Source organism: Roseovarius maritimus (assembly GCF_043355895.2).
Taxonomy (GTDB): Bacteria; Pseudomonadota; Alphaproteobacteria; order Rhodobacterales; family Rhodobacteraceae; genus Roseovarius; species Roseovarius maritimus.
In genome coordinates this window covers 1-43609 of the sequence record NZ_JBHFPF020000019.1, presented here as the reverse complement: position 1 = coordinate 43609, position 43609 = coordinate 1, and the positions used below count along the sequence as shown (strand labels likewise).

The following is a 43609-nucleotide window of genomic DNA, read 5'->3' as shown; positions in this document are numbered from 1 at the left end:
GAAAACCTGCAAGAGTTCATCGCAATGGATCGTGACCGCGCGCGTTGACCTCGCCACGGCCTACGCCGGATGCTTACTATCTCAACACGTTTCTGTGGACGCATATCTTCTGGTCCGAGACGCGCGCCTACATGGCGATCCTGATGGGGGGCGTAATGGCGATCATCATGCTGTCCTTCATGCTCGCGATGTATTCCAGCAAGGCGATCAACGCTGCCATCTTTATCGGTGCGACAGTCGCTGTCGCAGGTTCCTTGTGGTTGGTGCGCAGCCAGACGACCGTGGGTGACACCAGCTACATGCGCGCGATGATCCCGCACCATTCCATCGCCATCATGACCTCGGGTCGGGCTAACATCGAGGATACTCGCGTGCGCAAGCTCGCCGACGGGATCATCTTCGCGCAAGACAAGGAAATCGCCGAGATGCGCTACCTCATCAACGATATCGAGGCCTCAGGCGTGACCACCGACGAGAGCGGCGATTCGCCGACGCAGATTGTCAGCCTGGAAGAAGCACTTTCCACCGCAAAGGTGGCTAGGGTCGATGCGGAGTTTCTCAAGGATGAAGAAATCAAGCAGTTGTTCCCTGACGGCGCGGCCTGCACCTTCAATTACACGACGAAAAGCCCGGCCTCGCTGGCCATTGGCAACGTGGATGGCGCCCGTGTAGCGCTGGTCAAGTTGAGTGGTGATCTGGTGCGTCTGGATGCCGACGCGGAAGGTCAAACCTTTATGACTGACGGTGCAACGATGCAGTTGAACGCTGCAGATGGCTCAAGCAGCCTTGAGAATGTCGCTGAAACGCCGGTCGACGCGACGCTCCTACTCGAGTTGGATGCTGGGTTGTCCGCTGGATATCGCGGCTTTTACAGCTGCAAATCGTGACGCAGCGACGCATCCCAAGAAACGACCGAGGCCTGCGCTCCAGAGAGCCCTAGTCTTCTCGTGAACTTTTCAAGCCGGGAGGGAGTGTGTGCTGTGCACGGTCGTGTTTTAATCGGCGCTGGTCCTTCTACCTAATCGGACTGTTCGTGGCCGTAGAGATCGGCGTTCTTATGGGCACGGTCTTCATGCTCAAATTCCAGGCTTGAATGGCCAATATCATATTGCTCCTCGAGCACTGTTTTGATGCGGCTCTTGAGTGCTTCGATATGGGACCACGCGTCGGACCTGACGACGACGTGGCAGTCTAGCGCCCCCTCATGTTCCTGCATCTGCCAAAGATGCACGTGATGAACGTCCGCGACGCCTTCGACACCGCGGATCGCCTTGATGACGGCGTGGCTATCGATATCCGGGGGGCTGCCCAGCATCAGGGTGCGGACTGGGCCACCGATTTCGGTAAGGGCAAGATAGAGAATGTAGAGCGCGATGCCGATGGTGATCGCAGGGTCCACCCATCGCATATCGTATAGGATGATCAGCGAGCCGCCGACGATGACTGCTACCGATGCAAGCGCATCTGACAGGTTATGCAAAAAGAGGGCGCGGATATTCACGCTGCCTTTCTGCATCGAATAGGTCAGCACTGCAGTGAGGGTATCTACAACGAGCGCAACACCGCCCAGGATCACGACTGTCCAGCCTTGCACTTCGGGCGGATCAATCATGCGCATGCCGCCTTCGTAGATCAGGTAGAACCCGATCAATATCAGCGTGGTATAGTTAATCAGCGCAGCGACGATCTCGATGCGGCCATAGCCGAAGGTCATGCGCGAGTCCGCCGGTCGTCGCGCAATCTTTCTCGCCACGAAGGCGATGACAAGCGACGCCATGTCGGAAAAGTTATGCAGCGCATCCGCAATGAGCGCGAGGCTCCCCGAGAGGATGCCGCCGACAATCTGCGCAACGGTCAGAATAGCGTTGGCCCAGATGGCAACGGATACGCGCCGGTCGCCGGATGTGGGATCGATATGAGCGTGACCGTGGTCATGCGGCATGGTGCGGTTCCTCATGTCGGTGGTTCGGTAGGGCGGCGCCGATAATACCTGGCATCTTGCCACGCCGGATCGCGCGCACACGCTGGTTCATCCGGTGGCGGATGACATGGCGGTAAAGCCAAGTGCGCAGAACACCAAGCTCCTGGCGATGGTTCGCGTAGAATTCATCGGGCCTATGATATGTCCCGAGGTCGCGGATTATGCCGGTCCTTTGGATGTAGGTGTCCTTGCCCGTCCATGCGACCGGCGGCGCACTCAGGCTGGTCGTTCCAACACCGAAGCCGCATAATTCGTCCGAAGCGCTGAACGCGCGCTGAAGTGCCGCCAGGAAGGGTGCGTTGAGAATGAAGCCTTCAAGGCTGATCCAACCGCCTTGCGTTTCCACCTCAATCCATGAATGCAAGATCTCGCGCGGTGCCAACCGGAAAACCGACTCGGGCACGATACCGCGCTGAAGCTCTTTGTGAATGGTGAAGCCGTGCAGCCGACAACCGATGCCAAGGCCACGCAAGAGGGCCATGAGAAGAGTGCCCTTCGTGTTGCATTGGCCATAGCCGTCGGCCAGCACTCTTGAGGAAGGAATATCATCCGCATGATTGTAACCAAACGCGATCTCATTGCGGACAAATTCATATGCCGCTCCAATTCTCTCGTTCCGGGAAAGGCCCTGCCAGCCACGACGCAAGATGAGGCGTGTGACATCGGGCGAAGTGTAGTCCAGTAGGCGCGTGGCGAAAAGCAGCGGGTCAACTTCACCCATTTCATGTCTCCTCGAATCGTTCGAGAAGCAACGTAGTGTCTACAGTTACTGTAGATTCAAGGGGGATGGCGCAATTGACGGTCGACTGCTCGCCTTAAACAAGGTTACGGAAATCCCGCCCGCATGTATGCGATGATTTTCCAGATGTCGTCTTCGCTGAGACTCTCTTTGAAGGCGGGCATCGCGGTTTCGAAGCGCTCTCCACCCTCGGAAATCGCCCAGAGCAGATACTCGTCTCCTGACATAGGCATCTGAACGAACGACCGAAGAATGGCCGGCGATGGTTCAAGTGAGCGGCCCGCATCACCATCGCCGAGCCCATCGGACCCATGGCAACTCGCACAGTTATCCATGTATAGCTTTCGCCCTTCGGAGACAACTTCAGGCGTCGCGCGGACGCTGCTCCTCGCGCCTCGGTAAGCCGTCGGCACGCCTTCATTCATGTAGGTCCAATGTCTCTGCATCCGCTGCTGTTGCCCCGGACCCATGCTGCCCATGCCCCAGCCGCCGCTCTGGCCGGAACGCATGTGCCCTGGCCCCATTGAGCCATGCCCCCACCAGTCCCCTCGTTGTTGTTGAGCCGAAGCTGCGACGGCCGCAAAGCCGATGAGGGCTCCAATTGCCAAGGTTCGCAATCCATATGGTTTCATCTCTAAATCCCTCGCCATTGTTGATCACAAAAAGCAAGATATCACAGGCAGGTTGCACTGTCGCGGGTTTGCAGCAGGGACTTCTTCGTCGTCTTCGTGAGATCCAGCAACGCTGCCCCGTTCGTTCAATCTCGACCCTGTTCGTTACCATGAGAGGCTTCGTGATGTTCCTCATGTGCGTCGCGCAAGATTCCGACCCCGCCCCATGCCGCGATCATGGCGACGATCACTCCCACGACAAGATCAGGCCAATTTACCCCAAGCCAAGCGACGAGTCCCCCCGCGACAATGATCCCGAGATTGGCTGCAAAGTCATTCCAGCTAAATGTGTTCGCTGCGCGTATGTTGACGTCCGGATCCTTGAGCCGGGCAAGCAACCAGACGCAAACCGCGTTTACTGCAGCCGCGATCAGGGCCATTATAACCATCATGATGCCCAGTGGGTCCGAGCCTCCAACATACCGGCGCCACGCATCGTAGAGAATGCCCAGCGCGAACAAGATCAACAATGCGCCTGAAATGTTCGCGGCACCGCGTTTCCATCTTGCCGACCGGGACAGGGCGAAAAGACTTATCACATAGACAAAACTGTCGGAAAGATTGTCGAGCCCATTGGCGACAAGGGCGCTAGAGTCGCCCACAGCGCCGGTTACGAAAAAGCTCGCGGCAAGAAAGATATTCAGACCCAGAACTATCCAGAGCGTTCGCCTCTCAACCACGTCTTTTCCGATGCTCATGTTGGCTTCCATGCTCAAATGCTACGTGACTGAAACACCCCGGATGTATCCGGGTTCCTGACAAGTATGTCGGCCCGTCATGGCCGGAACACTCAGGTGTTCCGAGGAGCCGCGAGGATCAACGCTGCGCCCAGCAAACAGATAGCAGTCCCGAGAACATCCCATTTGTCAGGTCTATGGCCCTCTGCAAGCCACATCCAGAGAACTGACGCTGCGATATAGACCCCGCCATAGGCGGCGAAAGCGCGACCCGCTGCCACCGTTTCGACCTGCGCCAAAAGCCATCCAAATGCCACGAGCGCGACAATCCCCGGGATGAGCCATGCCGAAGATGCACCAAGACGCCACCAGCTCCAGATGGCGAAGCATCCGGCAATTTCCGCAAGGGCGGCCAGCGGATAGGCCAAGGTGGCGGGCATTTCAGGCGCCGATCTCGTCATGTGCGGTCAAGCATTCGGAATGATCGCGCAGCACCTCAAGCACCCGGCAGTCCGCGGTTTGCCCGCCACTACACTCCTGAACCATTCGCTTGAGTTCCGTGCGAAGGGCCTTCAAGCGGGCCATGCGTTGCTCTACCTGCTTGAGTTGGCGGCGCGCGATCGCGTCGGCCTCCTCGCAAGAGCGGTTGGGATGGTCGCTGAGATCGAGCAGCTCGCGGATCGCGTCCAGCGAAAAGCCGAGTTGCCGCGCATGCCGGACAAATGACAGCCGATCCAGTTCAGCCTCGCCATAGCGCCTCTGTCCACCTTCGGTCCGGCCCGGCTCCGGCATTAGGCCAATCTGCTCGTAATAGCGGATGGTCTGAACCTTCGTCCCGGTTCTCTTCGCCAAGCTGCCGATCGTCAGCATGTTCACCTCCTAAAAAGATACAGTTGATGTAGGTTTGGTCGCCGGTCCCGGCAAGGGCCGCATTCACATGGACGTGACATTGACCGGAGCAAGCGCTTTGCGCTTGAACCTCCAGTAGCTAGAGGATGTAGAGCCCATGACAGACAAGAATCAAAAGCAGGCGAACTAGGTTGTCTCTCAAAACGGTTAGAAGAATTCTCTGGGTTTTTACCGGAATTGCGGCCTTTGTTGTCGCGTGGCTGATGGTCGGGGCGGATAAGCGTGGCGACCTTGCGGGCATTGAGTCCGATCCGCCTTTTTCGGCCGAGTTCGAGTTGACCGATCATCAAGGCATGCTCCGCACGCAGGACGACTTTGCCGGGCAATGGATGCTGGTCTTTTTTGGGTTCACCAACTGCCCCGATGTCTGTCCGACGACACTGTCGGAGGTCGCGGCAGTGATGGACGGCTTGGGGGACGAAGCGGCGAAGGTGCAACCGATCTTCATTACCATCGATCCCGAACGCGATACGCCCATGACGCTGTCCCAATTCGTGCCGCTATTCAACTCGAACATCATCGGGCTTACCGGAACGCCCCGTCAGATCGCCAAGACATCCGAGACGTTTCCGATCTTTTACGAACGGATCGAAGAAGCCGCAGCCCCCGGAGGCTACACTATGGGTCACACGTCGCACCTGTTCTTCTTCGATCCCGAAGCCGGTTTTGCCGAGTCGTGGCCCTATGGCACCCGCGCTGAGGAGATCTTGGCGGATCTGCGAGAGAGGATCTGACTGTCATGGCCCGACCCTCTGCAGAAATAGCCTTGGGGCTTGCGTGGATCATCGCGCTTGCCGCCTCGCTTGCCGTGCTATTCATCGGTGAGGTGCTGGGGCAGGCACCGTGTGTTCTATGCTGGTTTCAGCGTGCCTTCATGTTTCCGCTGGTGATCATCCTCGGGCTTGGCCTGTGGTGGGGGGATGCCCGCGTGGGCCGATACGGTATCGCCCTAGCGCTTGGCGGCGGCGCTGTCGCGCTTTGGCACATGGGCCTTTACGCAGGCGTGATCCCGGAGCGCATCCAGCCATGCACCGCAGCCGGACCCTCCTGCACGGATGACAACCAGCTGATCTTTGGCATTCCAATCCCGCTTATGGCCTTCGTCGCGTTCGCCACGATCGGCGCGCTATCGGCCATCTCACTCAAGGAGACACGAGCATGAAACGACGCGGACTGATCTTGTCCATTTTCGCCCTCGGCGTTGCCGGCTTTGGCGGTGCGACATGGTATGCGACCCGCCCGGGCCCAGTGGCCGAGGGAGAGGCTTTGGCACCAGAAAAAGCCGATGCACTGATCCGGGCCTATTCTCCCATTCTTGGGCCACCAGACGCGCCCGTTACCATCGTCGAGTTTTTCGATCCCGCCTGCGAGGCCTGCCGGGCCTTCTATCCAGTGGTCAAGGAAATCATGGCCGAGCACGACGGGAGCGTTCGCACCGTGATCCGTTACACGCCGTTCCATGGCGAAGCCTCCGAAGAAGCGATCCGCGTGTTGGAGGCAGCGCGTATGCAGAGCGTATTCGAGCCGGTGCTGGAAGCTCTCATGCGAGAGCAACCGAAATGGGCGTCACACGGCGCGCCAGAGCCTGGCCTTGTTCTCCAGATAGCCGCTTCGGCAGGTCTCGACGCCAGCGCTGCGCGCGACCAGATGCGGGCGCCCGATGTCGTGGCAATCCTCAATCAGGATCGCGCCGACGTCGAAACGGTGGGAATTCGCCAGACGCCGACATTCTTCGTCAATGGCAAGCCCCTTGATCCGTTTGGAGAGGCAGAACTCCGCAGTCTCGTGGCTGTGGAAGTCGCCGCCACTCAAAGCTGAATGAAATAAGGACCAGAGCGATGAAAAAGATAATTTTGACCGGAGCGCTGTCGACGTTTCTGACCCTTGGAGGGCTTTCGGCGCCCGCACTGGCCGGACCCGAGGATATCGTCATTGAGAACGCATGGTCTCGTGCATCCATCGGAACGAACCGTCCCGGAGCGGCTTACATGACGATCCGTAATACCGGCGACGAGCCCGTCACACTGACCGGCCTCGAAACACCGCTCGCCATGAAGCCCGAGATCCATGAAACCAAGACCAATGCCGAGGGCGTCAGTTCCATGAGCCCGGCAGGCGAAATCACGATCGCCCCGGGCGAGAGCGTGTCGCTTGAACCGGGTGGCCTCCACGCGATGCTGATGCGTCTGAATGAGCCGATGACGGAGGGGCAGACATTTACGCTAAAACTGCTTTTCGGCGATGGCAGCGAGATAACTGCCGATGTCCCGATCCTGAGCGTAGCATCGCGCGGACCCGAAGGCTGATGAAACGAAGAAAAATCTTGGGATATGGTGCAATCGGCGCCGGAGCGATCGCCATGACACTCTTCACTGGTTGGTGGCGGGTAGACGGGCCGGGCGCGCCCGAACAGGCGGGGAAGCGGCCCTTGGCATTATCGTCCATGGAGTTCGACCTCATCGATCATGAAAGCAACAATGTGGACCCCGATGCACTCATTGGTCGTCCGAGCATGGTTTTCTTCGGCTTCACCTATTGTCCGGATGTCTGCCCGACGACGCTTTCAGACATTTCCGGCTGGCTGGACGAGTTGGGAGAAGAAGCCGATCGCCTGAACGTGGTGTTCATCACGGTTGATCCCGAGCGCGACACAGTCGAGGCCCTGGCGGACTACGTGAGCAATTTCCATCCGGCGATCAGGGGCTGGACTGGACCCGAAAGAGAGCTCGCGCGCGCTGTCGGCGGCTTCCGCGCAAGCTATGAAAAAGTGCCGGCCGAGGGTGGCGATTACACGATGAACCACACGGCCAGCGTTTTTCTGTTCGATGCGGAGGGGCAGTTCGTCACCAACATCGACTATCACGAGCCACGGAAATTCGCGCTCCCAAAGATTCGGCGCGCACTGGACTTTGAGACGGAGGGCTCGACATGAGGATCAGAAACGTAGCTGTAGGCTTGGCGACTGCGAGCACACTTTCCGGTGCGGCACTCTTCTTTTATTCGGCTTCGCCGAAGGAGCCAGCACCGGATGCGTTGGCTGCCGCCAGCGCCTGGATACCCGAGTCTCCCAAAGCTCCCCGAAGCATGGACGCCAAGTTCATACGCCCCACGGCCACGCGCAAAGAACGGGCGCCGGAATCCAGATCTCTTCCGCTGCTGACGGTCAGCGCGCCAGAGGCGGGCCTGCCTGAGTTCGAGCCTTCCGCCGTAAACTGGTCGCGCGCCATCGCACCCGGGGAAACTCTGGATGTGGTTCTGTCCGAGGCCGGTCTCGCGTCGCCCGACCGCGCGGAGATCGCTCTTGCGCTTGGGACGGAATATGATCTGCGGCGCCTTCGACCCGGGCACTCAATCACTGTCATCTCCGAGGCAAATGGTCGTCCGCGTAAAGTGTCTCTCGAAGTCGAGGACGGCGTGCGGATCGAGGTGACCTTTGGTGAAGAATTGGCCACGCAGGTCGTCACTCCTGATCCGGACATCGTGACGCTCGCCGGCGAAGCCGTCATTAAAAGCTCTCTGTTCAATGCGCTGGCAGAAGCAGGTATTCCAGCCCGTTTCGCCGTTGATCTGGCGCAGATGTTGGGCGGGACGGTTGATTTTCGTCGCGAGATGTCAGGTGGAGAAATACTCCGTCTGATGTGGCGCGAGGCGCGCGTCGGCGGTGAACGGATTGCAGAGCCGGACTTGGCCTTTGCTGCGCTTGATATGGGCGGCTCACTCTATGAGGTGGTCTGGCCAGAAGATGGAAGCGGCCAAGCCACGATCTATGTCGGCGGCGAGTTGCTTCGTATTTTCGCGCAGCCGGTGGATGGCGCGCGCCTGAGCTCGGTTTTTGGCCGCCGAACCCATCCGGTCTATGGAAATGTTCGAATGCATACCGGCGTCGATTTCGCGGCGGCGCAAGGCACGCCGGTAAAGGCAACGGCACCCGGACGGATCAGTTTCATCGGGCGGCGTGGAGGTTATGGCCGCGTCGTTGAGATATCTCACGGCTCCGACACGATGACCCGCTACGCCCATCTCAGCGCAGTGCCGGACGGTCTCTCGCGGGGACAGCGCGTGGCCGCTGGCGATCTTATCGGCCGCGTGGGAGCCACAGGCACCGCGACTGGGCCCAACTTGCACTACGAGGTCTTGGTAGATGGCCGCCCGACCGATCCTCTTGCTGACGAACGGCTTGCCGAGGCGTCCGAGAGTGAACTGGAAGACACAGTCACCTTGGCTCGCCTCTTGGCCGCACGCGCTCTTCTGGCAAGGAAACTTGACCCTGATACTGTTCTGACAGCAACCGAAAGGCTCTGACACATGAAACCCTTGACCAAGGTCCTTACTTTGCTCCTCGCTCTTTCTCCGGCAGCGCAGGCGCTTGCCGAGGGCACCGCAATCAATGTTCAAAAAACCAATGGATGCGGCTGCTGCCTATCGTGGATGAAGCATCTGGAGGAGAATGGATTCACGGCAACTGGTGAGGACATGTTTGCCGGCACCTTAGTGCGCTTGAAGCTGGATAACGGTGTGCCGCAGCGCATGATCTCCTGCCATACCGCATTTGTGGAAGGCTACGTCATCGAAGGACATGTTCCGGCCGCCGACATCCGCCGATTGCTCGAAGAGCGCCCCGATGCGGTCGGGCTCGCGGTGCCGGGGATGCCCTATGGCTCGCCCGGCATGGGACCGGAAGACGACCGCGAAGCATATGAGGTCTTTCTCATCCGAGAAGATGGATCGACCGAAGTCTTTTCCACCTACGCCGAAGGATAATCTGGCCCTCGAATGGAAACGCTTTCACCCATAATGCTTGGCTTCCTGGGAAGCCTCGCCGCCGGATCACTTACTGCGGTGGGGGCGATTCCTGTCCTCTTCGGACGCATTCCCTCGCGGGCCACGCGCGACATGTCGCTGGGTTTTGCAGCTGGTGTCATGCTCGCCGCCTCGTTCTTTTCGCTCATCATCCCGGCACTGGACGCAGCCGAGCCGATGTTCGAGAGCGGCGCAATGCCCGCCTTGATCGTGTGCATCTCGATCCTGCTTGGCATGGGCGCCGTCGCTCTGATGAACGAAAAACTGCCGCACGAGCATTTCAAGACAGGGCGCGAAGGACCGGACTCGGCCGCCCTGCGGCGGGTCTGGCTGTTCATCATCGCGATCACGATCCACAATTTCCCCGAAGGACTGGCTGTCGGCGTCGGCTTCGGCTCGGGCGGCATGGAAGGCGGCCTGCCGCTTGCCATCGGAATTGGGCTTCAGAACGCGCCCGAGGGTCTGGCCGTGGCGGTCTCCCTGCTGGGCGAGGGTTATCCAAAGGTGCGCGCCTGGGGCATTGCCGCCCTGACCGGTATGGTCGAGCCGATCGGCGGGCTCCTGGGTGCCGGGATCATCACGCTCTCGGAGCCTCTCTTGCCGTGGGGTTTGGCCTTCGCGGCTGGTGCGATGCTATATGTCATCAGTCACGAGATCATTCCCGAAACGCACCGCAGCGGCCATCAGAACAAGGCAACGCTCGGCCTCGCGATCGGTCTGGTTCTCATGCTCTTCCTCGATGTCTGGCTGGGGTAAGGTCATGGAATATGGAAATAAGACCTTGCTTCTTGGCGTGATCGTCGCGCTGACCTCACTTGCGGCGGATCAGTTGACCAAGGCGATCGTTGTCGAGAATGCCACCCTGCTGAGTGCCGGACTGCCGGTGTTTCCCGGCTTCAACCTCGTCTTCGGGCGCAATGACGGTGTGACTTTCGGGCTTCTCGCCGGTGTGCCTTGGTGGAGCCTCGTTCTGTTGGCCTTCGCATTCTGCGTCTGGCTTGCAATCATGCTGACGCGAACCTCCACCCGCATTGAGGCGGTCGCTTTCGGTTCAATCCTCGGGGGCGCTTTGGGCAATATCGTTGATCGCGTCCGCTATCGAGCGGTGACCGATTTTCTGGATTTTTACGTTGGAACTGCGCACTGGCCCGCTTTCAATTTGGCTGATGTGTTCATCGTCTGCGGCGTAGGCTTGATGCTCCTAGCGCCTTGGATCAGCGCGCGGCGCTCCATCAAGCCGTGACCGAACGGCGCGACCGCATTGCGCAAGGCCGTCATCTTTTGGCGCGCATGGCACTTGCCTTTGTTGCCGGGGCGCTGACTGTGCTGACCTTTCCGCCCTTCTCGATACTGGCTCTGGTTCCCGTCGCTTATTCCGCGCTCTTTGTAATTTTGGCCAAGGTTTCCGTCGGGCATGCCTTACTTATCGGCTGGGCGTTTGGGCTTGGACAGTTTGGCTTCGGGATTTCATGGATTTCCGAGAGTTTCTATGTGGAAGCTGATCGTTTTGGCGCGCTTGCCATCCCTGCCGTCGCGGGCCTGTCGGCGGGTTTGGCAATCTTCCCGGCCATCGCAGCGTCTCTCTTTGCCGCGGTCTCGCGGCGCAAGGTCTTGACCGGTGTCATTGCCTGCCTTCTGCTCGCGACCTCCTGGACGCTGGCCGAATGGCTGCGCGGCCATATTCTTACTGGCCTTCCGTGGAATCTCGCCGGATATGCGGTTGTAGATTACGCTGCTCTACGCCAGCCCGCCGCATGGGTTGGCAGCTATGGGCTAAGCTTCCTGATCATCTTCGTCAGCGCGCTGCCGGGCGCGGCCTTTATAGCAGTGGGCAAGCAGAGAGGGGCTATCTTCCTCGGGGCCCTTGCCTGTCTAGCGGTTATTTGGGGCGCAGGCGCGCTGCGCTTTCAGACGGAAGTGCCGCCCCCGCCCGGCATCGACCTGCGCTTAGTGCAGGGCAACGTTCCGCAAAAGGAGAAATGGGCGCCCGAAAACCGGGAAGCGACCCTCGCGCGCTATCTCGAGATGTCGTCCCGGCCCGGCAATGTCGATGTGCTGCTCTGGCCGGAGACCGCCTTTCCCGGATTTCTCGACGAGGATGCCGAGGCGCGCGCGCGGATCGCGGACGCGCTGCCCGAAGGCACAGCATTGTTGACCGGCGTTCCGGACAGGGTGTCGACCGAGGACGGCACATTTTATTTCAATACTGTCCAGGCGCTTGATGATACCGCCAAAATCCTGGACGGATACGCGAAACACCATCTGGTGCCTTTCGGTGAATATGTGCCGCTTCGCGGTTGGCTGCCGATCGAGCGGCTGACGCAGGGGATGGGGGATTTTACGCCCGGACCAGGACCGCGCACGCTGGCATTGCCGGTCGCGCCATTGGTTGGTGTGGCGATCTGCTACGAAATTATCTTTCCGGGGCATGTTGTCGATGACCTCTTTCGGCCCGACTGGATCTTCAACGCGACAAACGATGCCTGGTTCGGCACCAGCATCGGACCCGAACAGCACTTGGCATCTGCGCGGATGCGTGCTGTCGAAGAGGGCCTGCCCATCGTTCGCGCAGCGAATACAGGCATTTCCGCGATTATTGACGCCAGCGGAGAGGTGCTGGCCCGCCTCGACACCGGAGAGACGGGTATTCTCGACGCGGGCCTGCCAGCGGCCCGCCCGCCCACACCCTACGGTCGCCTCGGGGACTGGGCGCTGCTCGCTCTCATCGCGTCAAGCTGGGCTCTCGCGCTGATCGGCGAAAAAGCCGTCAGGAGGGGGCCCGGGTCACGCTGTCATGCGTAGATGTCGATAGGAGTTCCGTCTCTGACCATTGCATAGACATCTTCGATCTGACGGTCGGTGAGCGCGATGCATCCCGCCGTCCAGTCTTGCACGTTCGTAGGATCAATACCGCGCCGAGGTCCGCCATGGATGAAGATGTCGCCTCCGGGAGACTTTTCTTGAACCTCTGCGAAGGCGATGTCGGCCTCGTTTGGGTGAGAAATGCCGATCGAAAGGTGAAAACTGCTTTCCGGATTGCGCCGGTCGACCAGATATGAGCCTTCAGGCGTGCGCCCATCACCCTCGAACTGCTTGTGGCCCTCGGGCGCGAACCCAAGGCCGACCGGATAGGTCCGCAGAACCGAACTGGCGCCGTCGAGAACGAGGAGCCTCTGTCCCTTGTAGAGCCGGACACGCGTCACCGCAGGCCCATTGTAGCTGCGGAACTTGCTGCCGCCCGCACAGCCAGAGAGAAATGCCGCCAAACCGCCCAAGAGAACGGTTCGGCGTGCACATTTGTAGGTCTTCACTGCTCGATGCCCCTTTATGACGAGGTCTATATCAGGGTTCACTCTAGCTGGCTTGACGGATGGGCTCAATGCCCATGCGCCAATGCACCCTTGGTTAACTGCTCGCCCACAGGCGCCCCACCGGCCGGAGGCGAATTGCGCTCGCCCGCATTCAGAAGCCGTAGGGCATTCGCGACGACCAGCAGCGATACGCCGACATCAGCTGCGATGGCGCCCCACATCGACGCCATACCGAAGGCGGTCGCGACCACGAACGCAGCTTTCGTAGCAAGGGAGATCGCAATATTTTGACGGATGACTGACATGGTCCTGCGAGAGTGCCCGATGAGCCATGGCACCTTGCCGATATCGTCGGTCATGAGAGCGATATCCGCCGTCTCGATGGCAGCATCCGAGCCGACTGCGCCCATCGCGATAGCGTAATGCGCCCGCGCCATGGCTGGAGCATCGTTCACGCCGTCGCCGATCATCGCGACCATATCATGGGTTTCGACCAGCTCCTCGATGGCTTTCACCTTGTCTTCGGGGAGAAGCTCGGCGCGCACCTCGTCGATGCCGACCTCGGCGGCGACCGCGCGCGCCGTGCGCTCGTTGTCTCCAGTCAACATGACGATCGTCCGCACGCCCTGCGCATGAAGCTGCGCTACGACGTTCTTAGCTTCGGGGCGGACGCGATCGCGCAGCTCCAGGATGCCGGTGACACCGCCCTCGTCACCCACGGCAACGAGCGTGTTGCCGGCGCCTTCGATCCGCTCACGCAGATCTTTCGGAATTGAGTCTCCAAATCCTTTCTCTTCGGCAAAACGGTCCGAGCCGAGCCAGATGGACCGACCGTTTGCCCGTCCTTCCAAGCCTCGGCCCGGAACCGTGCGGGTATCCTCGGCGGCCGATACCGTGATGCCATCGACCTCGGCTCGTGCGAGAATGGCGCGCGCCAGCGGATGAGACGAGCGTGCCTCGAGGCCCGAGGCCCTGGCTACGAGATCCTTGGCCGACGCCCCACCTAATGGATGCACCGCGGCAACTTCGGGCTCGCCCATGGTGATTGTGCCGGTCTTGTCCATCGCAAGCGCGGTGGTGCGGCTCGGAGCCTCGACATAGGCACCGCCTTTGATGAGAACACCGGAGCGTGCCGAGGAGGTCAGCGACGCCACGATGGACACCGGGGTCGAGATCACAAGCGCACAGGGGCAGGCGATAACGAGAAGCACGAGTGCATTGTAGAACCAGTAATCCCAAGCGCCGCCCAGAACGAGAGGTGGAAGGACTGCGATCGCGATGGCCAAAAGCATTACGATAGGTGTGTAGATGCGCGCGAATTTCGCCACCCATTGCTCCACCGGAGCGCGGCGCGCGTGGGCGTCACCGACCATTCGGATGATCTTGGCCAACACTGTGTCCGAGGCTGCCTTGGTCGCCCGAACGGATAGCGTGCCCTCGCCGTTGATCGTGCCCGCGTAAACCTCGTCTCCGGCCTCCTTGGGCACCAGTGCGCTTTCACCCGTGATCGGTGCCTGATCGACCGCGCCCGCGCCGTCAGTGACCTCCCCGTCAAGCGGAATGCGGTCGCCGCCGCGCACCACGAAATGGTCGCCCACGGCCACTTGGGCCGCCGGCACGTCTGCCTCTGTGCCGTCGTTGTAGATCACCCGCGCAGTCGGCGGCGCGAGATCCAACAACGCAGACACTGCATTGCGCGCGCGCCCGACGCTCCAGCTTTCCAGAAAGAGCGAGAGCGAAAAGAAGAATGCGACCGTCGCGGCTTCGAAGAACTCGCCAAGGCCAAGGGCGCCAGCGACGGCGACCACCATCAGAAGGTTCATGTCTGGCGACAGCCGCCGCGCCGACGACCATGCCTTGGGCGCGACCAGCCATACCCCGAAGAGGATTGCTAGCGCAAAGAGCCCTGCCTCGGGCACTGGCATGGAGGTCATTCCGTGACCGGAAAAGATACCCAAGGCACCGCCGAGGCCGGTTTCCACCAAGTGCCAGACAAAACCGGCGGCCCAGAAACTACCGCTGAGCGCGGTGAAAAGCTTTTGCCGGGCAAGATGCGCAGCCTGGTCCTGAGATGCATTTTCGGAATCCCAAGGCTTGGCTGTCATTCCAGTGCTGGCAACCAGCTCGGCGATCTTATCGTCGGAAACATTTCTGGCACTATCCAGAATGGTCATCCGCCCGTTGATGACATCGAAGGCCAGATGTTCCGCCCCGCCGATTTCAGGACCGATGACCTTGTTGAGGATCGCGACCTCTTCGGCACAATCAAGGCCGGACACCTGAAAGCTACGGCCCCCGGAGGATGCGGGAGCGGAAATCGCGACATTGCCGTCGGCTCCACAGCCTCCGCAACAATCGCTCGGGGGCTGCGTCGCGTCGCTTGCGTGATCGGGGCGATGGATATCGGATGGCATGAACAGACCTCGGGATTCGGGTGGTTCAGGCACTGATAGAGCCTACAGTAGCTAGAGCTTCAAGAGCAAAGTTGGTTGGTAACTCCAATCAATTTCGAATAGTAAAACATTGGTCAGAACCTTCATGCTTCTACGATTGGACATGGTGGAACGGCCGTCGATAAAAGTGGAAGGAACCTTTTATGCTGACGATGATCGAACCCCGAAACATGTTGGTCGCGGCCACCTTTTTCTTCGTGGCCGGCTGCGCCGTGCAACCCAACGAAATCAGCGAAGAGGACGATCGGATTGGAGACATCCCCGAAAACGTCATTGCCATGGCGGACCCGGATCAGAATATCGCAACTGCGCGCCTCAAGCCGGAAGACAACTGCTTCTGGTATGAGCATCGCGGGCCGGTCGAGACGACCTTGGTGCCGCTTCGCAGCCCCCAAGGCAATCCGATCTGCGCGACGACGGGCACCTGAGGTCTATCACTCGGAATTGAACAAACACTTTACGTGGGTTCAACTCACCAGTCCGGTTACGTTTTCGTTCTGACACTGTCGTCAGCTGAATAGAGGTGCGCCGTCGAGCCGATTTCGACATTAGGATAAAGATCGTTGATATGCGCCATGACCATACGCACGCAGCCGGAACTTGCGCGGCCGCCAATGCTTCTTGCGTGAGGCGTGCCGTGGATGCGCAGATACGTATCCCGGTCCCCGACATAGAGATAAAGAGCGCGCGATCCCAAGGCATTTTTCGGCCCAGGTTCCATGCCATCGGCGACGTCAGCATATAGCTCCGGGTCACGATCGATCATATTCTGGGTCGGCTGCCAATGAGGCCACTCGACCTTCCGTTTGATCGTGTAGGTGCCGGGCTCGTATAGCTTGCCACGCGCGATTGCGACGCCATAACGCATCGCCGTCCCCCCTTGTTCGATATGGTAAATATATCTCGCCACCGCATCGACATGTATATCGCCAGGAACGAGCCCATCGTTGGCTTCAACTCGCTGCGGAAGAAATCTTGGATGCAAGCCCCATGGATTTGACGTGGCCGCGTCGTAGCCGGGGGGTGTAACCTCGGCATCCCACGCAGCTTTCTGCGCTTCGGTCGGCCAAGTGTCGGCCAAAAGTGGAGAAGATATGGGCGCCGAGAAAAGCGCCGCGCTCGTCTGAATGAAATGTCGTCTTGTCAGCATGATGTCCTCGATATGGATCGCATTGCGCTTGGAGTGTTCAACCCACATCACGCGATCTAGTTCCTCTAGTAACTAGAGGTTCAAGGGTTAATGCAGCCCAGTGGAATCACTTTTTGAAAGAATAGCACGGCGAAGATGTGGCCGGCTTTTTGAAGCTCTTTCAGTTGAGCCAACAACGAAACGCCCTAGCGGATATCGTCAATAGTAACCTTTGGTATCGGGATGGTTCCGAAGCTGCTCGGGCCGATATGGCTGCATCTCTCCCAAATGCGAAACCGGCCCGGCCTTCAGGCGTTCGATCACAGTTGGATGTAGCGGAAAAAGCGTGCCTACATCCCTCGGTTCCGATGGCCAGCGCCTTTTTAAAGGGCCGAATGAAAACATGAGCGTTTCTTCATGCTGCATGCCGGTAGGATCAGGCATGACGAAAAGCTTCTCCGAGTTGATTTTTACCTCCGGCACGCATTCCTTCAGCTCTTCCAGTATCCATTGCAACGCGATGTCGCTGAGCCTCGATTCCGGCTCGGGGTAGCTTCCACCAACATCGCTGTGACATCCCGCAAACCAGACCTGTTTCAACCATTCCGGTTTTCGCCCTACGGTTTTTTTGGCCTCGGCTGGCATAGCCCATTTCACACGTGGAAAATTCTTCCGGTGCTCATCGATCGCAAGCGCGTGACGAGCGAAACCTACGTCGGAGTCGAGCCATTTATCGTAATTTTTCAGGTTCCATTTCGCGTAATGGCCGTATTTCCAGATGGACGGCCAGTCCGATATCCTACTCAGCCTCAAAGGCTTTTTCTCATTGGGAGAGAAGTATTTCCACTGAGACCACTTCAACCTGCCATACCAGAACCCGATAAGCCCCAAGAGAGCGAGGAGCGGACCCCACAGATACCAAGACCAGCCAAACCACAAAGCAGCGACGAACAGTGCCAAGAGTATGGTGACAGCAATCCCGGCAGCGAGAGTGACTTGACCGTTGCCCAATGCCGCGACCGTATCGAAAACGCCGATGAATGTCGGTTGCACGTTGCCTTGCACGTCCTCGTCAGCGTCAGGCACAAAGCTGGAATACTTGCGCCTAAACCGACGGCCGAGTTCCTCACGTCGACTGTAATACGGCTCCCGGCCACGCGAATACCCATTGCCGTGGTTGTAAACGTAGTTGACCGAATCGCTCGCTATTTTTCTAAGGCGTGGCCCATGGCGGGGCACGAGTGATCCATCGGGCATTCGTGCTGGAATGCCGCAAAGGTTCATTACATTCGCGACCGCCCTGACAGTGTATGCCCCACGAGAAAACCCGAACAGCAGGATCCGGTCGCCGGGTTCGTAATATGAGATGATCTTCTCGTAGCAATCGATGACATTCTCATCAATGCCCGTGCCAACCGCGGCCGAGAGGTTGTTTCTGATGCGTCGAAGCGTTAGCCCACCGACCTCGCCTGCTCCTAGACCGGCGTCATAGAAACAGACCTGATCGCATGGATCGATTGGTGACGACGGTCCGGGACGCATCGCTCGATACATTTTGTAGATGTTCGATAGACGCTGGTCTGGCCGCAGGCCGCCTTCTTGGCCAGTTCCATCCGAAAAAATCAGGATATTCTTTGGCATTTCATCGCCCTGGCTGTTCTGCGTTCGTTCCCACCATCATGCGAAGAAGCCGTAACGTCAATCTGCAACTTTTCTTGATAGGGCCAAACCGATGGTGAGGTGCAAAATTGGTTAGATTGCAATGCCTGCATTGGCGCGCTCCAACAAGATCCGCACTTCATTAGCGCCTGTGCTGCCGCTGTCCATGACATCCCTTGGAGAGCGCCCGTTCAGAAGCACGTGAGGTCGCTCAAGAAAACGGCTGATGGCTTCGGCATCATTGTGATAAGTGTGTTCGATCAGTTTGATCAAGGCCACATATTCCAGTTCATTTTGCATTCGCCCAAGTCCTTTATGCCCGATGCGTTCGATTTGCGCGGTCGTCTGAAACCGTAGATGACGCAAAGCGAGATCCGGGTGCGCCGTATGATCAAAGTAGCCCGTCTCGACCGTCCAGCTGTGTCCGGCTGACGCGCTCGGTTCAGCCACCCGCCATCCTTCGCACCTCTGACGCCAGGCGAGCATCGGAGCACGTCCGGACAGGGCGCCACCGTAATGATTACCGTAACAGATACCGTAATCATTACGGTAACCGTATTTTAAACCCGGCTTTAATCGCGCTTCAGTATCTCATGTCACGGAACAATGCTGGGAGAAAAAGAATGGCGCAGCAGTTACTTACCAAAAAACTTTTTGCAGAAACGAAGTCGCTCCTCGAAAAAGAGGGGGCCAAAATCAGCGCGAAGACGATCTGTGACCGCGCGGGGGTTGGCTCTTACACCACCGCGACACGTCTGATGTCCGAAATGCGTGCAGAAAACGAGGCGCTTCTCCGCGCACCGGACGAAGTTACCGACGAACTTTCACACCTCCACGACTACGTGTGGACGGTGGCGATGTCTGAAGCGACGCGCAGTTTCGAGGCTGACAGAACGCTACTTGAACGGAATCGCGACGAAGCCGAGGCGCTCTCGTGCGAGCGGCTGGACGTGATCAAACAAATGGAAACGGATGCCGAAACCCAAGCCGAGCGCATCGCGCAGCTTGAGGAACGTCTGCGGGCAGCAAAGGTGTCGATAACGGGCCTGAAGCGCAATGCGGAGGAGCAGCGAACGCGAGCCGAGACACTGCAGTCAGTCGTTGCATCCATTGCGGGTGAAAACAGAACTTCGTCGGAATCGACCTCGAGGCAAGCCTCCGGTGAATCGCCCGCGGATGCGTGACTTATCGTTAAACCTTGCCGAAACCTTCATCGGTTAAGTTCTCATTAGTCATTTCAAGGAAGGATTTCATATGACGATTGAGAACAGAATCTATAACCGCCGCGAAGTCGAAGCGATCACAGGTCTCAGCAAATCGAGCCTCTATCGGCTCATGTATGCGGGTGATTTTCCACAAACCGTGAAGCTGTCCTCCCGGCGTGTCGGCTGGTCCGAACTCGCCCTACGCGCTTGGCTCTCCGAACGTGGGGCATACTGAAGGCCGCGTTGGTAACGGCCCGGATTTCCGGTGCTACCATCCACAAATTCGCGTCCCGGCAACCGCATTTCAGGTCGCCGGGGCGCGGTTTGATGATCCTCACGGCCCGGAGCCGGATGGGTAACCTGAGGTCGGATTATCCGGCATGAACGCGGGCCCGCTCATTCGTCGCTTTTGGCCAGCTCCCTTGCCGTCGTTGGCGGCTTCGATTTTTCGCATCCAGTATTCAAGCGCTTCGCCTTCCAGCATCCTGGCCTTGAACAATGCATTCCCCATATTTTTCAATAGGGCCTCATGCGCCGACAGGATCGAGATCGCCCGCGCTTCGGCCGACTCGAGGCGGTCTCGAACTCTTGCAGCATTCTCGGGATCATGCAGATAAAGGCTGTGATCAAGATCGGTCCACGCAAGGCCTTCGGCGCCAAGCCCGAGCTTCGTATCGATCTCCGCGGCCTTCCGGGTCGCTTGGGCAAGATCCGATGTTTCGCTGCCACCTGCACCGGCGGTGGGAGCGCCGAGCACAACACGCTCAGCCGCGCGGCCTGCAAGCAAGTGGATCAGCTGGTTCTCACAATCTGCGATGAGGCCTTCGGTGCGAGGGGAACTGACCCATGTCCCGCCACCAGTCGTCGTCAGCGCGACGCGGTTGGCGCGCCCCATACCCAGAAACTGATGCACGATGGCGTGCCCACATTCGTGGATCGCGATCCGGTATTCCAGCGCCGAATTGCGGGCTTCTGCGCCGAACTGGGTGAGCAGATCGCTTACCTGAAGGGCTCGGTCTTGCGACCTCGCGCGGGTGCGCGCGGCGCGGAGCGCACCGTCGATCTCGGCGGCGCTTCGGCCTGCGGCAGCAGAGACCAGATGCTCGAGATCCGGCGCGACAATGGCTTCGGGCAGCCCGTCCCGGAGCATCCTGCGGATGGCCGCTGCACCGGGCAAGGGCACTTCGACCTTGAGGTCGAACCGGCCGGGCCTCATCGCCGCAGCGTCGATCCGATCAGGGAAGTTACAGGTGCCGACGACCATGAGCCCCTCAAGATTTTTCAAACCATCCATGAGTTCAAGAAAGCCATTGATGACTTGATGGGTGTAGTTCGCATTATGCTTTTCCGGGCTTGCGCGATCGCCGAGCGCGTCGACTTCGTCGATGACTAGGATCGAGGGTCGCGCTTGCACCGCATTCTGGAAAGTCTCGCGCATCGCCTTCAGCATGTCTCCGAGATGGCCAGCGGCCTGCCACGCGGCGAAGCTCCCGCGGACCATCGAAACGCCTGCGCTGTTTCCCATAGCCGAAGCCAAGAAAGATTTGCCGGTGCCTGGAGCGCCGTGGAACAGAACGGATCTTTGAACCTCGGACCACGCAAGATCACCAGCACGCCAGTCCTGGAGGTCGGACACCATTTGCTGTGCCGCGTCTTCCGCGGCCCCAAAGCCCTCGATGTCTGCGAGAGTCGGGCCGTCTCTTGAATCTTGGGTGGTCAAAGAGACCACCTTCGCCGCGAATGATGCGGCAGTCCGTTCGCGCAAGGCGGCTGCCAGGCGCGGCCATGAGAGATCAGACGCCGGATCGGGCAGCATCTGTTGAACCTTTCGCGCCTCGGAGGCGGATGGTGAATAGACCTGTCTTGTGAGTGCCAAGAGAATATCCCGCGAGGCAGGTGCAAGGCGCTGCGGGGGCGGCAGGCAGTTCAGAATGTCTCTCGGCACCTGGTCAAAGCTTGGTGCGAGCAAAAGAACTGGATGTGGTGACTCCAGCGCAGCAATGATCTTGCTTCTCTGGTCGCGGGTGTCTCTGCGATATTCCGGCTCCGTCAATGTGAGTGCGACGAGGGTCGATCCTGGAGCGCCTTTCGGCAGGTATGTATCTGACCCGAACGTCACCTCTCGGTCGAAAAGCGCAGTCTCGAAGAGCTCGAGAATTGCACTCATCGACGCATCGCCGACCTCGATCAATGTCAGCGCGCCGGCGTTCAGCAGCTTGTCGACGTCGGATTGCGTTCCAAACGTCGCACAGAGGCGGAAAAGCAGGGTGAGATCACGCGGCTGCGTTCGCGGGTGCGGCCGCGGCTTCGGAATGCGCTTTTTGGATTTGCCAGCCTGATCCGTTTGACTGGTCTTCGCGATGACCCGCCGCTTGGCTTTCGCCTCCGGCAACGGCTCTTCATCGAGCAGGAGAGCGTGCTCGGTGAACGGATCATCCTCCTCGGTCTGCCGTGGTCCGCCCGGCAGGCTGCGCAGGCGCTCCAGAGCCTGCTGGGCAAGCGGTTGCCACTTAGGTTCGGTGTTTGATTGGGTCATTAGGTGTCTTTCAGGAATAGGGGGACGGCGGGTCCGGAAACCGGATCCGATGGGATTTCGAGTGAAGGCAGCTGATGCGGCGCCGCCCCGAGAGGCGAGGCGCCGGTCGACCTGCTCAGAAGGCTGATAATCCCGGCTCAGGGGGGCGCGCCTTCAGACATGCCGGGCTCGAGAAGCCCGATCTCTTCAAGCGCGCAAAGGTAGCTCGCCCGTGGATGCGCGCGCAGACCTGCAATCTGGTCGAGACTTATGCGATACGACTCCCGCCGGTCCGCTGAAAAGAAGACGACGTTCTCCGGCAAAGCGACGAGCGCGGCAATGTCGTAGTCGCCTGCTCCATATGATCGGATGCCCTTGGGCGATCCGCTATAGCCGCGCTTCATCGAGAATTTATAGAACCCGTCGACAGCGCGCGCCGAGGTCTTGACCTGGATCGTGACATGCCGATCACCGCGCCTGACGAGCCGGTCGAAGGGTTCATCCTCTGGCGCGGCGAGAATGTGATCGCCATATCGAGTGAGTATACTATCAACGAGGTGCTCACCGGCGCGGCCGATGCGCTTGGCATATCGACTGATCGTTCTTGACGACACATGGGGATAAGCCTCGAGAGCATTCGAAAGCGTGGGTGCTGAGCGCGCAATCGAACAGAATCCGGGAAATTCGGGCTGGAACGGCATGATGGCCTCCCATTGAATGGATGAAGACAGAGGATGACGGCGCGCGGCCAGGAGCGACCCTTAGACCGCGCGAGTGGCCGTCACATTGCGGCGGCCTGCATCTCAGCCCGCGGATCCCTGCCCAGAACCGCCCAATCGAGTGTTTTGAACCATTCCCGCGCAATCGCGATCATCTGTTCGCTGCGCCTTCCGACCGCGGTGTCAGCACTGCAGGGAAAGATCGGAGAATAGTCGCGAACAAGTGTTTGATACGCCTGGCAATCTTCGGAATGCTCAAGATATGTCGAGATGCTGATGTGGGCGGCAACATGACGAAGCTCATCATCTTCGGCCCGCATCGCATCATTCCTCAGGATTTTCTGCGCAATATTGATGACATCCATCCACGCGTTTTCGGCGCGCGAGGCCCGATCTTTGAACTCCTCATCGAACACGTCGCATTTGAGGGTATCAATCTCGGCCTCGACAGCCGCGCGAAGCGCGATCAGGAGCCGAGAAAAGTCGCGGGAGACCGGGCTGTGGACGAAGTCTTGCGGCTCTTCTGTGGTCCCGGCGGTTGTGTTATTGGCTTGGTAGGTCATGAATTGATCTCCTTCTCAGATCGGTTTGTGATTTAGAGCCAAGGTTGGGTTGCCGCCCGACCTTGGCTTGCTTATATATTACGATATCTATATATCTACGTCAAGGATGAATATCATGATATCTAAGAAAAATGACGAGAAAACAGATACCCAAGCTGTTCTTGTGCGTATGCCCGTCAAAATGATCGAGCGGATAGATGCGCTGCGGCGCGCGGAAGACGATCTGCCGACGAGACCGGAGATGATCAGACGCCTTGTGGAGCAGCGTATGGACGAAAAAGGCGGCTGAAGCCCCTCACATTAGGAGGCGTTGGTCGTCACAGGCCGATTTCTTGGAAATTTTCCTGAAAGATGGATGATTTCATGAGAATCTGGGGGGAGTCGGCTCGGCTGAGATTATTTTCTGGAGAATTTCAGGAAACGTGACCCGAAAATCTGAAAAGGTGGTCGCCAGCAGGTCAGGTTTCATTTTTCGAAAATCCATGTGCTGCGGTGGGCCAAAGGAAATTTCAAGAACCTGGAATGCATTAGGGCTCTCCTTGTTTGGAGAGCCCTAATGCTGGAGGACCGCTCTGCACTCTTCCTGATCAGTCCTCGTCAGGCCGCCTTGGCGATATTGGCCTCGATCCCCGTAACGAAGTTAGACCAAAGATCGGTCCAGGAACGACGTTTCTCAAGAAAATCGGTTCTCTTGTAGGCGCGCTCGACATCAGATCCGGTCTCATGTGCAAGCATGGCTTCGGCGACGTCATTTGGACAGTCCGTCGCCTCCGCGAGCCATGTCCGAAGCGATGACCGGAACCCGTGCGGCCGCGCCGCGAGACCACGCTCGACCAGTAGTTTCCTCATCGCCATTTTGTCGATGCGGCCACCGCGGCTGTTCGAAAAAGCATGGGCGCTGGACTGATGCTTGCGGACAAGGTCGAGGACGTTAAGAGCTTCGGGTGACAGGGGGACAGTGAACGTCTTCTTCTGTGACTTTCGGCCTTTAAGGTGATCTGAGGGGATCACCCAGTCACCGCTCTCGATTTGATCGAAGTCGAAATTTAGGACAGACCCGCTTCGGACGCCAGTCAGGATCAGAAGACGCAATGCCAATTCGGCTTGGCTCTCGCCGAGCGTGCCATAAAACTCTGGCACGTCCGCCCAAGGCATCGCTTCGATATGGCTACAGCTGACCTCGGCACGGCCAAGGAGCACTTTCGCGTTCTCAAGAGTTTGAAGTTTGACGTCGAGGCCAAGTGCCAGCGCATGAACGAAGACGGTTTTGAGGCGAGACAGCGCCTTGCGGGCAGTTTCGTTCTTCGAATGCCAAAGTGGCGCGAGCGCATCGCGGATGTCGTGCTGATCGATCTGATCGATCGGCCTCTCTCCGAGTTTAGGCAGCACATGCACTCGGAGCGGACTGAACCAGCGGCCGTCATCGCGCTTCAACGTCTTCCTGTGCGACTCATAGGCGTCTTCCGCGACAGCTTCGAGCGTATCACTGACCCGGCGGATTTGTCCGAGGCGAATTCTTCGTTGTTTCTTGGGATCGAGCCCCTCCCGCAGGTCGCGGCGCGCGTCTTCGGCTGCGTCACGCGCGTCACGAAGCGTGACCTCCTTGAGCGACCCCAGGCCCATTTCCTTCCGACGCCCCCAAAGACTGTAGCGAAAGCTCCACTGGCCCCCGCCGTCTTCGCGCTTCAGCAGCCAAAGCCCATTCCCGTCACCGTGCTTCCCCGGCGGAGCACTCTTCACTGCCAAAGCTTTCAACTTGTTCCCAACGCGCATAATATCTACCCTCCCGTCAACACTAGGTAACAACCATTTACGGCCCCAGATGGTGCCTGCTGGGAATCGTAACACACTGGAATTAAAGCAGGTTTAAAAGCCTGAGACGTCCTGACACCAACTGGTCGAATCCGCATGGCTGCAGGATACCCCTCCGGCGGGGATATTTTCCGCCAGAAGATACAACGTTTTATTAACCATTTCCGCGCATCTTGATCACACGGTACAGGCGGGGACGCCGATGACCGTGCCAGGAGATGCAAGGAAACTTGCGTGTCACGCAGGGGAGGCGGGCAAACCCCTCCCCTGCATCTTTTGGCCCCAAATATCCTCGCCGAAGGCGAAACTCTTCTGGGGCGACATCCGCTCAGGCGCCCAAAGGCCGCAGCAGATCGCGGCTGATGATGTGGCGCTGGATCTCGGACGTGCCGTCCCAGATGCGTTCAACCCGCGCGTCGCGCCAGAACCGCTCGATCGGGAAATCGTCCATCAGGCCCATGCCGCCGTAGATCTGCAAGGTGGCATCCGTAACGAGCGCCAGCATCTCGGACGCGTAGAGCTTGGCCGATGCAATCTCGCGGTTGGCGGGCAGGCCCTGGTCCAGCCGCCAGGCCGAGGCGAGGGTGAGCCAGTCGGCAGCGTCGATCTCGGTGATCATGTCCGCGATCTGGAAGCTGACGCCCTGGTTCTTGCCAATGGGCTGGCCGAACTGCTTGCGCTCGGCCGCGTAGTTCAGCGCCAGATCGAAGCAGCGGCGTGCGCGGCCCACGGACATGGTGGCGACGGTGATCCGGGTCGCGTAGAGCCATTCATTCATCACCTCGAAGCCGCCATCGACCTCGCCCAGCACCTGCGCGTCCGGCAGGCGACAATCGTCGAATTCGAGGATCATGTTCTTGTAGCCGCGATGGCTGACCGATTTGTAGCCGTCGCGAATGGTGAAGCCCGGCGTGCCGCGATCGACGAGGAAGGTCGTAATGCGTTTCTTGGGACCCTTCGGCGTGTCGTCCTCGCCCGTCGCGATGAAGACGATAATGAAATCGGCATGGTCCGCGCCCGAGATGAAATGCTTGGTCCCGTTGATCACCCAATCGCCGCCATCGCGTTTTGCGGTGCATTTCATGCCGCGCACGTCCGATCCGGCGCCCGGCTCGGTCATCGCCAGCGCATCCATCCGCTCGCCGCGCACGGCAGGCAAGAGGTAGCGCTCGCGCTGCTCGTCATTGCAGGCCATCAGGATGTTCTGGGGCCGGCCGAAGAAATGCGTCAGCGCCATTGAGCCGCGGCCCAGCTCGCGCTCGACCAGCGCGAATTCGAGATGGCTGAGGCCCGCGCCGCCCACTTCCTCGGGGAAATTGCAGGCGTAGAAGCCCAGATCAATCGTCTTCTGCTTGATCGTCCGTGCCAGTTCGGGCGGCACCTCGCCGGTGCGCTCGACCTCGGCCTCGTGAGGGTAGATCTCGTTCTCGACAAAGCTGCGCACGGTCGAGACGATCATTTCCTGCTCGTCGGTCAGTCCGAAATTCATTTCTCTGCTCCTTGATGGGCCGCAGCCAGCGCCTCGACGGCGCGCGCAACCTCGGGCGAAGGCTCGCAGGTGCGGCGGGTCTCTAAGCTGACATGCAGCATGAACTGGTCGCAGGCCGCCATGACCTCGCCATCCGAGGTGCGGCGCATCTCGTGCAGGCAGCGCAGCTTCTTGCCCTTGCCTTCGGTGACGCGGCTATAGACCTCGACGGCCTCGCCCGCATGGGTCTCGGCCAGGTATTTCGTGGTCGTCTCGACCGTGAAATAGCTATGACCACCTGCGATATAGGCGTCATCCGCGCCGACATAGGCCATCACCTCTTCGGACGCGTCCGAGAAAATCTGACCGTAGCGCCCCTCGTTCATGTGCCCGTTCACATCGGTCCAGTCGATGGGGATCGTGCGGCTGAGGCTGAGCATCGGCGTGCCGGCCTCTAACGTGGGGCGCATCGTTTTTTCGTGTTCATTGAGCAGACGCCCCGACGCGTTGCCCTGCTGTTTCAAGGCCCGCATCATTGCGATCAGGTTGCCGTCGCGCTTGCGCTCCAGCTGGCGGATGGTCAGGTGGCCGGACTGGTCGTCGGACTGGTCGGCAATCATCTGCGCCAGCTCATCAGTCAGTTCGGGCACGTCCATCAGCTTGGTCCAGGGCCACTTGAGGCAAGGGCCGAACTGGTCGATGAAATGCTTCATCCCGGCCTCACCGCCCGCGACGCGATAGGTCTCGAAGAGCCCCATCTGCGCCCAGCGGATGCCAAAGCCGTAGCGGATCGCGTTGTCGATCTCCTCGGTCGTGGCGATGCCGTCCTTGACCAGCCAGAGCGCCTCGCGCCAGACCGCCTCGAGGAAACGGTCAGCGATATGCGCGTCGATCTCCTTGCGCACGCGCAGGGGATAGAGGCCGACGGAGGTCAGCATCTCGGCAGCGCGGTCGACGGTTGCGGTGTCGCTGGCCTCGGTGGCCACCACCTCGATCAAAGGCAGCAGGTAGACCGGATTGAACGGATGGCAGACCATGATCTGACCGGGGCGCGTGGCGCCCTCCTGCAGCTCGCTCGGCTTGTAGCCGCTGGTGGACGAGCCGATGATGGCGGATGCATCGCAGGCGCCTTGGATCTCGGCATAGACCTTGTGCTTGATGTCCAGCCGCTCGGGCACGCTTTCCTGGATCCAGTCGGCGCCGGTCACCGTCTCGGCCAGCGTGTCGTGAAAGGTAAGCTGGCCCTCGGCGGGCATCGCGTAATCGTAGAGCATCGGCAGCGCGTGGCGCGCATTGCCGAGTACTTCTCCTATCTTGCGCTCGGCTTCCGGGTCGGGATCGAAGATGCGCACGTCCCAGCCGTTCAGCAGGAAGCGCGCGGCCCATCCGCCGCCGATCACGCCGCCGCCGATGATGGCGGCTGTCATTTGCTTGGTCATGTCAATTCTCTCATGCGCCGCTCAGGGCGCGTTGGTTTCGGTATGGCCGTCGATCGCGATGATCTGGCCGGATATCTTGCTGGCGGCAGGGGACGCGAGGAAGAGGACCGTATCGGCCAGATCGTCCACCGTGACCCACGTGCGCATGGAAACGCCGCGCACGTATTGCTGGCGCACATCCGCCTCATCGCGCATCGAGGCCTTGGCCTCCATCGCCACGACGCGGTCCATCCGCTCGCCCTCGACCGCACCGGGGCAGATCGCGTTGACGCGCACGCCCACGGGGCCCAGCTCCATCGCCAGCGTTTTCGTGAGGCCGACGAGACCCCATTTCGCCGACGCATAGGGCGAGCGGTAGGGGTGGCCCCATTGGCCCGAAGTCGATGAGGTGATGATGATCGAGCCCTCCCCCTGCGCCCGCATGATGCGCGCGGCCCAGCGGCAGGTGAGGAATGCGCCGCCAAGGTTCACATCGATGCAGGCCTGCCAGTCGGCATAGTCCAGATCCTCGATCCGCCCCGCAGGTCCACCCGTGCCAGCATTGGCGCAGACCACGTCGACGCCGCCCCATGCCTCTTCGACCTCGCCCAGAAAACCTGCCATCTGCGCCTCGTCCGTGACGTCGGCCTGGCGGCAAATCGCACCCGGCAATGCCTCGGCGGCGCTCGCCACGGCGCCCGCGTTGGCATCGCAGAGCGCCACTCTGTCGCCGCGCGCGGCGAAGCGGCGGGCAAGGCCGTAGCCGATGCCCGATCCACCTCCGGTGATGAGGACGCGCTGGCTCACTTCGGGGCGCGCTTTTTCAGGTTCAGCTTGTCGCGCACATCGGCGGGCGACATCACCTTGGCGCCCATCCGCTCAATGATCTCGCGGGCGCGGGTCACCAGCTGGTGATTCTCGGCCAAAACGCCCTTATCGAGCATCAGATTATCCTCAAGGCCGACGCGGACGTTGCCGCCTGCCAGAACCGAGGCCGCTACAAAAGGCATCTGGTCGCGGCCCAACGAGAACGCCGACCAGTTCCAATCGGCGGGCACGTTGTTCACCATCGCCATAAAGGTGTTCATGTCGTTGGGCGCGCCCCACGGCACACCCATGCAGAGCTGCACCAGCGCGTCCGCCTCAAGAATACCGTCCTTGACCAGCTGCTTGGCATACCACAGGTGGCCGGTGTCGAAGGCTTCGATCTCGGGCTTGACGCCTGCCTCGGTCATCATGCCGCCCATCGCCTGCAGCATGCCGGGCGTGTTCGTCATCACGTAATCCGCCTCGGCGAAGTTCATCGTGCCGCAATCCAGCGTGCAGATCTCGGGCAGGCAGTCCAGCACATGCTCCACCCGTTCTGACGCGCCGACCATGTCGCTGCTGTTGCTCAGCGGCAGGGGTTTTTCCGGGGTGCCAAAGATCATGTCGCCGCCCATCCCGGCAGTCAGGTTCAGCACGACATCCGTATCGCTGGCGCGGATGCGCTCGGTCAGCTCGCGATAAAGCTTGGGATCGCGGCTGGGCGCGCCGGTCTCGGGGTCGCGGACGTGGCAATGCACGATGGCGGCGCCAGCCTTGGCCGCCGCGATGGCACTCTCGGCGATCTGTTCGGGGCTGCGCGGCACATGCGGGCTGCGGTCCTGCGTGCCGCCGCCGCCAGTCACGGCGCAGGTGATAAAGACGTCGCGGTTCATCATAAGAGGCATTCGGCATCCTTTCGGGTGAATTTCTGAATCAGGGCTTGGCCAGCATCGTAACGCTGGCGCAAGCGGCTATCGTGCAGTATCAGACAGCCATGATGCAGAAATGGACAAAACCGCGCGATGCCCCGACGACCATTGCCTTCCTGCTCTTCGACAGGTTTTCGAACCTTTGCCTTGCCAACTGCCTTGAGCCGCTGCGCGCCGCGAATTCGGTCAGTCGCGCAGATCTTTTCCAGTGGCGCATCGCCACTCTGACGGGTGAGCCTGCGCGCAGCTCCAGCGGGATGCAGGTGCTGCCACATGATGCGCTGGGGCGCTTGGAGCGCTGTGATTATCTATTTATTCTGATAAGTTACGATCACATCCGCCACGACACACCCCTCGTGCGCAAGGCCCTGCGCACCGCCGCCGGGCGGGCGCGGATCGTCGTCGGTATGGATGCAGGTCCGTGGCTGATGGCCTCGGCAGGCCTCCTCTCGGGGCGGCGCGCAACACTGCATTGGGATCTGCAAGATGCCTTCGCCGAGCGGTTCCTAGATGTCGATGTCGAGCGCAGCAGGGTCACGCGCGACGGGCCGGTCATCACCTGCGCCGGCGCGATGAGCGCACTGGATCTGATGATGGAGGTGATCGCGCATCATGGCGGTATGGCGGTGCGCCTGGATGTCGAGGACCAGTTCATGCATGGCAGCGATACCTCAGCCGCCCTGCCGCAAGGCGACGCGTATCAAAATGATGCGCTTGTGCGCGGCGCGCTCGCGCAGATGCGCGCCAATGTCGAGCGGCCCCTTCCGCTTGCCGCCATAGCGCAGCAGCTGCATTGCCAGCCCCGCACGCTGGACCGGCATTTCCGCCGTGCGCTGGGCGCGCCACCGGGAACAGTCTATCGCCATCTGCGCCTGTCCGAGGCGCGCAAGCTGCTGGACAGCACCGTGCTGCCCGTGGGCGAGATCGCCGTGCGCTGCGGCTACGATTCCCCCGCCGCCATGGCGCGGGCGATGCGCCAGCGCTACGGCGCGGCCCCGGGCGCGCTGAGAGCCGGGCCGCCGCAAGGCCGGCGGTAACGCGGAACGGCAGCCCACAGCCAGACGTTGTTACAATGGCAAGGAGGAAATTCCATGGACAAGCTACTGGTATTCCTGACGCTCCTCAGCGGAACGGCCATATCCGGCGCGTTGATCGCCATATGTTTCTCGCTGGGTTACACATCGTTCTGGGCTGTGCTGGCTTCGATCGTAGCGGCGTTCAGCATCGCATGGCCCGGTGCGCAGATCGCGGTCCAAGGCATCCGCGCAGCGCGGCAAGCGCGCGATGATCAGGCCCGCTCGACCAAGACCGACCCCACCGAATAACCCGCGCCGAAAGAGCAGATCATGCCCTTGGCGCCTGGCGGCAGGTCGCTACTGTATTTTGAAAATGCGATGATGGATCCGGCCGAGGACGTGTTGGCGTAGTCCTGCAGGATATTCGGCTGCTCCAGCGGTGTTGGCGTGCGGCCCATAACCTTGCGCCCGATGAAGTCGTTCATCGCCTTGTTGGCCTGATGCAGCCACAGACGGCTCAGCGCATCCGGCGCGATCCCCGCCTCGACCAGATGATCGGCGATATGGGTCGAGACCAGCGGCAGCACCTCTTTGAAAACGCGCCGCCCTTCCTGCATGAACTGCATGTCGCGCCGGTCCTCCATCTGGTCATGGGCGCGGCGCAAAAAACCGTCATTGTTGCGGATATTGTTGGAAAATTGCGTCGCGCAGCGGGTGCCGAGAACGCGAAAATGCCCGCCCTTTGCACGTTCCTCGGGCTCGATCACCACTGCCGTGCAGACATCGCCGAAGATGAAATGGCAATCGCGGTCACGCCATTCCAGATGTGCGCTGCAAATCTCGGGGCTGACCACGATGGCGCAGCGCGCGCCGCCCGCGCGCATCATGTCCGCCGCCGCCTTGATCCCGAACGTCGCCGAGGAGCAGGCAACGTTCATGTCGAAAGCAAAACCTTGAGCGCCCAGAAGATCCTGAATTTCCACCGCAATCGCCGGATAGGCCCGCTCGTGGTTCGACGCGGCGCAGATGATCAGGTCGACCTCCGCCGCGTTACGATCGGCCTCTGCCAGCGCCTTTTGGCAGGCATCCAGCGCCATTTCCGCCATCAGACCTGGCTGATCATCGCGGCGGGGCGGCAGGCGCGGATGCATGACCTCGGGGTCGAGGATGCCCGATTTCTCCATCACGTAGCGCTGATGGATGCCTGAGGCATTCACGATGAAGGCGCTGCTGGAATGCGCCCTGGCGGGCACGTCGCCGGCCGCGATCTCCGCAGCGTGATCGGCGTTGTACCCATTCACATAGGCGTTGAACGCCGTCACCAGCTCGTCATTCTTAATGACATGCGGCGGCGTGAAGACACCGCTGCCGGTGATGGCGGGCTGGCTCATGTCACCGCATTGGGCGGTGTCTCCCCCGCGAAAAACGCGCGCAGGTTCTCGACTGCCAGCATCCCCATCGCTTCGCGCACTTCCAGCGCGGCGGTGCCCAGATGCGGCAGCAGCACTGCATTCTCCAGCGCGATCAGTTCGGCCGGCACCTTCGGCTCATGCTCATACACATCAAGGCCCGCGCCAGCGATTTGGCCCGATTGCAGCGCCTCGATCAGCGCCGCCTCATCCACCACGTCGCCGCGTGAGATGTTGATGAAATGCGCGTGGTCCTGCATCGCGGCAAAGGCTTCGGCCCCGATGAGGTGATGCGTCTCGGCCCCGCCCGGCACGCAGGTAATGACCACATCGGCCCGCGCGGCCAGCGCCTCGATGCTGTCCATCTGCTCGGCAGGCAGGTCCAGCGATTTCCGGGACCGGTTCTGATAGATCACCTTCATGCCAAAGCCATGATGGCAGCGCCTGGCGATCGCCTGGCCGATGCGGCCCATACCGACGATGCCCACCGTCTTGCCGCCCAGGTGCAGGCCCAGCATCTGGGTCGGGTGCCACCCCTCCCACGTGCCGCTGCGCACCATCCGCTCGCCCTCGCCCGCGCGGCGCGCGCTCATCAACATGAGGGTCATGGCGATATCCGCAGTCGCGTCGGTCACGGCGCCCGGCGTGTTGGTGACGGTGATGCCGCAGGCGCGCGCGGCGTCCACGTCGATATGGTTGTAGCCCACGCCGAAATTGGCCAGCACCTTGCAGCGGTGGCCGCCATCCTCGAAGACATCGGCATCGAAATTGTCACGCAGCGTCGGCAGAACACCATCATAAAGAGCCAGCGCCGCCCGCATCTCGGCAGGTTTCATCGGCAACGTGCTTTCGCGCACCTCGACGTCGAAATGCGCCTCGGCGGCGGCGATGACGCTTGCAGGCAGGGGGCGGGTCAGGAAAATGCGGCTCAATGCATCCGCCCTCCGATGGGCACATCCTGATCCGGGGACAGCAGTACAATCTCACCCTCCGCGTCCGCGACACCCAGAACCAACACCTCGGACATGAAGGGACCGATCTGGCGCGGCGGGAAGTTGACGACGCCCATCACCATGCGGCCCGTCAAGGCCTCCGGCGTGTAATGCTTGGTCACTTGCGCCGACGTCTTGCGCTCGCCGATCTCGTCGCCGAAGTCGATCCACATCTTGATCGCGGGCTTGCGCGCCTCGGGAAAGGGCTCGGCCCGGATGACGCGGCCCACGCGGATATCCACCTTGAGAAAGTCGTCGAAGGTGATCTCAGCCATTCTTGAGTTCCCGCGACCGGTTTGCGGCGGCCCCCACCGTGCGGCGCATGAGATCCGGCAGGCCGTTATGCTCGTCCATCAGCACCTCCAGCCCTGCCTGCGTGGTGCCATTGGGACTGGTCACGTTGACACGCAGCTCGGACGGCGTCTCTTTGGCATTTTCGGCCAGCGCGCCTGCGCCTGCGACGGTCGCCTGCGCCAGTTGCATCGCCAGTTCGGGGGCCAGCCCTTCAGCCTCGCCAGCCTTGGCCATGCATTCGATCATGTGAAAAACATACGCGGGGCCCGAGCCGGAAACGCCGGTCACGGCATCCATCTGGTCCTCGGTCTCAAGCCGCACGACCTGCCCCACGGCGGTCAGCAGCGTCTCGGCCAGATCCAGTTGGGCGCTGCTGGCGTGGACATTGCCGATGATCGCGGTGATCCCCCGGCCCACGGCCGCGGGCGTATTTGGCATGGCGCGGATGATCGGGCTTTGCGCGCCCAGCGCGTCCTCGAAGGCGGAAATCGGCGTACCTGCGGCGACAGAGATGAAGAGCGTCGTTCCGTTGCCCATTTCCTTCAGGGAGGGGAGCGCGTCGCCCATCATCTGCGGCTTGACCGCGATCAGCACGATGCCGGGCGCTTCGGGCAGATCACCGTTGATGGTGACACCGGTCGATTTCAGCCAGTCGGACGGCTTGGGGTCGATCACCCAGACCGAGGAGGCCGGCAATCCGCCATTTAGCCAGCCTTCCAGCATGGCGCCGCCCATCTTGCCGCAGCCCAGCAGCACGAGGCCTTTTTCGGCCACAAAATCCATATCCATATCTCGTCCCTTTCGCCTGTTTTCAGGTTCAGGGCGTGAGGTTACGCGCGGCCATACGCCTCTGCAATGGCAACCTGCATGGCATCGCGCGGAGTACGATCACCCCACAGCACCAGTTGGAAGGCGGGGTAGTAGCGCTCGGCGTTGAGAACTGCGGCTGTAATGATGCTGTCGATCTGCTCGGGCGACGCGACCTGCCCGCCAGACATCAGCAGGCCATAGCGATAGACCATCAGTTTCTGCTCGCTCCAGTAGGTAAATGCGCCAGCCCAGCACTGGTCGTTGACCTCGTTCAGCGCCTCGTAGAGTACCGGCAGCTTTTCGCCGGGAGGGTCCAGTTCGAAGGTACAGACCATGCGCAGCGTTTCGTCATAAGCTGACCAGGCCAGCGTGATCGAATAGGTGCGCCACTGACCCTCGACCGCCATCGCGATCTGGTCATCGCCAACGCGATCGAATTGCCAGTCATTATGTTCGGCAAGGTTCTCGACCATGTCGATAGGGTGAATATCGTCTGTCAAAAATTGCTCGGACAATGCCATGTCGTCACCTTTGGGTTCGCTCCGGCGGAGGGGATCTGGCGCCCCCAAACACTGGATGACTGCTCAAGTGGATGGGGTTTAGCCCCTTCCTATTACCAGATATGGTGCGCCACCTGCAGCGTTCTGTAAAGCAATTTGTTGGGGATAACCGCAATAAGTTGTGGACGGAATGCCCCGCGCCGCTAGATCACGGGGACCACAAAGCAGGTAGTGGGCGCTACTCGCTCCGCTCAGGCCGATTGCGCATGCCCAGACGCCGGATGCAGGCCGTCAGCAGCCCCATCTCGTCAAGGGCCATCAGATCCTCGACCAGGCTGTCGACCGTGCGGGTATAGGCAACGATCGCCGCGTCGCGGCGCAGACGATCAGGAGCGTCACGTGTGATCTGTCGCAGCATGCGAAGACGGGCAAGACGGTCCTGGATCGCGCGCACATGGCTTGCTGCGCGGTCGCTCATCCGGCACGCCCGGCGAGGTTGCCAGCCCGCACGGCACGGTCCGACGGGCTGGCCCGTTTCGACAAAAAATTCCGCGGGCGCCCCAACGCAACACACCCCATGGGAGAACCCCCCGGTAGAACACACTCTATACTGGTAACCCACGGAAAACGTGGAAACATTCGCACAGCGTGTAAAATTTTAACCGACTAGTCAATAAGTTTCGAACGTGCATTATCGCGCGCATGTCACACTTCGATTTGCAAACACTGCGCGATGTCGCCAACGAAGGGATCGCTCGCCACGGGCTGCGCGGCTATGCGCGCAAGCTGGGGCTGGATGTCAGCACCATGCGCAGCCTCCGTGATGGCCGTGACATGCAGATATCGAAGCTGATCCGGATCATCGCCGCGATGGACATGACACTCACGATGGAGCCCGTCAGCCCGCAACGCGGCGCGCGCGGCTCTGACGAGGCCGCGGCTACAGAGATGGCCCGCATCGCTTATCACCCGCTGGCGCAGCCGCTTGGGGCCAAAGACGAAACGTATTCCCCTATCGCGGTCGATGCCGGATGGCTGCTGCAACATGGCTGGAATAGCGAAGATCTGCGCGCCGTCATCGCACCTGAAAGGAGCCTCGTGCCTGAGGGGGCGCTATGTCTTCTGGACTGCAAGATATCCTGGCCCGGCGCACATGCGCTCTGGGCCTGCCTGGAGGGTGACCGGATCACCATCAGCCATGTGGGTCGCCCCGAGCCGGGAATGCTCCTCTTTGCCGGGGCTGATCCGGCAGAGGCGCCTCGCATCGTGACAGGCCCCGCACTGGACCGGATCACCCCGCTGGGCCGCGTCATCTGGGCCGGATCGTGGATACCCAGCGCCTGAAACCGGCGCTGAGAACCGTTTAGCGGCGGTCTTTGGAGGCTTCCATAGCGTCAAGACGCGCCTTCAGCGCCTCATTTTCCTCGCGGGCCTTCTGCGCCATGGCGCGCACTGCGTCGAACTCTTCGCGCGTGACGAAATCGCGATCGGCCAGCCAGCGGTCGATCATCGAGGACATCGCCGTCTCGGCCTCCTGACGCGCGCCTTGGGCCACGCCCATCGCGTTGGTCATCAGTTGCGAGATGTCGTCCATCACTTTGTTGCGGGTTTGCATAGCTGTCTCCTGTGGCGTTGCGGCACTGCCGCCTGTTATCCCCAATATGGGCCGCGCACGCTCCGATCACAAGATGCGCGCACCCCGTTGACTTCCCCCCTCGCGCGCGGTCATGACATCGCCATGATAGCAGCCATCCCCTTCCCCGACATCTCGCCCGAGCTGTTCTCGATCTCCATCTTCGGCATGGAGTTCGCGCTGCGCTGGTATGCGCTGGCCTATATCGCCGGCATCCTGATTGGCTGGCGCCTCGTGCTGGGCGCGGTAAGGCGCCCTGCCCTATGGGGCAAGGACGGCCCCGTGATGACTGCCAAGCAGGTCGAGGATCTGCTGTTCTGGGCCATTCTGGGCGTCATTCTGGGCGGACGGCTGGGCTTTGTGCTCTTCTACCAGTCGGGCTATTACCTGTCGAACCCGGCGGAGATCCTGCAGGTCTGGCAGGGCGGCATGTCGTTTCACGGCGGCATGTTGGGCGTGCTCATCGCCTGTGTTGCCTTTTCGATGCGCCACGGGCTGCGGATGCTGTCGGTCGGCGATTTGCTGGCCATGGCCGCGCCCATCGGTCTGGCGCTGGGGCGGATCGCGAATTTCATCAATGCCGAGCTTTGGGGCCGGCAAACCGATCTGCCCTGGGGCGTGATCTTTCCGGGCGCGGCGGCGCAGGATTGCGGCGACATCACGGGCCTCTGCGCGCGCCATCCGTCGCAACTCTACGAGGCGCTTCTGGAAGGCGTCCTGCTGGGCGCGGTCCTGATTTGGCTGGCCTACCGGCGCGGTGCGTTGAAATCGCCGGGCTGGATCTCGGGCTGCTTCTTCATTGGCTACGGCGCGGCGCGCTTTGCGGTGGAATTCGTGCGCCAGGCCGATGCGCAATTCTGGTCGCCGGAAAATCCGCTGGGCCATGCGCTGCAATTCGGCGGCGGATATGGCCTGACGATGGGCCAGCTTTTGTCGCTGCCGATGATCGCGTTCGGCCTGCTCCTCTTGGCGATGCAGGTGCGACGCAAGCCTCGATGAGCGATCTTGCCCGCCTTTTGATCGCGCAGATCGACGCGGACGGGCCGATGACGCTGGCCGACTACATGTCCGCCTGCCTGATGCATCCGCAGCACGGCTACTATGCCACGCGTGATCCCCTGGGCGCGGCGGGCGATTTTACCACCGCGCCCGAGATCAGCCAGATGTTCGGCGAATTGATGGGCCTCGCCCTTGCCCAGACGTGGCTGGATCAAGGCGCGCCCACCCCCTTCGCACTGGCCGAGCTGGGGCCGGGCCGCGGCACTCTGATGGCCGATATCCTGCGCGCCACCCGTGCCGTGCCCGGCTTTCACGCGGCCGCGGAGGTGCATCTGGTTGAAACCTCGCCCACATTGCGCGGCGTGCAGGCCCGCACGCTGGAGGGACATGCGCCCGAATGGCATGCCAGCGTCGAAACTCTGCCGGACCTGCCGCTCTTTGCCGTCGCCAACGAGTTTTTCGACGCGCTGCCGATCCGGCAGGCGCAGCGCAGCGGCGACAGCTGGCGCGAGCGCATGGTGACGCGGCAGGCGGACCGCCTGACCTCCGCGCTCAGCGCGCCCACGCTCTTGCCAATGCTGACGCACCGGCTGGAGGATACGGAAGAAGGAGACATCGTGGAGTTTAGCCCCGTTACCACGCGCATCGCGGCGGAACTGGGCAGGCGCATCGCGAACAAGGGCGGCACGGCCCTGATCGTCGATTACGGCGACTGGCGCGCCCTCGGCGATACATTCCAGGCGCTGCGCGCCCATGCGCCCTCCGATCCCTTTGATGCGCCCGGCGATGCCGACCTGACCGCGCATGTCGATTTCGAGGCACTGGCGCTGGCCGCGGCGCCTGCCCGCCATACCCGCCTGACTGCGCAAGGCGTCTTTCTCGAACGGCTGGGCATCACCCAGCGCGCGCAAAAACTGGCGGCGGCGCTAAGCGGCGAGGCGCTAAGCGCGCATGTCGCGGCACATCGGCGCTTGACGCATCCCTCGGAAATGGGAACGCTCTTCAAGGTGATGGCCCTTTATCCCGAAGGCGCCGTACCGCCGCCAGGCTTGCTCGGATAAGAAAGGTGCCATGACCCTCGAAATCCTGACCGCCGATAGTCTTTCACCCATGCGCCACGGGTTCTTCACCCGGCGGGGCGGCGCGTCATCGGGGATATTCGCGGGGCTGAATTGCGGCCACGGCTCCAGCGATCAGCAGGAAATCGTCGCGATCAACCGTGCCCGCGTGGCCGACGCGATGGGCGTGCCGTCCGAGCATCTGCAAAACGTGAACCAGGTGCATTCGGCGGATGTGATCACGCTGGACGCCCCCCTGCCCGAGCGGCCCTGCGCCGACGGGCTGATCACCCGCACGCCGGGCCTCGCCATCGCCGTGCTGACCGCGGATTGCCAACCAGTTCTCTTTGCCGATGCCGAGGCGGGCGTGATCGCTGCGGCCCATGCGGGTTGGCGCGGCGCGCTCGGCGGCGTCTTGGAGGCGACAGTGGACGCGATGGTCGCACTCGGGGCTGCGCGCGAGCGGATCAGCGCCGTCATCGGCCCCTCGATCAGCCAAGATGCATACGAGGTCGGACCGGATTTCATGGCCGCCTTCATAACCGAGAATGCCGATCACGCGCGTTTCTTCACCCCTGGCACCGAGGGCCGGATGCAGTTCGACCTGCCCGCCTTCGGCCTATCGCGGTTGCGTGCGGCGGGGATCGGCCATGCCGAGTGGACGGGCCATTGCACCTATGGCGACGAGGACCGATTCTATTCCTATCGCCGCACCACCCACCGCAGCGAGGCGGATTACGGCAGGCTGATCGCTGCGATCCGGCTCTAGGCCGCAGCGCATCTGGGGCGCAATTGCCCCAGGATTGCCCAAGTTTGTGCGCCGCCTCCTGCCGCCGAACCAGAACAGGCGGCCTGCGAGGCAAGACAACGCCCATGAAATCAGGTGGATTGTGCCCGATACGGCAACCCCGTCGAAAAAAGCTGGTGCCGCACCCATTGTCACGGAGCGGCCTAATCCCTGCCGCAAATCGCTGGCAGTTTGACCAATGAGCACACAATCAGACCCGCTTGGCGGGCATGACAAGGAGATTTCAGATGAGCACGACCAGCAAACCGCAAAGGCGTTGGATGACATCGGCCCTCAAGACCGCTGCGGGCGACATGCCGGCCCTGCCGTTCCAGCGCGGACAGCGCAAATCGTTTTCGCAGCGCACGGGCCTGTTCCGCCTGCGCCCGCGCACGCTGCGCAGCGCCTGATTCCTCCCGTTTACGGGCCCGAAAAGGAAGGCACGCCGCATCATGGTCTATACCCCGTCCGCCCTCACGCTCGGCAGTGCGCTGCGGGCCAATATCGGCGATGCGGATGATCTGCGCCCGCGCGGCCGCGATGGGATGGACCTGGGCAACCCGGCCGAACCCGTGCGCCCGTGCGAGATTTCCTATCTGCGCGGCGATGGCACCATTGGCACGGCCCGCCCTTCGGTGCCCGCCCATCCGGTGTTCGACAGTGCTTTTTCCGCCTTTGCGCGCGGCACGCTGATCGCCACGACGCGCGGCCCGGTCGCGATCGAGGATCTGGACCCGGGCATGAAGGTCGTCACGAACGAGCGGGGTCCCTCGCCTGTTTTGTGGATCGGCTGCATGACGTGGCCTCAGCCGAGTGACGGGATCGACCCCGGCGCAAGCCGCGCCCGACTGACGCGCATCCAGACCGGCGCACTTGGACTTGGGCGGCCCCTGGCCGATGTCGTCGTTGGCCCCGGCGCGCGGATTGCGCAGCGCCGCGATGGCAATACCGGTGCGGCCCATACCGACCAGATCATGCGCCCGCTGCACGAGATGACCGACGGCATGCATGTCATCGCGCTCAGCCCTCCGGGCGATCTGGAACTTTATCATATCGCGCTTCGCCGCCATGCAACGATCACGGCGGCAGGCCTCGGTTTCGAGACCTATCACCCCGGCCCGGGCTTCGAGACGCAGCTGACGCAGCGCCAGCTTGGCCTCTTCATCAGCCTTTTCCCGCACCTGATGCGACCCAGCGATTTCGGCGGCCTCGCGCATCCGCGCGCGCCCCTCGGCACTGGGGGGCGGGCAATCGCCTGAGGATCAGGCGTCGCGCGCCAGCCGCTCTTCCAGCACTTCGAATGGCACACCGGGCTGATCCTTGGCGCCGCGGATCACCAGCGCGGTCTTGACGCTGGCCACGTTGGCCGCCGCCGTCAGCTCTTCGGTCAGGAATCGCTGGAATGTGCTGAGGTCGGGCGCCACGCATTTCAGGATGAAATCCACCTCGCCGTTCAGCATGTGGCACTCGCGCACCAGCGGCCAGTCACGACAGCGCGCCTCGAAGGCGCTCAGATCGGATTCGGCCTGGCTTTGCAGGCCGACATTGGCAAAGACCTGCACTTCAAAGCCCAGCTCGCGCGGGTCGACATCGGCGTGATAGCCGCGAATATAGCCCGCCTCCTCCAATGTGCGCACACGGCGCAGGCAGGGCGGGGCGGAAATACCGACGCGCTTGGCAAGTTCGACATTGGTCATGCGGCCATCGGCCTGAAGCTCGGCCAAAATCTTGCGGTCGATCGGGTCCAGACGGGTGGTGGCCATACTGCCTCAACTCTCATTCAATTTCGCGATTGTTATATCAACCGCGCCAATGCGCGCAACAATCTTTCGTAGCTGCGCAAGATCGTTGCGCGTCATACCGCAGCATTCGCAGGGGAAGCAACCCCGGTTTGCAAGGGGTTTCACCGCGCCCCGCGTGAGGCTATATGGGGCGCAGATCCCAGACCAGCGAGAGGCAAGGCACATGGCCGGCACAAAAAAGACCAAGGTTCTGATCATCGGCTCCGGCCCCGCAGGCTATACCGCTGCTGTTTATGCCAGTCGCGCCATGCTGGAGCCTGTTCTGGTTCAGGGCATCGAGCCGGGTGGCCAGCTGACCACCACGACCGAGGTCGAGAACTGGCCCGGCGACACCGAGGTACAAGGCCCCGACCTGATGGTTCGGATGGAGGCCCATGCCAAGGCGATGGGGGCGGAAGTGATCGGTGATATCATCAGCTCGATCGACTTTTCCAAACGCCCCTATGTCTGCCAATCCGACAGCGGCACCGAGTACGTGGCCGATGCGATCATCCTGTGCACCGGCGCACGCGCCAAATGGCTGGGTCTGCCCAGCGAAGAAAAGTTCAAGGGCTTTGGCGTCAGCGCTTGCGCCACCTGCGACGGCTTTTTCTATCGCGGTCAGGAGATCGTTGTTGTCGGCGGCGGCAACACGGCTGTGGAGGAGGCGCTGTTCCTCACCAATTTCGCCTCCAAGGTCACGCTGATCCACCGCCGGGACGAGTTGCGCGCCGAGCGCATCCTGATCGACCGGCTGGAGAAGAACCCCAAGATCCATCCCCTCTGGTTCCACGAGTTGGATGAGGTCTATGGCACCGACAATCCGCTGGGCGTCGAGGGTGTGAAGGTCAAGCACACCAAGACCGGCGAGATTACCGACATCCCCGCCAAGGGCGTCTTCATCGCCATCGGCCACGCCCCCTCGAACGAGTTGGTCAAGGACGTGCTGGAGACGCATATGGGCGGCTATGTCGTGACCAAACCCGACAGTACCGAAACCTCCCTGCCCGGTGTCTTTGCCGCCGGGGATCTGACCGATCACAAATACCGACAGGCGGTGACCAGCGCCGGAATGGGCTGCATGGCAGCATTGGAGGCGGAGCGCTGGCTGGCCGAACATGGCATGGCCGAAAATGAGGACGCAGTGAACGCGGCCCCCGCCGAATGACCCACGACTTCGCTGCTCAAAAGGCCGAGACATACGCCGTCTGGGCGGAAATCACCGAGGCCGCCGATCTGCCGGATGTGGCGGATATCGATTATGCTTTTGTCCCCGGCAACGGCGCCGAGTGGGACGCCGCGGAGCTTGCCCTGAGCGAGGCGGGATTCGAAACGGCGCGCGTCAAGGATGAGGAAGGCATCCCCTACCTCGCCGCCTGCCTGCCCGATCAGCCCGCCACGGCAATGTCCGTCTGGTTGGGTGAAGAAGCCGCGACACGGCTGGTTCTGCCGCATGGGTTTCAGCCCGACGGCTGGGGCTTCGAGGGATGAGCGCGGCGGACTGGTACAAACTGGTTCCGGTCGCCGCTGGCGTCACCGCCATCGGTGAGCCACGCTATCATCAGCAGAACTGGAGCTATCTGATCTGCGGCAAGGATCGTGCGCTGCTCTTCGATACCGGATCCTATTACGGCACCCTGCCCCCGGTGATCGCCGAGCTGACAGACCTGCCGCTGACGGTTCTGCCATCGCATATGCATTATGATCATCTGGGCAATATCATCGGTTTCGACCACGTCGCCCTGCCAGACCTGCCGGTGCTGCGCGCCTGCGAGGATGGCACGGGCCATGTCACACCCTCGGACACGCTCTTTCTAGGTGACCGCGAAGAGCGCAGTGCGCCTCGCTTCGCCGTTACCGAATGGTTGGCCCTGGACAGCGTGATCGACTTGGGCGGGCGCCAGCTGACACTGCTCCATACGCCCGGTCACTCGCCCGACAGCGTATCGCTCTGGGATGCCGAGGCCGGGCTGCTCTTTGCCGCCGACTACCTCTACGAGGGCGCGCTTTATGCGCAGGTGCCGGGCGCCTCGCTGGCTGAGTATCTGGAAACCGCCGGCCGTCTTTCCACACTGGTTCCCGGGGATGCGCGCCTTTTCGGCGCCCATGGCGATGCCCCGGATGAGGCGACGGCCCAGCCGCCGGTCCTGCCCGCCTCGACCCTGGGGCGTCTGATGATCTGTCTGTCGGACCTCATGACCGCACCGCCTCCTGCCGAGGGCGAGGTGCGCCGCGTGCCCGTGCAACCGGGCGTCGATCTGTTGGTCAATGCCGAGGCGTTGGCGCGCTGATCGCCGAACGATTGCGACCTTGACGCGCCAGATTGCGGAAAAATCGTCCTTAGGAGCCTCAATCGGGTCTCTGCGCTAGACTTATCCTGCCTTGGCGCGTTAAGGCGCCGCCAAACGGCCAGTCAAGCGCCGCGATCCGTCAGCATACCGGCAGGCAATTTCCAAAGGCGATTCCCATGACGACCCTCAGCAATCTCACCCCGATCCCGGAACTATACGTCAGCCACGAGTCTGCGCAGAAGCTGAAGGTGGAGGCGGCGGATCTGGTCAGCCA

Annotated in this window: 53 protein-coding genes; 26 read left to right on the top strand and 27 right to left on the bottom strand. The window is 61.2% G+C overall.

Features of this window, described 5'->3' with window-relative positions; translation table 11 throughout:
- The first annotated feature begins 131 nt into the window (after positions 1-131).
- Positions 132-887: a DUF305 domain-containing protein gene (locus ACEWPM_RS19185; protein WP_393963899.1), complete on the top strand. Its 756-nt coding sequence runs from the start codon at positions 132-134 to the stop codon at positions 885-887.
- A gap of 131 nt (positions 888-1018) precedes the next feature.
- Here the strand turns inward: ACEWPM_RS19185 and ACEWPM_RS19180 are convergent, their stop codons facing one another.
- The 6 genes from ACEWPM_RS19180 to ACEWPM_RS19155 form a co-directional block, all read right to left on the bottom strand.
- Positions 1019-1942 (bottom strand): cation diffusion facilitator family transporter, encoded by a 924-nt coding sequence (locus ACEWPM_RS19180; protein ID WP_393963898.1) that lies wholly within the window; start codon positions 1940-1942, stop codon positions 1019-1021.
- Positions 1932-2702, bottom strand: coding sequence for a transglutaminase-like domain-containing protein (locus ACEWPM_RS19175; protein ID WP_076530797.1), 771 nt, complete (start codon positions 2700-2702; stop codon positions 1932-1934). Before ACEWPM_RS19175 ends, ACEWPM_RS19180 begins: the two co-directional genes overlap by 11 nt.
- A 104-nt stretch (positions 2703-2806) precedes the next feature.
- Positions 2807-3352 (bottom strand): c-type cytochrome, encoded by a 546-nt coding sequence (locus ACEWPM_RS19170; protein ID WP_170846557.1) that lies wholly within the window; start codon positions 3350-3352, stop codon positions 2807-2809.
- Between the two features lie 125 nt (positions 3353-3477).
- Positions 3478-4089, bottom strand: a complete 612-nt coding sequence (locus ACEWPM_RS19165) for a cation efflux transmembrane domain-containing protein (RefSeq protein ID WP_076530794.1) — start codon at positions 4087-4089, stop codon at positions 3478-3480.
- Between the two features lie 92 nt (positions 4090-4181).
- Complete coding sequence (locus tag ACEWPM_RS19160) at positions 4182-4508, bottom strand: YnfA family protein (RefSeq protein WP_076530792.1); 327 nt, start codon at positions 4506-4508, stop codon at positions 4182-4184.
- A gap of 1 nt (position 4509) precedes the next feature.
- Positions 4510-4938, bottom strand: coding sequence for a MerR family transcriptional regulator (locus ACEWPM_RS19155; protein WP_076530791.1), 429 nt, complete (start codon positions 4936-4938; stop codon positions 4510-4512).
- Positions 4939-5108: 170 nt separating this feature from the next.
- On the opposite strand from ACEWPM_RS19155, the gene ACEWPM_RS19150 reads away from it, so the two are divergent.
- From ACEWPM_RS19150 to lnt, 10 genes are read left to right on the top strand one after another with little or no spacing between them, the layout of a single operon-like run.
- Positions 5109-5711, top strand: a complete 603-nt coding sequence (locus tag ACEWPM_RS19150; protein ID WP_244512535.1) for an SCO family protein — start codon at positions 5109-5111, stop codon at positions 5709-5711.
- A gap of 5 nt (positions 5712-5716) precedes the next feature.
- Positions 5717-6139: a disulfide bond formation protein B gene (locus ACEWPM_RS19145; protein ID WP_076530787.1), complete on the top strand. Its 423-nt coding sequence runs from the start codon at positions 5717-5719 to the stop codon at positions 6137-6139.
- A complete protein-coding gene (locus tag ACEWPM_RS19140; protein ID WP_076530785.1) occupies positions 6136-6795 on the top strand; it encodes a DsbA family protein in 660 nt (219 codons plus the stop codon). The genes ACEWPM_RS19145 and ACEWPM_RS19140 overlap by 4 nt, the downstream gene beginning before the upstream one ends.
- Before the next feature lie 20 nt (positions 6796-6815).
- On the top strand, positions 6816-7283 hold the full coding sequence (locus ACEWPM_RS19135) for a copper chaperone PCu(A)C (RefSeq protein WP_076530783.1): 468 nt from the start codon (positions 6816-6818) through the stop codon (positions 7281-7283).
- Entirely contained in the window at positions 7283-7909 is a 627-nt protein-coding gene (locus tag ACEWPM_RS19130; protein WP_076530782.1) for an SCO family protein, read from the top strand. Before ACEWPM_RS19135 ends, ACEWPM_RS19130 begins: the two co-directional genes overlap by 1 nt.
- Complete coding sequence (locus ACEWPM_RS19125) at positions 7906-9279, top strand: M23 family metallopeptidase (protein ID WP_076530780.1); 1374 nt, start codon at positions 7906-7908, stop codon at positions 9277-9279. Before ACEWPM_RS19130 ends, ACEWPM_RS19125 begins: the two co-directional genes overlap by 4 nt.
- 3 nt (positions 9280-9282) lie before the next feature.
- Positions 9283-9738 (top strand): DUF411 domain-containing protein, encoded by a 456-nt coding sequence (locus ACEWPM_RS19120; RefSeq protein WP_076530778.1) that lies wholly within the window; start codon positions 9283-9285, stop codon positions 9736-9738.
- A 12-nt stretch (positions 9739-9750) separates the two neighbouring features.
- The gene (locus tag ACEWPM_RS19115) at positions 9751-10533 is read left to right on the top strand and encodes a ZIP family metal transporter (protein ID WP_076530776.1); all 783 of its coding nucleotides are present in this window, start codon (positions 9751-9753) and stop codon (positions 10531-10533) included.
- Positions 10517-11020, top strand: coding sequence for a signal peptidase II (gene lspA, locus ACEWPM_RS19110; protein ID WP_076530774.1), 504 nt, complete (start codon positions 10517-10519; stop codon positions 11018-11020). The genes ACEWPM_RS19115 and lspA overlap by 17 nt, the downstream gene beginning before the upstream one ends.
- Positions 10987-12579 carry an apolipoprotein N-acyltransferase gene (lnt, locus tag ACEWPM_RS19105; protein WP_393933632.1) on the top strand — a complete coding sequence of 531 codons (1593 nt, stop codon included), beginning with the start codon at positions 10987-10989 and terminating at the stop codon, positions 12577-12579. The genes lspA and lnt overlap by 34 nt, the downstream gene beginning before the upstream one ends.
- Here the strand turns inward: lnt and ACEWPM_RS19100 are convergent.
- Positions 12570-13052 carry a L,D-transpeptidase family protein gene (locus ACEWPM_RS19100; protein ID WP_393963900.1) on the bottom strand — a complete coding sequence of 161 codons (483 nt, stop codon included), beginning with the start codon at positions 13050-13052 and terminating at the stop codon, positions 12570-12572. The genes lnt and ACEWPM_RS19100 overlap by 10 nt on opposite strands.
- A gap of 101 nt (positions 13053-13153) precedes the next feature.
- On the bottom strand, positions 13154-15502 hold the full coding sequence (locus tag ACEWPM_RS19095) for a heavy metal translocating P-type ATPase (protein ID WP_076530768.1): 2349 nt from the start codon (positions 15500-15502) through the stop codon (positions 13154-13156).
- A 182-nt stretch (positions 15503-15684) separates the two neighbouring features.
- On the opposite strand from ACEWPM_RS19095, the gene ACEWPM_RS19090 reads away from it, so the two are divergent.
- The gene (locus ACEWPM_RS19090) at positions 15685-15969 is read left to right on the top strand and encodes a hypothetical protein (RefSeq protein ID WP_244512536.1); all 285 of its coding nucleotides are present in this window, start codon (positions 15685-15687) and stop codon (positions 15967-15969) included.
- Between the two features lie 56 nt (positions 15970-16025).
- Here the strand turns inward: ACEWPM_RS19090 and ACEWPM_RS19085 are convergent, their stop codons facing one another.
- The 3 genes from ACEWPM_RS19085 to ACEWPM_RS19075 form a co-directional block, all read right to left on the bottom strand.
- On the bottom strand, positions 16026-16691 hold the full coding sequence (locus ACEWPM_RS19085; RefSeq protein ID WP_076533314.1) for a L,D-transpeptidase: 666 nt from the start codon (positions 16689-16691) through the stop codon (positions 16026-16028).
- Positions 16692-16889: 198 nt separating this feature from the next.
- On the bottom strand, positions 16890-18311 hold the full coding sequence (locus ACEWPM_RS19080; RefSeq protein WP_393963896.1) for a phospholipase effector Tle1 domain-containing protein: 1422 nt from the start codon (positions 18309-18311) through the stop codon (positions 16890-16892).
- A 111-nt stretch (positions 18312-18422) separates the two neighbouring features.
- Positions 18423-18779 (bottom strand): MbcA/ParS/Xre antitoxin family protein, encoded by a 357-nt coding sequence (locus tag ACEWPM_RS19075; RefSeq protein ID WP_170846558.1) that lies wholly within the window; start codon positions 18777-18779, stop codon positions 18423-18425.
- 173 nt (positions 18780-18952) lie between these two features.
- Between ACEWPM_RS19075 and ACEWPM_RS19070 the strand changes: the two genes are divergently transcribed.
- Both ACEWPM_RS19070 and ACEWPM_RS19065 read left to right on the top strand, forming a co-directional pair.
- Entirely contained in the window at positions 18953-19513 is a 561-nt protein-coding gene (locus ACEWPM_RS19070) for a DNA-binding protein (RefSeq protein ID WP_076530762.1), read from the top strand.
- A gap of 70 nt (positions 19514-19583) precedes the next feature.
- Complete coding sequence (locus tag ACEWPM_RS19065) at positions 19584-19769, top strand: helix-turn-helix transcriptional regulator (RefSeq protein ID WP_076530760.1); 186 nt, start codon at positions 19584-19586, stop codon at positions 19767-19769.
- A gap of 99 nt (positions 19770-19868) precedes the next feature.
- Here the strand turns inward: ACEWPM_RS19065 and ACEWPM_RS19060 are convergent, their stop codons facing one another.
- From ACEWPM_RS19060 to ACEWPM_RS19050, 3 genes are all read right to left on the bottom strand, one after another.
- Positions 19869-22070 (bottom strand): AAA family ATPase, encoded by a 2202-nt coding sequence (locus tag ACEWPM_RS19060; protein WP_393963895.1) that lies wholly within the window; start codon positions 22068-22070, stop codon positions 19869-19871.
- 137 nt (positions 22071-22207) lie between these two features.
- A complete protein-coding gene (locus ACEWPM_RS19055) occupies positions 22208-22750 on the bottom strand; it encodes a hypothetical protein (protein WP_393963894.1) in 543 nt (180 codons plus the stop codon).
- Positions 22751-22830: 80 nt separating this feature from the next.
- The gene (locus ACEWPM_RS19050) at positions 22831-23331 is read right to left on the bottom strand and encodes a hypothetical protein (protein WP_076530754.1); all 501 of its coding nucleotides are present in this window, start codon (positions 23329-23331) and stop codon (positions 22831-22833) included.
- Between the two features lie 115 nt (positions 23332-23446).
- Here ACEWPM_RS19050 and ACEWPM_RS19045 point away from each other — a divergent pair, with 115 nt between their 5' ends.
- Positions 23447-23620: a ribbon-helix-helix protein, CopG family gene (locus ACEWPM_RS19045; RefSeq protein ID WP_076530752.1), complete on the top strand. Its 174-nt coding sequence runs from the start codon at positions 23447-23449 to the stop codon at positions 23618-23620.
- A 308-nt stretch (positions 23621-23928) separates the two neighbouring features.
- Here the strand turns inward: ACEWPM_RS19045 and ACEWPM_RS19040 are convergent, their stop codons facing one another.
- The 5 genes from ACEWPM_RS19040 to ACEWPM_RS19020 form a co-directional block, all read right to left on the bottom strand.
- On the bottom strand, positions 23929-25104 hold the full coding sequence (locus ACEWPM_RS19040) for a tyrosine-type recombinase/integrase (protein WP_076530750.1): 1176 nt from the start codon (positions 25102-25104) through the stop codon (positions 23929-23931).
- A gap of 367 nt (positions 25105-25471) precedes the next feature.
- Positions 25472-26632, bottom strand: a complete 1161-nt coding sequence (locus tag ACEWPM_RS19035; RefSeq protein ID WP_393963893.1) for an acyl-CoA dehydrogenase family protein — start codon at positions 26630-26632, stop codon at positions 25472-25474.
- Positions 26629-28050 (bottom strand): carnitine 3-dehydrogenase, encoded by a 1422-nt coding sequence (locus ACEWPM_RS19030; protein ID WP_393963892.1) that lies wholly within the window; start codon positions 28048-28050, stop codon positions 26629-26631. Before ACEWPM_RS19030 ends, ACEWPM_RS19035 begins: the two co-directional genes overlap by 4 nt.
- A 21-nt stretch (positions 28051-28071) precedes the next feature.
- Complete coding sequence (locus ACEWPM_RS19025; RefSeq protein ID WP_393963891.1) at positions 28072-28836, bottom strand: SDR family oxidoreductase; 765 nt, start codon at positions 28834-28836, stop codon at positions 28072-28074.
- Positions 28833-29741: a beta-keto acid cleavage family enzyme gene (locus ACEWPM_RS19020; RefSeq protein WP_393963890.1), complete on the bottom strand. Its 909-nt coding sequence runs from the start codon at positions 29739-29741 to the stop codon at positions 28833-28835. Before ACEWPM_RS19020 ends, ACEWPM_RS19025 begins: the two co-directional genes overlap by 4 nt.
- A 35-nt stretch (positions 29742-29776) precedes the next feature.
- Here ACEWPM_RS19020 and ACEWPM_RS19015 point away from each other — a divergent pair, with 35 nt between their 5' ends.
- Positions 29777-30802, top strand: a complete 1026-nt coding sequence (locus ACEWPM_RS19015) for a GlxA family transcriptional regulator (protein WP_393963889.1) — start codon at positions 29777-29779, stop codon at positions 30800-30802.
- A 54-nt stretch (positions 30803-30856) separates the two neighbouring features.
- Positions 30857-31090 (top strand): hypothetical protein, encoded by a 234-nt coding sequence (locus ACEWPM_RS19010; RefSeq protein ID WP_393963888.1) that lies wholly within the window; start codon positions 30857-30859, stop codon positions 31088-31090.
- On the opposite strand, the gene ACEWPM_RS19005 is transcribed toward ACEWPM_RS19010, so the two are convergent.
- The 6 genes from ACEWPM_RS19005 to ACEWPM_RS18980 form a co-directional block, all read right to left on the bottom strand.
- Positions 31054-32172, bottom strand: coding sequence for a beta-ketoacyl-ACP synthase III (locus ACEWPM_RS19005; RefSeq protein ID WP_393963887.1), 1119 nt, complete (start codon positions 32170-32172; stop codon positions 31054-31056). The two genes, ACEWPM_RS19010 and ACEWPM_RS19005, sit on opposite strands and share 37 nt — an antisense overlap.
- The gene (locus ACEWPM_RS19000) at positions 32169-33122 is read right to left on the bottom strand and encodes a 2-hydroxyacid dehydrogenase (protein ID WP_393963886.1); all 954 of its coding nucleotides are present in this window, start codon (positions 33120-33122) and stop codon (positions 32169-32171) included. The genes ACEWPM_RS19005 and ACEWPM_RS19000 overlap by 4 nt, the downstream gene beginning before the upstream one ends.
- Positions 33119-33457, bottom strand: a complete 339-nt coding sequence (locus ACEWPM_RS18995) for a tRNA-binding protein (RefSeq protein WP_393963885.1) — start codon at positions 33455-33457, stop codon at positions 33119-33121. The genes ACEWPM_RS19000 and ACEWPM_RS18995 overlap by 4 nt, the downstream gene beginning before the upstream one ends.
- Positions 33450-34265: a pyrroline-5-carboxylate reductase gene (proC, locus tag ACEWPM_RS18990; RefSeq protein ID WP_393963884.1), complete on the bottom strand. Its 816-nt coding sequence runs from the start codon at positions 34263-34265 to the stop codon at positions 33450-33452. The genes ACEWPM_RS18995 and proC overlap by 8 nt, the downstream gene beginning before the upstream one ends.
- 41 nt (positions 34266-34306) lie before the next feature.
- Positions 34307-34807 carry a type III secretion system chaperone family protein gene (locus ACEWPM_RS18985; protein WP_393963883.1) on the bottom strand — a complete coding sequence of 167 codons (501 nt, stop codon included), beginning with the start codon at positions 34805-34807 and terminating at the stop codon, positions 34307-34309.
- 217 nt (positions 34808-35024) lie between these two features.
- Complete coding sequence (locus ACEWPM_RS18980) at positions 35025-35264, bottom strand: hypothetical protein (protein WP_393963882.1); 240 nt, start codon at positions 35262-35264, stop codon at positions 35025-35027.
- Between the two features lie 224 nt (positions 35265-35488).
- On the opposite strand from ACEWPM_RS18980, the gene ACEWPM_RS18975 reads away from it, so the two are divergent.
- A complete protein-coding gene (locus tag ACEWPM_RS18975) occupies positions 35489-36130 on the top strand; it encodes a hypothetical protein (RefSeq protein ID WP_393963881.1) in 642 nt (213 codons plus the stop codon).
- Positions 36131-36149: 19 nt separating this feature from the next.
- On the opposite strand, the gene ACEWPM_RS18970 is transcribed toward ACEWPM_RS18975, so the two are convergent.
- Entirely contained in the window at positions 36150-36401 is a 252-nt protein-coding gene (locus ACEWPM_RS18970) for an accessory factor UbiK family protein (protein ID WP_393963880.1), read from the bottom strand.
- A 123-nt stretch (positions 36402-36524) separates the two neighbouring features.
- Between ACEWPM_RS18970 and lgt the strand changes: the two genes are divergently transcribed.
- From lgt to ACEWPM_RS18945, 5 genes are all read left to right on the top strand, one after another.
- Positions 36525-37418, top strand: coding sequence for a prolipoprotein diacylglyceryl transferase (lgt, locus tag ACEWPM_RS18965; RefSeq protein WP_393963879.1), 894 nt, complete (start codon positions 36525-36527; stop codon positions 37416-37418).
- Entirely contained in the window at positions 37415-38479 is a 1065-nt protein-coding gene (locus ACEWPM_RS18960; protein WP_393963878.1) for a class I SAM-dependent methyltransferase, read from the top strand. The genes lgt and ACEWPM_RS18960 overlap by 4 nt, the downstream gene beginning before the upstream one ends.
- A gap of 10 nt (positions 38480-38489) precedes the next feature.
- Positions 38490-39245 carry a peptidoglycan editing factor PgeF gene (pgeF, locus tag ACEWPM_RS18955; protein WP_393963877.1) on the top strand — a complete coding sequence of 252 codons (756 nt, stop codon included), beginning with the start codon at positions 38490-38492 and terminating at the stop codon, positions 39243-39245.
- Between the two features lie 266 nt (positions 39246-39511).
- Positions 39512-39673 carry a hypothetical protein gene (locus ACEWPM_RS18950; protein WP_393963876.1) on the top strand — a complete coding sequence of 54 codons (162 nt, stop codon included), beginning with the start codon at positions 39512-39514 and terminating at the stop codon, positions 39671-39673.
- 42 nt (positions 39674-39715) lie between these two features.
- Entirely contained in the window at positions 39716-40522 is an 807-nt protein-coding gene (locus ACEWPM_RS18945; RefSeq protein ID WP_393963875.1) for a Hint domain-containing protein, read from the top strand.
- Between the two features lie 3 nt (positions 40523-40525).
- Here ACEWPM_RS18945 and ACEWPM_RS18940 read toward each other — a convergent pair whose 3' ends face one another.
- Entirely contained in the window at positions 40526-41026 is a 501-nt protein-coding gene (locus ACEWPM_RS18940) for an Lrp/AsnC family transcriptional regulator (RefSeq protein ID WP_393963874.1), read from the bottom strand.
- 202 nt (positions 41027-41228) lie between these two features.
- Between ACEWPM_RS18940 and trxB the strand changes: the two genes are divergently transcribed.
- Genes trxB through ACEWPM_RS18925 form a run of 3 tightly spaced genes read left to right on the top strand, consistent with a single transcriptional unit; the run spans position 41229 to position 43335 of the window.
- Complete coding sequence (gene trxB, locus ACEWPM_RS18935; RefSeq protein ID WP_393963873.1) at positions 41229-42212, top strand: thioredoxin-disulfide reductase; 984 nt, start codon at positions 41229-41231, stop codon at positions 42210-42212.
- Positions 42209-42535, top strand: a complete 327-nt coding sequence (locus ACEWPM_RS18930; protein WP_393963872.1) for a ribonuclease E inhibitor RraB — start codon at positions 42209-42211, stop codon at positions 42533-42535. The genes trxB and ACEWPM_RS18930 overlap by 4 nt, the downstream gene beginning before the upstream one ends.
- Positions 42532-43335, top strand: a complete 804-nt coding sequence (locus tag ACEWPM_RS18925) for an MBL fold metallo-hydrolase (RefSeq protein ID WP_393963871.1) — start codon at positions 42532-42534, stop codon at positions 43333-43335. Before ACEWPM_RS18930 ends, ACEWPM_RS18925 begins: the two co-directional genes overlap by 4 nt.
- Positions 43336-43609 lie beyond the last annotated feature (274 nt).

What these genes read in the sequence shown, in the direction of transcription:
- ACEWPM_RS19020 (WP_393963890.1), bottom strand. Translation starts at nt 29,741, where the DNA reads ATGCCTCTTATGATGAACCGCGACGTCTTTATCACCTGCGCCGTGACT.
- lspA (WP_076530774.1), top strand. Translation starts at nt 10,517, where the DNA reads ATGTCTGGCTGGGGTAAGGTCATGGAATATGGAAATAAGACCTTGCTT.
- ACEWPM_RS18985 (WP_393963883.1), bottom strand. Translation starts at nt 34,807, where the DNA reads ATGGCATTGTCCGAGCAATTTTTGACAGACGATATTCACCCTATCGAC.
- ACEWPM_RS18960 (WP_393963878.1), top strand. Translation starts at nt 37,415, where the DNA reads ATGAGCGATCTTGCCCGCCTTTTGATCGCGCAGATCGACGCGGACGGG.
- ACEWPM_RS19050 (WP_076530754.1), bottom strand. Translation starts at nt 23,331, where the DNA reads ATGACCTACCAAGCCAATAACACAACCGCCGGGACCACAGAAGAGCCG.
- pgeF (WP_393963877.1), top strand. Translation starts at nt 38,490, where the DNA reads ATGACCCTCGAAATCCTGACCGCCGATAGTCTTTCACCCATGCGCCAC.
- ACEWPM_RS19005 (WP_393963887.1), bottom strand. Translation starts at nt 32,172, where the DNA reads ATGAGCCAGCCCGCCATCACCGGCAGCGGTGTCTTCACGCCGCCGCAT.
- ACEWPM_RS18940 (WP_393963874.1), bottom strand. Translation starts at nt 41,026, where the DNA reads ATGGCCACCACCCGTCTGGACCCGATCGACCGCAAGATTTTGGCCGAG.
- ACEWPM_RS18975 (WP_393963881.1), top strand. Translation starts at nt 35,489, where the DNA reads ATGTCACACTTCGATTTGCAAACACTGCGCGATGTCGCCAACGAAGGG.
- ACEWPM_RS18950 (WP_393963876.1), top strand. Translation starts at nt 39,512, where the DNA reads ATGAGCACGACCAGCAAACCGCAAAGGCGTTGGATGACATCGGCCCTC.
- ACEWPM_RS19175 (WP_076530797.1), bottom strand. Translation starts at nt 2,702, where the DNA reads ATGGGTGAAGTTGACCCGCTGCTTTTCGCCACGCGCCTACTGGACTAC.
- ACEWPM_RS18980 (WP_393963882.1), bottom strand. Translation starts at nt 35,264, where the DNA reads ATGAGCGACCGCGCAGCAAGCCATGTGCGCGCGATCCAGGACCGTCTT.
- ACEWPM_RS19155 (WP_076530791.1), bottom strand. Translation starts at nt 4,938, where the DNA reads ATGCTGACGATCGGCAGCTTGGCGAAGAGAACCGGGACGAAGGTTCAG.
- ACEWPM_RS19060 (WP_393963895.1), bottom strand. Translation starts at nt 22,070, where the DNA reads ATGACCCAATCAAACACCGAACCTAAGTGGCAACCGCTTGCCCAGCAG.
- ACEWPM_RS19180 (WP_393963898.1), bottom strand. Translation starts at nt 1,942, where the DNA reads ATGCCGCATGACCACGGTCACGCTCATATCGATCCCACATCCGGCGAC.
- ACEWPM_RS19160 (WP_076530792.1), bottom strand. Translation starts at nt 4,508, where the DNA reads ATGCCCGCCACCTTGGCCTATCCGCTGGCCGCCCTTGCGGAAATTGCC.
- ACEWPM_RS18925 (WP_393963871.1), top strand. Translation starts at nt 42,532, where the DNA reads ATGAGCGCGGCGGACTGGTACAAACTGGTTCCGGTCGCCGCTGGCGTC.
- lgt (WP_393963879.1), top strand. Translation starts at nt 36,525, where the DNA reads ATGATAGCAGCCATCCCCTTCCCCGACATCTCGCCCGAGCTGTTCTCG.
- ACEWPM_RS18945 (WP_393963875.1), top strand. Translation starts at nt 39,716, where the DNA reads ATGGTCTATACCCCGTCCGCCCTCACGCTCGGCAGTGCGCTGCGGGCC.
- ACEWPM_RS19170 (WP_170846557.1), bottom strand. Translation starts at nt 3,352, where the DNA reads ATGAAACCATATGGATTGCGAACCTTGGCAATTGGAGCCCTCATCGGC.
- ACEWPM_RS19130 (WP_076530782.1), top strand. Translation starts at nt 7,283, where the DNA reads ATGAAACGAAGAAAAATCTTGGGATATGGTGCAATCGGCGCCGGAGCG.
- proC (WP_393963884.1), bottom strand. Translation starts at nt 34,265, where the DNA reads ATGGATATGGATTTTGTGGCCGAAAAAGGCCTCGTGCTGCTGGGCTGC.
- ACEWPM_RS19045 (WP_076530752.1), top strand. Translation starts at nt 23,447, where the DNA reads ATGATATCTAAGAAAAATGACGAGAAAACAGATACCCAAGCTGTTCTT.
- ACEWPM_RS19040 (WP_076530750.1), bottom strand. Translation starts at nt 25,104, where the DNA reads ATGCGCGTTGGGAACAAGTTGAAAGCTTTGGCAGTGAAGAGTGCTCCG.
- ACEWPM_RS19095 (WP_076530768.1), bottom strand. Translation starts at nt 15,502, where the DNA reads ATGCCATCCGATATCCATCGCCCCGATCACGCAAGCGACGCGACGCAG.
- ACEWPM_RS19070 (WP_076530762.1), top strand. Translation starts at nt 18,953, where the DNA reads ATGGCGCAGCAGTTACTTACCAAAAAACTTTTTGCAGAAACGAAGTCG.
- ACEWPM_RS19030 (WP_393963892.1), bottom strand. Translation starts at nt 28,050, where the DNA reads ATGACCAAGCAAATGACAGCCGCCATCATCGGCGGCGGCGTGATCGGC.
- ACEWPM_RS19140 (WP_076530785.1), top strand. Translation starts at nt 6,136, where the DNA reads ATGAAACGACGCGGACTGATCTTGTCCATTTTCGCCCTCGGCGTTGCC.
- ACEWPM_RS19135 (WP_076530783.1), top strand. Translation starts at nt 6,816, where the DNA reads ATGAAAAAGATAATTTTGACCGGAGCGCTGTCGACGTTTCTGACCCTT.
- ACEWPM_RS19065 (WP_076530760.1), top strand. Translation starts at nt 19,584, where the DNA reads ATGACGATTGAGAACAGAATCTATAACCGCCGCGAAGTCGAAGCGATC.
- trxB (WP_393963873.1), top strand. Translation starts at nt 41,229, where the DNA reads ATGGCCGGCACAAAAAAGACCAAGGTTCTGATCATCGGCTCCGGCCCC.
- ACEWPM_RS18970 (WP_393963880.1), bottom strand. Translation starts at nt 36,401, where the DNA reads ATGCAAACCCGCAACAAAGTGATGGACGACATCTCGCAACTGATGACC.
- ACEWPM_RS19080 (WP_393963896.1), bottom strand. Translation starts at nt 18,311, where the DNA reads ATGCCAAAGAATATCCTGATTTTTTCGGATGGAACTGGCCAAGAAGGC.
- ACEWPM_RS19010 (WP_393963888.1), top strand. Translation starts at nt 30,857, where the DNA reads ATGGACAAGCTACTGGTATTCCTGACGCTCCTCAGCGGAACGGCCATA.
- ACEWPM_RS19115 (WP_076530776.1), top strand. Translation starts at nt 9,751, where the DNA reads ATGGAAACGCTTTCACCCATAATGCTTGGCTTCCTGGGAAGCCTCGCC.
- ACEWPM_RS19120 (WP_076530778.1), top strand. Translation starts at nt 9,283, where the DNA reads ATGAAACCCTTGACCAAGGTCCTTACTTTGCTCCTCGCTCTTTCTCCG.
- ACEWPM_RS19035 (WP_393963893.1), bottom strand. Translation starts at nt 26,632, where the DNA reads ATGAATTTCGGACTGACCGACGAGCAGGAAATGATCGTCTCGACCGTG.
- ACEWPM_RS18930 (WP_393963872.1), top strand. Translation starts at nt 42,209, where the DNA reads ATGACCCACGACTTCGCTGCTCAAAAGGCCGAGACATACGCCGTCTGG.
- ACEWPM_RS19165 (WP_076530794.1), bottom strand. Translation starts at nt 4,089, where the DNA reads ATGAGCATCGGAAAAGACGTGGTTGAGAGGCGAACGCTCTGGATAGTT.
- ACEWPM_RS18995 (WP_393963885.1), bottom strand. Translation starts at nt 33,457, where the DNA reads ATGGCTGAGATCACCTTCGACGACTTTCTCAAGGTGGATATCCGCGTG.
- ACEWPM_RS19055 (WP_393963894.1), bottom strand. Translation starts at nt 22,750, where the DNA reads ATGCCGTTCCAGCCCGAATTTCCCGGATTCTGTTCGATTGCGCGCTCA.
- ACEWPM_RS19145 (WP_076530787.1), top strand. Translation starts at nt 5,717, where the DNA reads ATGGCCCGACCCTCTGCAGAAATAGCCTTGGGGCTTGCGTGGATCATC.
- ACEWPM_RS19090 (WP_244512536.1), top strand. Translation starts at nt 15,685, where the DNA reads ATGCTGACGATGATCGAACCCCGAAACATGTTGGTCGCGGCCACCTTT.
- ACEWPM_RS19085 (WP_076533314.1), bottom strand. Translation starts at nt 16,691, where the DNA reads ATGCTGACAAGACGACATTTCATTCAGACGAGCGCGGCGCTTTTCTCG.
- ACEWPM_RS19125 (WP_076530780.1), top strand. Translation starts at nt 7,906, where the DNA reads ATGAGGATCAGAAACGTAGCTGTAGGCTTGGCGACTGCGAGCACACTT.
- ACEWPM_RS19185 (WP_393963899.1), top strand. Translation starts at nt 132, where the DNA reads ATGGCGATCCTGATGGGGGGCGTAATGGCGATCATCATGCTGTCCTTC.